This is a genomic window from Pseudomonas sp. SbOxS1 (assembly GCF_013416725.1).
Classification (GTDB): Bacteria; Pseudomonadota; Gammaproteobacteria; order Pseudomonadales; family Pseudomonadaceae; genus Aquipseudomonas.
Genome location: NZ_JAAVXC010000013.1, coordinates 1 through 49,025, shown reverse-complemented (window position 1 = coordinate 49,025; position 49,025 = coordinate 1). Strand labels below are relative to the sequence as shown.

Annotated in this window: 40 protein-coding genes, 4 tRNA genes, 3 pseudogenes and 1 riboswitch; of the genes and pseudogenes, 31 read left to right on the top strand and 16 right to left on the bottom strand. The window is 58.4% G+C overall.

From position 1 onward, the window contains the following. The 8 genes and pseudogenes from HFK74_RS15880 to arcD (HFK74_RS15845) form a co-directional block, all read right to left on the bottom strand. Nucleotides 1-575, bottom strand: a pseudogene (locus HFK74_RS15880) (glycine dehydrogenase (aminomethyl-transferring)); the annotation flags it as partial. Nucleotides 576-585: 10 nt separating this feature from the next. Continuing rightward, the gene (gene gcvH, locus HFK74_RS15875) at nt 586-969 is read right to left on the bottom strand and encodes a glycine cleavage system protein GcvH (RefSeq protein ID WP_180204325.1); all 384 of its coding nucleotides are present in this window, start codon (nt 967-969) and stop codon (nt 586-588) included. 456 nt (nt 970-1,425) lie between these two features. After that, the gene (locus HFK74_RS15870) at nt 1,426-2,934 is read right to left on the bottom strand and encodes a sigma-54-dependent transcriptional regulator (RefSeq protein WP_180204324.1); all 1,509 of its coding nucleotides are present in this window, start codon (nt 2,932-2,934) and stop codon (nt 1,426-1,428) included. 215 nt (nt 2,935-3,149) lie between these two features. Next, entirely contained in the window at nt 3,150-3,512 is a 363-nt protein-coding gene (locus HFK74_RS15865; protein WP_180204323.1) for a DUF5064 family protein, read from the bottom strand. A 12-nt stretch (nt 3,513-3,524) separates the two neighbouring features. After that, nucleotides 3,525-4,454 carry a carbamate kinase gene (arcC, locus tag HFK74_RS15860; protein WP_008057964.1) on the bottom strand — a complete coding sequence of 310 codons (930 nt, stop codon included), beginning with the start codon at nt 4,452-4,454 and terminating at the stop codon, nt 3,525-3,527. A gap of 185 nt (nt 4,455-4,639) precedes the next feature. Further along, the gene (locus tag HFK74_RS15855; RefSeq protein WP_008057963.1) at nt 4,640-5,650 is read right to left on the bottom strand and encodes an ornithine carbamoyltransferase; all 1,011 of its coding nucleotides are present in this window, start codon (nt 5,648-5,650) and stop codon (nt 4,640-4,642) included. A 69-nt stretch (nt 5,651-5,719) separates the two neighbouring features. Then, the gene (gene arcA / locus HFK74_RS15850) at nt 5,720-6,976 is read right to left on the bottom strand and encodes an arginine deiminase (RefSeq protein ID WP_008057962.1); all 1,257 of its coding nucleotides are present in this window, start codon (nt 6,974-6,976) and stop codon (nt 5,720-5,722) included. A 33-nt stretch (nt 6,977-7,009) separates the two neighbouring features. Then, nucleotides 7,010-8,437: an arginine-ornithine antiporter gene (gene arcD, locus HFK74_RS15845; RefSeq protein ID WP_180204322.1), complete on the bottom strand. Its 1,428-nt coding sequence runs from the start codon at nt 8,435-8,437 to the stop codon at nt 7,010-7,012. A gap of 441 nt (nt 8,438-8,878) precedes the next feature. On the opposite strand from arcD (HFK74_RS15845), the gene arcD (HFK74_RS15840) reads away from it, so the two are divergent. Together arcD (HFK74_RS15840) and HFK74_RS15835 are read left to right on the top strand one after the other, a co-directional pair. Further along, a complete protein-coding gene (arcD, locus tag HFK74_RS15840; RefSeq protein ID WP_008057960.1) occupies nt 8,879-10,306 on the top strand; it encodes an arginine-ornithine antiporter in 1,428 nt (475 codons plus the stop codon). Further along, entirely contained in the window at nt 10,303-11,166 is an 864-nt protein-coding gene (locus HFK74_RS15835; RefSeq protein ID WP_180204321.1) for a DNA-3-methyladenine glycosylase, read from the top strand. Before arcD (HFK74_RS15840) ends, HFK74_RS15835 begins: the two co-directional genes overlap by 4 nt. Before the next feature lie 275 nt (nt 11,167-11,441). Here the strand turns inward: HFK74_RS15835 and HFK74_RS15830 are convergent, their stop codons facing one another. Continuing rightward, nucleotides 11,442-11,612: a hypothetical protein gene (locus tag HFK74_RS15830; protein WP_180204320.1), complete on the bottom strand. Its 171-nt coding sequence runs from the start codon at nt 11,610-11,612 to the stop codon at nt 11,442-11,444. A gap of 120 nt (nt 11,613-11,732) precedes the next feature. On the opposite strand from HFK74_RS15830, the gene HFK74_RS15825 reads away from it, so the two are divergent. From HFK74_RS15825 to HFK74_RS15815, 3 genes are all read left to right on the top strand, one after another. Next, nucleotides 11,733-13,145, top strand: coding sequence for a PAAR domain-containing protein (locus tag HFK74_RS15825; protein WP_180204319.1), 1,413 nt, complete (start codon nt 11,733-11,735; stop codon nt 13,143-13,145). Nucleotides 13,146-14,026: 881 nt separating this feature from the next. Continuing rightward, nucleotides 14,027-14,389 (top strand): hypothetical protein, encoded by a 363-nt coding sequence (locus HFK74_RS15820; protein ID WP_180204318.1) that lies wholly within the window; start codon nt 14,027-14,029, stop codon nt 14,387-14,389. Nucleotides 14,390-14,425: 36 nt separating this feature from the next. Next, a complete protein-coding gene (locus HFK74_RS15815) occupies nt 14,426-15,130 on the top strand; it encodes a hypothetical protein (protein WP_180204317.1) in 705 nt (234 codons plus the stop codon). Nucleotides 15,131-15,230: 100 nt separating this feature from the next. On the opposite strand, the pseudogene HFK74_RS15810 reads toward HFK74_RS15815, so the two are convergent. Beyond that, a pseudogene (locus HFK74_RS15810) lies at nt 15,231-15,410 on the bottom strand (hypothetical protein); the annotation flags it as partial. Nucleotides 15,411-15,860: 450 nt separating this feature from the next. Between HFK74_RS15810 and HFK74_RS15805 the strand changes: the two are divergent. Both HFK74_RS15805 and HFK74_RS15800 read left to right on the top strand, forming a co-directional pair. Next, nucleotides 15,861-17,438 (top strand): McrB family protein, encoded by a 1,578-nt coding sequence (locus HFK74_RS15805; RefSeq protein ID WP_180204316.1) that lies wholly within the window; start codon nt 15,861-15,863, stop codon nt 17,436-17,438. Beyond that, nucleotides 17,435-18,730, top strand: a complete 1,296-nt coding sequence (locus HFK74_RS15800) for an McrC family protein (protein ID WP_180204315.1) — start codon at nt 17,435-17,437, stop codon at nt 18,728-18,730. The genes HFK74_RS15805 and HFK74_RS15800 overlap by 4 nt, the downstream gene beginning before the upstream one ends. Before the next feature lie 69 nt (nt 18,731-18,799). Here the strand turns inward: HFK74_RS15800 and HFK74_RS15795 are convergent, their stop codons facing one another. The 3 genes from HFK74_RS15795 to HFK74_RS15785 all read right to left on the bottom strand — a co-directional run bounded on the left by HFK74_RS15795 (nt 18,800) and on the right by HFK74_RS15785 (nt 21,757). Then, a complete protein-coding gene (locus HFK74_RS15795) occupies nt 18,800-19,297 on the bottom strand; it encodes a Bro-N domain-containing protein (protein ID WP_180204314.1) in 498 nt (165 codons plus the stop codon). Nucleotides 19,298-19,704: 407 nt separating this feature from the next. After that, nucleotides 19,705-20,952 (bottom strand): ribonucleotide-diphosphate reductase subunit beta, encoded by a 1,248-nt coding sequence (locus HFK74_RS15790; protein WP_180204313.1) that lies wholly within the window; start codon nt 20,950-20,952, stop codon nt 19,705-19,707. 541 nt (nt 20,953-21,493) lie between these two features. After that, nucleotides 21,494-21,757: a DUF2790 domain-containing protein gene (locus tag HFK74_RS15785; RefSeq protein ID WP_008058016.1), complete on the bottom strand. Its 264-nt coding sequence runs from the start codon at nt 21,755-21,757 to the stop codon at nt 21,494-21,496. Between the two features lie 499 nt (nt 21,758-22,256). Between HFK74_RS15785 and acs the strand changes: the two genes are divergently transcribed. The 14 genes from acs (at nt 22,257) to astE (ending at nt 38,591) form a co-directional block, all read left to right on the top strand. After that, a complete protein-coding gene (acs, locus tag HFK74_RS15780; protein ID WP_180204312.1) occupies nt 22,257-24,212 on the top strand; it encodes an acetate--CoA ligase in 1,956 nt (651 codons plus the stop codon). Nucleotides 24,213-24,893: 681 nt separating this feature from the next. Continuing rightward, complete coding sequence (locus HFK74_RS15775; RefSeq protein WP_180204311.1) at nt 24,894-25,670, top strand: ABC transporter substrate-binding protein; 777 nt, start codon at nt 24,894-24,896, stop codon at nt 25,668-25,670. 92 nt (nt 25,671-25,762) lie between these two features. Then, nucleotides 25,763-26,452 (top strand): ABC transporter permease, encoded by a 690-nt coding sequence (locus HFK74_RS15770; RefSeq protein ID WP_008058010.1) that lies wholly within the window; start codon nt 25,763-25,765, stop codon nt 26,450-26,452. Next, a complete protein-coding gene (locus tag HFK74_RS15765; protein WP_008058008.1) occupies nt 26,449-27,147 on the top strand; it encodes an ABC transporter permease in 699 nt (232 codons plus the stop codon). Before HFK74_RS15770 ends, HFK74_RS15765 begins: the two co-directional genes overlap by 4 nt. Nucleotide 27,148: 1 nt before the next feature. Next, nucleotides 27,149-28,261 (top strand): M14 family metallopeptidase, encoded by a 1,113-nt coding sequence (locus tag HFK74_RS15760; protein WP_180204310.1) that lies wholly within the window; start codon nt 27,149-27,151, stop codon nt 28,259-28,261. A 27-nt stretch (nt 28,262-28,288) separates the two neighbouring features. After that, nucleotides 28,289-29,053: an ABC transporter ATP-binding protein gene (locus HFK74_RS15755; RefSeq protein ID WP_007971015.1), complete on the top strand. Its 765-nt coding sequence runs from the start codon at nt 28,289-28,291 to the stop codon at nt 29,051-29,053. 246 nt (nt 29,054-29,299) lie between these two features. Then, nucleotides 29,300-30,280, top strand: a complete 981-nt coding sequence (gene argR, locus HFK74_RS15750; protein ID WP_180204309.1) for a transcriptional regulator ArgR — start codon at nt 29,300-29,302, stop codon at nt 30,278-30,280. A gap of 377 nt (nt 30,281-30,657) precedes the next feature. After that, a complete protein-coding gene (locus HFK74_RS15745; RefSeq protein ID WP_180204308.1) occupies nt 30,658-31,878 on the top strand; it encodes an aspartate aminotransferase family protein in 1,221 nt (406 codons plus the stop codon). Between the two features lie 243 nt (nt 31,879-32,121). Then, nucleotides 32,122-33,141, top strand: coding sequence for an arginine/ornithine succinyltransferase subunit alpha (gene aruF, locus HFK74_RS15740; RefSeq protein WP_008058001.1), 1,020 nt, complete (start codon nt 32,122-32,124; stop codon nt 33,139-33,141). Nucleotides 33,142-33,214: 73 nt separating this feature from the next. After that, entirely contained in the window at nt 33,215-34,240 is a 1,026-nt protein-coding gene (astA, locus tag HFK74_RS15735) for an arginine N-succinyltransferase (RefSeq protein WP_180204307.1), read from the top strand. Next, entirely contained in the window at nt 34,237-35,706 is a 1,470-nt protein-coding gene (gene astD, locus HFK74_RS15730) for a succinylglutamate-semialdehyde dehydrogenase (RefSeq protein ID WP_180204326.1), read from the top strand. The genes astA and astD overlap by 4 nt, the downstream gene beginning before the upstream one ends. 163 nt (nt 35,707-35,869) lie before the next feature. Further along, entirely contained in the window at nt 35,870-37,216 is a 1,347-nt protein-coding gene (astB, locus tag HFK74_RS15725) for an N-succinylarginine dihydrolase (protein WP_008057985.1), read from the top strand. Nucleotides 37,217-37,277: 61 nt separating this feature from the next. Next, a complete protein-coding gene (locus tag HFK74_RS15720; RefSeq protein WP_008057983.1) occupies nt 37,278-37,568 on the top strand; it encodes a hypothetical protein in 291 nt (96 codons plus the stop codon). A gap of 12 nt (nt 37,569-37,580) precedes the next feature. Beyond that, on the top strand, nt 37,581-38,591 hold the full coding sequence (gene astE / locus HFK74_RS15715) for a succinylglutamate desuccinylase (RefSeq protein WP_008057982.1): 1,011 nt from the start codon (nt 37,581-37,583) through the stop codon (nt 38,589-38,591). A gap of 117 nt (nt 38,592-38,708) precedes the next feature. Here astE and HFK74_RS15710 read toward each other — a convergent pair whose 3' ends face one another. Further along, nucleotides 38,709-39,221, bottom strand: a complete 513-nt coding sequence (locus HFK74_RS15710) for a 6,7-dimethyl-8-ribityllumazine synthase (RefSeq protein ID WP_008057981.1) — start codon at nt 39,219-39,221, stop codon at nt 38,709-38,711. A gap of 102 nt (nt 39,222-39,323) precedes the next feature. After that, nucleotides 39,324-39,495: riboswitch (FMN riboswitch) on the bottom strand. A gap of 196 nt (nt 39,496-39,691) precedes the next feature. Between HFK74_RS15710 and ltaE the strand changes: the two genes are divergently transcribed. The 7 genes from ltaE (at nt 39,692) to HFK74_RS15675 (ending at nt 45,659) form a co-directional block, all read left to right on the top strand. Further along, nucleotides 39,692-40,696, top strand: coding sequence for a low-specificity L-threonine aldolase (gene ltaE / locus HFK74_RS15705; RefSeq protein WP_180204306.1), 1,005 nt, complete (start codon nt 39,692-39,694; stop codon nt 40,694-40,696). A gap of 146 nt (nt 40,697-40,842) precedes the next feature. Next, nucleotides 40,843-43,464 carry an alanine--tRNA ligase gene (gene alaS, locus HFK74_RS15700; protein ID WP_180204305.1) on the top strand — a complete coding sequence of 874 codons (2,622 nt, stop codon included), beginning with the start codon at nt 40,843-40,845 and terminating at the stop codon, nt 43,462-43,464. 91 nt (nt 43,465-43,555) lie between these two features. Further along, the gene (locus tag HFK74_RS15695) at nt 43,556-44,797 is read left to right on the top strand and encodes an aspartate kinase (RefSeq protein ID WP_008057978.1); all 1,242 of its coding nucleotides are present in this window, start codon (nt 43,556-43,558) and stop codon (nt 44,795-44,797) included. Between the two features lie 188 nt (nt 44,798-44,985). Continuing rightward, nucleotides 44,986-45,174 (top strand): carbon storage regulator CsrA, encoded by a 189-nt coding sequence (gene csrA / locus HFK74_RS15690; protein ID WP_002554426.1) that lies wholly within the window; start codon nt 44,986-44,988, stop codon nt 45,172-45,174. Between the two features lie 62 nt (nt 45,175-45,236). Beyond that, nucleotides 45,237-45,327: transfer RNA gene (locus HFK74_RS15685), tRNA-Ser, on the top strand. 107 nt (nt 45,328-45,434) lie between these two features. Continuing rightward, nucleotides 45,435-45,511, top strand: a tRNA-Arg gene (locus HFK74_RS15680). Between the two features lie 71 nt (nt 45,512-45,582). After that, nucleotides 45,583-45,659 (top strand) — tRNA-Arg (locus HFK74_RS15675). A gap of 20 nt (nt 45,660-45,679) precedes the next feature. Here the strand turns inward: HFK74_RS15675 and HFK74_RS33185 are convergent. After that, nucleotides 45,680-45,898 (bottom strand): annotated as a pseudogene (locus HFK74_RS33185) (cell envelope protein SmpA); the annotation flags it as partial. Between HFK74_RS33185 and HFK74_RS15670 the strand changes: the two are divergent. Continuing rightward, on the top strand, nt 45,800-46,168 hold the full coding sequence (locus HFK74_RS15670; RefSeq protein ID WP_180204304.1) for a hypothetical protein: 369 nt from the start codon (nt 45,800-45,802) through the stop codon (nt 46,166-46,168). The pseudogene HFK74_RS33185 and the gene HFK74_RS15670 sit on opposite strands and share 99 nt — an antisense overlap. A gap of 40 nt (nt 46,169-46,208) precedes the next feature. Next, nucleotides 46,209-47,651, top strand: a complete 1,443-nt coding sequence (gene mgtE / locus HFK74_RS15665) for a magnesium transporter (protein WP_008066576.1) — start codon at nt 46,209-46,211, stop codon at nt 47,649-47,651. 101 nt (nt 47,652-47,752) lie between these two features. Here mgtE and HFK74_RS15660 read toward each other — a convergent pair whose 3' ends face one another. Continuing rightward, on the bottom strand, nt 47,753-48,079 hold the full coding sequence (locus tag HFK74_RS15660) for an Arc family DNA-binding protein (protein WP_008066583.1): 327 nt from the start codon (nt 48,077-48,079) through the stop codon (nt 47,753-47,755). A gap of 580 nt (nt 48,080-48,659) precedes the next feature. Between HFK74_RS15660 and HFK74_RS15655 the strand changes: the two genes are divergently transcribed. Continuing rightward, nucleotides 48,660-48,736 (top strand) — tRNA-Arg (locus tag HFK74_RS15655). Nucleotides 48,737-49,025 lie beyond the last annotated feature (289 nt).

The following is a 49,025-nucleotide window of genomic DNA, read 5'->3' as shown; positions in this document are numbered from 1 at the left end:
CCCAATGGCTCGGCACGGGTGCGCAGCACGTCGAGGGTCTGCGGGTGGCAATGCACGGAAGCGAAGAACTGGTGGCTGCCCTTGTTCTTGCTCAGGCGCTTGCAGAAGGTCATGGCTTCGGCGGCGGCGGTGGCTTCGTCGAGCAGCGAGGCGTTGGCGATCGGCAGACCGGTGAGGTCGCTGATCAGGGTCTGGAAGTTCAGCAGGGCTTCGAGGCGGCCCTGGGAAATTTCCGGCTGGTACGGGGTGTAGGCGGTGTACCAGGCCGGGTTTTCCAGGAGGTTGCGCAGGATCGGCGACGGCGTGTGGGTGCCGTAGTAGCCCTGGCCGATGAAGGTCTTGAACAGCTGGTTGCGGCCGGCGATGCCTTTGATCATCGCCAGGGCGTCCGCTTCGCTCAGGCCGTCTTCGAGGCCGAGCACGCTGGTGCCCTTGATGCTGTCGGGAATGACGCTGGCGCCCAGGGCTTCGAGGGAGTCGAAACCGAGGGTGTTGAGCATGGCCTGCTCGTCACCGGCGCGGGGGCCGATGTGGCGGGCGATGAATTCGTTGGCGGTGCTGAGATTGATAGTCATGGCGGGTTCCTCAGGCTTCGGCTTGGGCTTTGATCAGGCGGTCGTAAGCGTCCTGATCCAGCAGTTGGCCGACAGCGGCAGCGTCAGCAGGCTGGAAACGGAAGAACCAGCCTTCGCCCAGCGGGTCTTCGTTGACCAGTTCAGGGCTGGCGTCCAGTGCCGGGTTCACTTCCAGTACTTCTCCGTCCAGCGGCATGTACACACCGCTGGCGGCTTTTACCGATTCCACGGTGGCTGCTTCAGCGCCTTTGTCGTAGGACTGCAGCTCTGGCAGTTGTACGAAAACCACGTCGCCCAGTGCGTTCTGCGCGAAAGCGGTGATGCCGACTGTGACGCTGCCGTCAGCTTCGGTGCGCAGCCATTCGTGATCTTCAGTAAAACGCAACTCGCTCATGGAAACTCCTAAGGGGGCCAGACTCGTCTGGTGGACGCGATTGAATGCTTGGGCAATGCCCTGGTTTATGAGGGGTTACTAAGCAAAAAGGCGGCCAATGTTTAATTATTGTTATAAATCAATGAGTTAAGTTGTTTTTAGACAAGACTGTTTATGCAGGCTGTAGCGAAATCGCTACAGCCGCAGCAGGAGAAAAAAGCTGAAGTGGATCAAAGCCTTGCGCAGGGCTGGTTGGAGAGGGGTGTAGCGATATCGTTCCGCTGTAGCGCTTTCAGTACAGGTAGAGGTCGTTTTTGGAGTGATATTTCCGGGTCGAACTCAAAACCTGTGGGAGCCAGCCTGCTGGCGATAGGGGCATCACATTCACATCGTTGCTGTCTGTGAGACCGCTATCGCCAGCAGGCTGGCTCCCACAGGAGATTTTGCTGGCAGGGAGAGGTGTTTGAGCTGCGAGGCTTACGGCTTGTTGGGGATGCCGTACTTGCGCAACCGATGGGCGATGGCGGTGTGGGAGGTTTGCAGGCGGCTGGCCAGTTGGCGGGTCGAGGGGTAGCTGACGTAGAGCTTTTCCAGCAGGGTTTTCTCGTATTCATCCATGGCCTGCTCCAGGCTGTCGATATCCTGATCGCTCTGGCGCGCCACCGAGGTGCCGGCGATGTCGAGGTCGCCAATGTCCACCAGGCTGCTTTCGCAAATGGCCGCGGCACGGAAGATCACGTTTTGCAGCTGCCGCACGTTGCCCGGCCAGCGGTTGCCGAGCAGGGCCGGGTAAGTGCCCGGCGCCAGGCGACAGACCGGGCGCTGGATCTGTGCGCAGGCCTGCTGCATGAAGTAGCGGGCCAGGAGCAGGATGTCCTGGCCGCGTTCGCGCAAGGGCGGGACTTCGACATTGAGGACGTTGAGGCGGTAGAACAGGTCTTCGCGGAACAGACCTTCGCTGACCATTTTTTCCAGGTCGCGGTGGGTTGCGCTGAGTATCCGCACATTGACCTTGACCTCACGATCGCCACCGACCCGACGGAAGCTGCCATCGTTGAGGAAGCGCAGCAACTTGGCTTGCAGGTACGGTGACATCTCGCCGATTTCGTCGAGAAACACCGTGCCCTGGTTGGCCAGTTCCATTAGCCCCGGCTTGCCGCCCCGTTGCGCGCCGGTGAAGGCGCCGGGGGCGTAGCCGAACAGTTCGCTTTCGGCGAGGTTCTCCGGCAATGCCGCGCAATTCAGTGCCAGGAACGGTGAGTTGTGGCGGGCACTGATGGCGTGGCAAGCCCGCGCCACCAGTTCCTTGCCGGTGCCGGTTTCGCCCTGGATCAACAGCGGTGCATCGAGGGCCGCCACCCGTTGAGCGCGAACCTTGAGCGTGCGAATGACCGGCGATTCGCCCAGCAACGCATCGAAGCCTTCGGCGTGATCATGGTGCAGTGCCGACAGGCGCTCGCCGATGCGATTGGGTTGATACAGGGTCAGCAGGGCGCCAGCGTCGGTGATGGGGGTGGCGTCCAGCAGCAGCGTCTGGCCGTTGACGGTGATTTCCCGCAGCGGCAGGCGAAAACCGTGTTCGAGCAACGCATCGAGCAGCGCCGGGTCGGCAAACAGGTCAGCGACACTTTCGCCGGCCGGCTCGCGACCGTACAAGGCAATCAATGCCGGGTTGGCCAGCAACACCTTGCCGGCGCTGTCCAGCGCCAGCACCGGGTCGGTCATCGCCGCGAGCAGCGCATCGAGCTGCAAGTGTCGACGCTGGCCGGGAAGGATGTCGACCACGGTCATCGCTTGCACGCCACGCACGCTCAACAACGCATCGCGCAACTCTTCGAGCACTTGCGGGCTCAGGGTCGGCGCGTCGATGTAGACGTTGGGCGGGACCATTTCCACCGCATCCAGGTTGAGGTTACGTCCACCGAGCAAGGCCAGGACTTCCTGGGTGATGCCGACGCGATCGATGAAGCTGACGTGGATACGCATGGTGCGATTTAGGGTTCTGACGTGCGGAGGGTGGCAAGTATGCCTTGGGGCGGGCTAATGGTGAAATCCTGCGCGGTCTTCAATGCAGGGGAAGACCCTTGTGGGAGCGAGCCTGCTCGCGATGAGGGCCTGTCAGCCGACATCACTGTTGAAGGTTACACCGCCATCGCGAGCAGGCTCGCTCCCACAGTTACAGCGTCCATTTGCTGAGGAGGTTATTCGAAGTGTTCAGGGTTCACCGGGTCGCCGGATTTCATATTCAACTGCTGCCGGATGTCTTCAAACATCAAATCGTAATGCTTGTGGATTGAGCCGATCTGGCTGTGTGTTTTCGGAATCCCGTACTTCTCGGCAATTCTCGTCACATCCCTGGCGAAGTTGTAGGCCTCCTCCTTGGGCAGGAAGAAGGTCTCTGACATGTCCTTGCCCTGAATGCTGCCATGCATGGTGAACTGGATGCCTTTTTCACCTTTGTCATTCTTGCTGACTTCATAGTCGAGCTTCACGTTGTAGCTGACATCGTCCGGTGTCAGCGCATGACGCTCAATGTGCAAGTGTCCTGGCTCAAACTGTGCCATCGACTTCTCTCCTTACAAGTAAGTAATGCCAGGTGTCGCCGTGCTGATGCGTGTGCCAGCCTTGCCCTGGACGATCGCCTCGATGTCTGCCAGAGAGCCGATCACCGCGACCTTTCCAGTATGGCGCGCGAATTCGCAGGCTGCCTGCACCTTCGGTCCCATGGAGCCGGCAGCGAAGCCGAGTTTTTCCATTTCATCGGGGTGCGCCTGGGCAATGCTTTTCTGGGTGGGTTTGCCGAAGTCGATAAAGGCGGCGTTGACGTCGGTGGCGATCACCAGCAGGTCCGCTTCCAGCTGTTCGGCCAGCAGCGCCGAGCACAGATCTTTGTCGATGACCGCTTCGACGCCTTCCAGTTTACCGGGCGAGGTGTACATGGTCGGGATGCCGCCACCACCGGCACAGATCACGATGCTGCTTTTTTCCAGCAGCCATTTGATCGGGCGGATTTCGAAGATGCGCTTGGGTTTGGGACTGGCGACCACGCGGCGGTATTTGTCGCCATCGGGGGCAATGGCCCAGCCTTTTTCGGCCGCGAGTTTTTCTGCTTCGGCCTTGGTGTACACCGGGCCGATGGGTTTGGTGGGGTTCTTGAAGGCCGGGTCGTTGGCATCGACTTCGACCTGGGTCAGCAAGGTGGCGAAAGGCACCTCGAAGTCCAGCAGGTTGCCCAGTTCCTGTTCGATGATGTAGCCGATCATGCCTTCGGTTTCGGCGCCGAGTACGTCCAGCGGGTACGGCGACACCGAGGTGTAGGCCGCCGCTTGCAGCGAAAGCAGGCCGACTTGCGGGCCATTGCCGTGGGCGATGACCAGTTGGTTGCCGGGATGGATCTTGGCGATCTGCTCGGTGGCGATCCGGATATTGGCGCGCTGGTTGTCCGCGGTCATGGGTTCACCCCGGCGGAGCAGGGCGTTACCGCCCAGAGCAACGACGATACGCATGGTGCATGTCCTTCTAAATGAGAAGTAAGCGGTGACTCGGTCTATCGATGGAACCCTGACCCTGTGGGAGCGAGCCTGCTCGCGATGGGATCGCCGCGGTCTGTCAGCTGCACCGCGGCGCTACCATCGCTGGCAGGCCAGCTCCCACATTGGCCATGTTCCGTCAGTGGGAGCCGGGTCGGCCGTTAAAGGTCAGCCAGCGTCGACACCAGAATCGCCTTGATCGTGTGCATGCGATTTTCCGCTTGCTCGAAGGCGATGCAGGCCGGCGACTCGAACACGTCATCGGTCACTTCGATGCCGTTCTTCAGGTGCGGGTACTGCTCGGCAATCTGCTTGCCGACCTTGGTGTCGCTGTTGTGGAAGGCCGGCAGGCAGTGCATGAACTTGGTGCGTGGGTTGCCGCTGGCTTTCATCAGTTCGGCATTCACCTGGTACGGCAGCAGTTGCTGGATACGTTCGGCCCAGGCCTCGACCGGTTCGCCCATGGAAACCCAGACGTCGGTGTGGATGAAGTCCACGCCCTTGACCGCGGCTTTCGGGTCTTCGGTGAGGGTGATGCGTGCACCGCTTTCTTCACCGTATTTCTTGCAGCGGGCCACCAGGTCGTCCGCCGGCCACAGGGCTTTCGGCGCGCAGATGCGCACGTCCATGCCCAGCTTGGCGCCGATCAGCAGCAAGGAGTTGCCCATGTTGTTACGCGCATCCCCAAGGTAGGCGTAGCTGATCTCGTGGATCGGTTTGTCGGCGTGTTCACGCATGGTCAGCACGTCGGCGATCATTTGCGTCGGGTGATATTCATCGGTCAGGCCGTTGAACACCGGCACGCCGGCAAACTTGGCCAGCTCCTCGACGATTTCCTGTTTGAAGCCACGGTACTCGATGGCGTCGTACATGCGCCCGAGCACGCGGGCGGTGTCCTTCATGCTTTCCTTGTGGCCGATCTGCGAGGAGTTCGGGTCGATGTAAGTGACGTTGGCACCCTGGTCATAGGCGGCGACTTCGAACGCACAGCGGGTGCGGGTCGAGGTTTTTTCGAAGATCAGCGCGATGTTGTTGCCCTTGAGGTGTTGCTGTTCGGTGCCGGTATATTTGGCCCGTTTCAGGTCGCGGGACAGGTCGAGCAGGTAGCGCAATTCGCGAGGGGTGTGGTGTTCCAGGCTCAGCAGATTGCGGTTATGGATATTGAACGCCATTTTGGATCTCCTAAGGTGTCGGTTATCCCGTTGGCCCGCGCTCGGTCAGCGCGGGCCAAGGCTGATAGGTTAGTAGTCGATCGGGTCGCGGATGATCGGGCAGGTCATGCAGTGGCCGCCGCCGCGACCGCGTCCGAGTTCGCCGGCGCTAATGGTGATGACTTCTACACCGGCCTTGCGCAGCAGGGTGTTGGTGTAGGTGTTGCGGTCGTAGCCGATGACCACGCCGGGCTCCACGGCGACCACGTTGTTGCCGTCATCCCATTGCTCGCGTTCGGCGGCGAAGCTGTTGCCGCCGGTCTGCACTACGCGCAGGGCCTTGAGGTTCAAGGCGGCGGCCACGGTATCGAGGAAGTTGGTTTTCTCCCGACGGATGTCAATGCCGCCCGGTTTACTTTCGTCCGGGGTCAGGGTGAAGGCGACGATCTGGTTCACCACTTCCGGGAATATCGTCACCAGGTCGCGGTCGCAGAAACTGAATACGGTGTCCAGGTGCATCGCCGCTCGGGACTTGGGCAGGCCGGCAACGACCACTTTCTCAACGGCCTTGTTCTTGAACAGGTTGATCGCAAGTTGGCCAATGGCCTGGCGTGACGAGCGTTCGCCCATGCCGATCAGGACCACGCCGTTGCCAATCGGCATCACGTCGCCACCTTCGAGGGTAGACGCGCCGTGATCCTTGTCCGGGTCGCCGTACCAGATCTGGAAGTCGGCGCCGGTGAATTGCGGGTGGAATTTATAGATGGCAGTGGTCAGCAGGGTTTCCTGACGGCGTGCCGGCCAGTACATGGGGTTGAGGGTCACACCGCCGTAGATCCAGCAGGTGGTATCGCGGGTGAACTGAGTGTTGGGCAGGGGCGGCAACAGGAAACTGGAGCTGCCGAGGAAGTCGCGGAACATCTGGATGGCCTTGCCGCCGAACGCGTCCGGCAGGTCATCACCCGAGACGCCGCCAATCAGGAACTCGGCGATCTGGCGAGGTTCCAGGCTGCGCAGCCAGGAGTCCACTTCCTTGATCAGGCCTACCCCGACGGTATCGGGAGTGATCTTGCGCGTAAGAATCCAGTCGAGTGCTTCGGGGATGGCGACGATGTCGGTCAGCAGGTTATGCATCTCCAGCACGTCGATCCCGCGTTCGCGCATCTTGGTGACGAAATCGAAATGGTCGCGCTTGGCCTGGGCCACCCACAGCACATCATCGAACAGCAGTTCGTCGCAGTTGTTCGGGGTCAGCCGCTGATGGGCAAGTCCTGGGGAGCAAACCATCACCTTGCGCAGTTTGCCGGCTTCGGAATGGACGCCGTACTTAACTTTTTCCGTGGTCATTTCAGTGAACCTCCAGATGGCAAAACAGTCGTGTTACAGGGTCAGGAAGCCGTCGTAGAGACCGTAGGCCGCCACCAGGGCGCCGACGACCACCAGGGCGAAAATCAGCTTCTCGACGTTGGTGAAAACCGGTTTCTTGAGTTCCAGCTTGGCCTTGGCGAACAGGATCGCGCCGGGGGCATAGAGCAGGGCCGAGAGCAGCAGGTATTTGATGCCGCCGGCGTACAGCAGCCAGACCGCGTAGATCAGGGCCACGGCGCCGATGAGCAGATCCTTCTGGCGTTCGCCCGCCGCGCCTTCGTAGGTTTCGCCGCGCACGGCGAGCAGCAGGGCGTACGCCGCCGACCACAGGTACGGCACCAGGATCATCGAGGTGGCGAGGTAGATCAGCGACAGGTAGGTACTGGCCGAAAACAGCGTGATGATCAGGAATATCTGCACCATGGCATTGGTTAGCCATAGCGCGTTGACCGGTACCTGGTTGGCGTTTTCCTTGCGCAGGAACGCCGGCATGGTGTGGTCCTTGGCGGCGGCGAACATGATCTCCGCGCACAGCAGCACCCAGGACAACAGCGCTCCGAGCAACGAAATGATCAGGCCGACGCTGATCAGCACCGCCCCCCACTGGCCCACCACGTGTTCGAGCACGGCGGCCATCGACGGGTTCTGCAACTTGGCCAGTTCCGGTTGGGTCAGGATGCCCAGCGACAGCACGTTCACCAGCACCAGGATCAGCAGCACGGTGATGAAACCGATCACCGTGGCTTTACCCACGTCACTGCGTTTTTCTGCGCGGGCCGAGAAAATGCTCGCGCCTTCGATGCCGATGAACACCCACACGGTGACCAGCATCATGTTGCGCACCTGGTTCATCACGCTGCCCAGGTCCGGATTCTTCATGCCCCAGATGTCGGCGGTGAAGATCTCCAGCTTGAAGGCGAAAATCGCGATCAGCACAAACAGTATCAGCGGTACGATCTTGGCGACCGTGGTCACCAGGTTGATGAACGCCGCTTCCTTGATCCCGCGCAACACCAGCAAGTGCACGGCCCACAGCAACACGGACGCGCCGATCACGGCGGCCACGGTATTGCCCTCGCCGAACACCGGGAAGAAGTAGCCCAGGGTGCTGAACAGCAGCACGAAGTAACCGACGTTGCCCAGCCAGGCACTGATCCAGTAGCCCCAGGCCGACGAGAAACCCATGTAGTCGCCGAACCCGGCCTTGGCGTAGGCGTAGACCCCGCCGTCCAGGTCAGGTTTGCGGTTGGCCAGCGTCTGGAACACAAAGGCCAGGGTGAGCATGCCGACAGCGGTGATCGCCCAACCAATCAGAATGGCGCCGACGTCCGCACTGGCCGCCATGTTCTGCGGCAGGGAAAAGATGCCGCCACCAATCATCGAACCGACGACCAGGGCAACCAGCGCGCCGAGTTTCAGTTTTCCGGGAGCTTCAGACATTGCATGACTCCGTTGCAGGAGAGGGGAGAGCAGACTAAGTCCGTCAACCATCCAGTCGACTGACTTGGATCAACACAGTTCTACATTCCGTTGTTAATAACTGAAAGAATTGCTCATACAAAGCTAATGCCTGTAATGCTTGTCCCAGAGGCTTCGTTGAATTTTTGTTGAAACTTTTTCGCCTTCCTTGCGATGTATCAAACTAGTCCGTTTTTGCCATTCCGCAAATTTTAGTGAGGGATTCTAAGAACAGAATTTGCTTATTGAAAACATGTATAAAGCGAAACAATATATCGACGCCTATTCGGTCACATTTCACAGTTAAAAGGACGTTTGTTGGCGTTATCCAATAAACGTCATTACGCTTTATCCGTTTGGTTACCACAGATTTAGTGACGTTCTCGTGGCGACTGCCGCCCCTTGGAAACTGGAGACGCCGCCATGTCGCAATCGACGCAGAAGCTTCGCCTGAGCGCACTGATCGCCCTGGTGGTGGGGTCGATGATTGGCGGCGGGATCTTTTCCTTGCCGCAGAACATGGCGGCCAAGGCCGATGCAGGGGCGATCCTGATTGGCTGGTCCATCACCGCCGTCGGCATGCTGACCTTGGCCTTCGTGTTCCAGACCCTGGCCAATCGCAAGCCGGAACTGGACTCGGGGGTGTACGCATACGCCAAGGCCGGTTTCGGCGACTACATGGGATTTTCGTCGGCCTGGGGCTACTGGATCAGCGCCTGGCTGGGCAACGTCGGCTACTTCGTGCTGCTGTTCAGCACCCTGGGTTTTTTCTTTCCGGTATTCGGCGAAGGCAACACCCCGATCGCCATCGCCTGTGCGTCGGTGCTGCTGTGGACCGTGCATTTCGTGGTGATGCGCGGGATTAAGGAAGCCGCCTTCATCAACCTGCTGACGACCGTGGCCAAGATCGTGCCGCTGATCATGTTCATCGTGATCGCCGCCGTGGCGTTTAAAGCGGACATCTTCACCCGCGACATCTGGGGGCGCAGCAACCCGAGTTTCGGCAGCGTGATGGACCAGGTGCGCAACATGATGCTGGTCACCGTTTTCGTGTTCATCGGCATCGAGGGCGCCAGTGTCTACTCCGCGCGGGCAGAGAAACGGTCGGATGTGGGCCGGGCCACGGTCATCGGTTTTCTCGGGGTGCTGGCGCTGCTGGTGATGGTCAACGTGCTGTCTTTGGGGATCCTGAGCCAACCGGAACTGGCCACCTTGCAGAACCCGTCGTTGGCATCGGTGCTGGAGCATATCGTCGGCCCGTGGGGCGCGTTGCTGATCAGCATCGGCCTGGGGATTTCACTGTTGGGTGCCTTGCTGTCCTGGGCGCTGCTGTGCGCCGAAATCCTGTTCGCCACGGCCAGGGACAAGACCATGCCGGCGTTCCTGACCAAGGAAAACGCCAACCATGTGCCGGTCAATGCGCTGTGGATGACCAACGTGATGATTCAGCTGTTCTTGCTGATCACGCTGTTTTCCGCCGGCACCTACACCAGCCTGATCTACCTCGCGTCATCGATGATCCTGGTGCCTTACCTGTGGTCGGCGGCTTATGCGGTGTTGTTGAGCGGGCGCGGCGAAACCTATGAGCACGCCTCCGCCGAACGCACCAAGGACCTGCTGATCGGCGGCATCGCCCTGAGCTATGCGGTGTGGCTGCTGTATGCTGGTGGCGTGAAGTACCTGCTGCTCTCGGCGCTGCTTTATGCGCCGGGCGTGATCCTGTTCGCCAAGGCCAGGCATGAACAGGGCAAGCCGGTGTTCACGACCATCGAGAAGGGCATATTCACCTGTGTCATCAGCGCTGCCGGGTTAGCGGCGTATGCCCTGTACAGCGGATTGCTCAGCCTGTGAGGTTGCTGCTCGCGTTCCAGCCGCCCTACGACTGGCCCGCCATGGTGGGGTTCCTGTCGGCGCGGGCGATCGCCGGAATCGAAGAAGTGGCCGATGACGTTTACTCGCGCAGCATCGGCTTGAATGGGGTACACGGCACGCTGTCGATCAAGCCGGCGACGGCGGACTCACTGGAGCTGACCCTGGACTTTCCCGATACCAACGCAGTGCCAGAGATCGTCGCCAGGTTGCGGCGGATGTTTGATCTGGATGCTGACCTGACCACCATCCATCAGCACCTGTCTGTTGATCCTCTGCTGGCACCGCTGATCGCAGAGCGCCCTGGGCTGCGCGTGCCGGGGACGTGGGACGGTTTGGAACTGGCGATCCGCGCGGTACTGGGGCAGCAGATTACCGTGGGCGCGGCTATCAAACTGGCCGGAAAACTGGTGGCGCAATATGGCGTGCCCTTGACCTCGGCGCGTGGTGGCTTGACCCATGTGTTCCCCGAGGCGGCGGTGTTGGCGGCAGCGGACCTTGCGACATTGGGGATGCCGAAAAGCCGCGGCCGTACGCTGTCGGGCGTGGCCCAGGCGGTGCTCGATGATCCCTTGTTGTTTGAGCCCGGTCGGCAGGGTGGTGTGAAGCGGTTACTGGCGTTGTATGGCATTGGCGACTGGACGGCGCAATACATAGCCCTGCGGCAGTTGCGGGAAATGGATGGGTTGCCGAATGGGGATGTGGGGCTGATCAATGCGTTGGCGGCATTGGAGGGTGGACCGGTGACGGCTCGGCAGTTGTTGGAGAGGGCTGAGGGGTGGCGGCCGTATCGGGGGTATGCGGCGCAGTTGTTGTGGACCTCACTGAGTCGTGCGGATTGAGCAAGCAGTCCATTTCGCTCTAAACCGAAAGCCATTCCCCGGCCCAAATACCAAATAGTCTCAAAACTCAAGGCCAGTCCCAAATCCCAGCCACCCCACAAAACCCCTGTGGGAGCCAGCCTGCTGGCGATAGCGCCAGCCCAACCACCACCAATACTTGAGTTGCACCCCCAATCCTACTCACCGGGTCCAAACAATGCCCGACAGCCCACCGCAACCCCTGTAGGAGCGGGCTTGCCCGCGAAAGCGCCAGCCCATCCAACACACATGCTGAATCAGCCACCATGACCTGCCGCCGAACAGATGAAGAGGCGAAGGATGTTTCGTTCTAAATGTCCCTTTGTTGAATTTTTACAAACCAAGCACGAATGGATATTTTCACTATCCCCATTTTTGTCGCCTTTTTCTGCATAGCTTGTGGGACATTTCCTGATTTTCTCGGCCATCTTGAGTTTCCTCTCTGTCCACGTACTTTGCGTTAAGCCACTCATCCCGAGTCGGCTTATCGATCGTTAACTGTGGCGCGCTTTCCATGACTGGGGCGCCCTTCGAGAGGGAGATCAGCAATGGCACAAGGACATTTCATTCGCCTGGGTGACAAGACCACTTGCGGTGGCCAGGTTTTGGAGGCCGACACACGCGTCATGATGTTTGGCATCGCCCATGCCCGTGAAGGCGACCGCGTTTCCTGCGGAAAAAACGACGAAACCTACACCATCGTGGGAGGCGTCTCCTACATCAACAGTCATGGCAGGATCGTGGCGGGCTCGCTGGACAGCTACAGCACTTGCCCGTGCAGAGCCAGGTTGATCCCGTCGGTGTTTAACGCCACTTATGAATCGCGTAGCAGTGCTGCGCCCCAGACCACAAGGACCGCGCCTCAACCGACCACACCTCTCGCCGGCAATCCGGCAGCGCCACGGCCAGCCAGTTTCGCGTCGGCGTCGAACACTCCCAAGCCAGTGTCCTTAGGCAGTTCAGCAGCCCAGGAGCCGGGCTTCTACATCGTGCCCAAGAGCACCACCCGCGAACAGCTCGAAGCCTCCTTGTTTACCCTGCGTGATCCGGCGGTGATGGGCAAATTCAAACTGCTCAATCCCAACCTGCGCGACGTCAAAGCCGGTTCGATGATCGTGCTGAGCGACCCCAACAACTACCAGTGCACCCGTGAAGAAGCCCTGCTCATGGACGTGGCGGCCAGAACCAACCAGATCATTGAAACGCTTAGCCCTGAAGAAGCGGATTTCATGGTGCAACACCGTGATGTCATCCAGGCCTTCCTGACCTATGGCTCGAACGCTATTGGCGTTGGCGCGAGTATTTTCAAGAACAACCTGGATAACGTAGGCAATGCCTTGAGGGACATTGAAGCGTTGCAATGGGATACGCTTCAAAGAGATGGGCACCTGCGCTCGCCAACGTTCTTTGCAGAGCGCCAGCGTCTGCTCGCACAACTGAACAGCCATATGACGGCACTGACCCGCAAGGGCATTGGATTCCCTGACCATATCAACTTGAAAAAAATGCTGGGGATTTCCAGCCAAAGCCTGGTCCACCACTGGACCAATGCCAGTCCCGCGGGGCAAATACCGGGTCATGCCACCCATCTTGAAGGTGTGGCGAAGGCTTCTAAATACGTTCAATACGGCGGTTGGCTGGGTACTGCCGTTGGCGGAGGAGCATCTGCCATGAAGGTGCAGGATGTGTGTATGGCGGGAAATACCGAAGCGTGCGAGCGTGTTAGATTCACCGAGGCGGGCAGCTTCGCTGGCGGAATCATGGGAGGTGCCGCCGCAGGTGCAAGGTTGTCAGTTGAGACAACCGGCAGGCTCTGCATTGCACTCGGAACAACTAATGGTGGATTGGGGACCGGGATATGTACCGTAGTGGCGGTAGCAACAGGGGCCTTGGTGGGGGGAGCAGTAGGCAGTGGATTTGGCGAGTGGATTGGTGACCTTATCTATGAGGCCACGAGATGAGTAAAGCATCGATGATATTCGGTACTCTCGGTGGCGTAATTCTCCTACTGATTTTCGTCTGGCTCGTAGTAGCACTTCATATGGCTTACACCAAGATGGATGTACTCTTTCAGCACCTAAAAAACAGCCCGGCAATTACCGTTCTCGCCTTCTGGCGACACGCAGGGCCATCGGGGCGATTGAGGATGATCGGCAATATTGCCCATTACGTCTCGTCACCACGTAGAGGTATCGAAAATGGCAGTATCAGTGCTGAGGACATTGAGAACCTTCCAATGCCAATCAAGTGCAAGCTGGTTTTTTTGTGGCGGAGCCTAACATTACTTTCAGTGTCATTAGTCTTACTGTGGTGCGTTGCGAAAATTTTTGGCCTTAGGTAACAACGCCCAGAAAGCCTGGCTTCTCAAACCGAATCCTGTATCTCTGCACTGCAGTCTTCTAGTACTACTCGCTAGTAGGATAATACTTGGCTTGATTGGGATGTCAGCAGTTGTCAGAGACTGGTTCATCGCCGGACGTAAGCCGGACGTAGGGCAGATGCCGGGATATGCCACTCATCTGGATGGGCACCACGCTTGGTGAGATGGGTGGAGAATCGCTCGGGTCTAGGTGCAGTGTGCCGGGGTGGATTGGAAAAGGGCGATACGCTCCTGGGTAACTATCATCGCTTGAGAGGCAAGGGGGGACTCCGGGCTGGAGAGTGCTGATCAAAATGTACTGTGTTTCTTGCACAGTTTTTTTGAGCTTGGATCACATTGATTTTTTGATCTGTGTGACTTTGTCCCGTTCAGCCTGACGGTCGTTGATGACCTGAATGCGACAGGATTTTTCGACAAGAATGAGTTTTACTTCGTCAATGATCCTTCGCAGGGGTAATGCTCATGTCCATCATCGAAAGCGACTGGAAGAAGTTCAAGGAACTGCACAAGCTTGCGCTCGATCGTTTCTGCCAGGGTGTGTTGGCCGATGCGAAGACCATCACTGAGCATGGTGCGCTTTCGGCTCAAGCCAGGTATGGGATGCTTTATCGGCTGATGCGCGACCGGGATAAAGACATCGTCCGGACTTTCGATCCTTACAGTCGCTATAGCGCACTGATGGCTTTGAGAATGATGGTCAGGCACGACTTGCTGACCGATGCAGAGCTGTCGGTGCTCAGCGAAGCGGCGCGGGAAGAGATTGCTGACGTGGTTCGCCAGCCCTATGAGATTGAATGGGCTGATGAGATCGTGCGGCAAGACTGAAAACCGCTATCACCCGCCTTCTACCAGAGAACCAGGATGTTGATCTTCAATTGCACCGAAGCCGCGGGCAACTTTTTCAGTCGCGTCCACAAGGGCAAGAAAATCACCCCGGTTGAAAAACCGCAATCGCCCGTTATTGAAGACGATGTGCCTGATGAGTCAGCCGAACAATGGCTGGTCCACGCCATTACCGTTCAACGCAAGCACGTGTTGCTCGTCATCCATGTGCAAACCCGCTATTGCATGATTTTTGCGGAGGCGAAAAAAGCGGACATCGAAGGTTTTGTCGATCGTTTTGCCGAGCGTTGGATAAACGGCCTGATCCGCCATGCGGGCCACTACGACATCCTTCGCTGGGTCGATGACGAGCCGATGATGGAGCGTTTTCAGGAGAGCTGCCGTGAGCAGGTATTTTACAAACGCGGGCATCGCGGAGCGCAAAAACACCTCAATGAGATCTCCTGGGTATTCGAGGGTTGCGCCGCCGAATGGGGTACGTTGCCCCCGGATGAATTCACGGCTGGCCGCTTCGACAGTGAGATGAACGACACCCTGCGAGGGAGTAAAGGCCACAAGGACTATTACCACCCTGATGAGGAAATGATCGTTCATTGGTTACGTCGTTACGGTGGCCTTGACGAGTCTCGCATTCAAGCCGCCCGTGAGCGGCGCAAGGAAGTGAGGCGGGAGATATGGGCGCTGGAAAGGCAGCTTCGGCGAGCGCACGAACCAGGGCAATAACGCGGAAACAGATCACCTGCCATCCAACCCCGGCGGCGCCCGCATAATAAAGTGATCCATATTTTCACTGTCGGTACTGAACATCCGAAGGTCTGCTCAGGGCGTTGTCCGTGCCCAACTCATTCACTGCGTCGAACGTTAAGTGGCAGGCATCGTTGGGGCATTGGAAGTGCTCTTTCGCGGAATCGAACGCCATGGTCTCGTCGAAATTCAAATTGCGCACGTCATAGATCGACAGCTTGACGTCGAGACTGAGGCAGTGGGTAAGGTCGAATTTCATGGTGGGTTCCAGTTTCTTTAGGTGACCTGCTTCCAGTGATGGCGCACTCGATGCAATAGCTACAATGAGATCTCTTCGATATCGCCGTCGTGTCTATGTGGCGGGCTTGCGGTGTGTACCGTTAGCTTCCCGGTGAGCGAGCCTGCTCGCGATGTCATCGGCGAATAGGGAGCAAGAGCAAATCCGTCAACGGGATCTCCAGTAGAGCTCGCCCGTAGCACTTCTGCTTGATGAACGGTGGTCGACTGCTTCCAATCTCCGCAACAGATCCGCCTCTCTTTGCTGCTTTACCCGTGATGGCAATGTAGCTACCGTTGTAGGATAAATTTCCTGCGGCTGTAGTCTGTTTCCATCGTCGGGTTTTGGTTCCTATACCTCCTACCGACATTGATCGAGCCGCTATCACGCGATGCCCATTTTTTTGCTCATGTAGCCAAGGACAGCGACTCGATGACTTCGCCTGCACTCAATCAGATCCTGTTTGGCCCACCCGGTACAGGGAAGACTTTCGCCACTATCGAGGCGGCGTTAGAAATCCTTGCTCCTGAGTTTCTTCAGATCAACAAAGAAAATAGGGCCGCGCTGAAAAAACGCTTTGATGAGTTCGCTGCAGACGGGCATGTCGAGTTCGTCACGTTTCATCAAAGCTTCAGCTACGAAGACTTCGTCGAAGGTCTGCGCGCGGAAAGCGGAGACGATGGGCAATTGCGTTATGACGTTGTCGATGGTGTGTTCAAAAAATTATGTACCACTGCCAAATTGACCCAACAAACCACCGCAGCGGAGGTGAGTCGTGGTACTCCTTTTACTAAGGGCGAAACCTTTGGTTCTGGATATGTAGTTACAAGTTCATCCACAGAGTTGCTCAACTTGGCTAAGCCCAACGGTAAAGAGTTGCCTGTTGGCATGAACATGCTTAGCACGCTTGCTGAGTATGTGCGCACAGGACGTTTAACTGTCGCAGATATTCGCAATAAGCAGGTTTTTGACAAAGTTCCAGAGACTATGCTGGAGCCGTATATCATCAATGGCTACAACAATATTTTGCCACATTTGGTGGCGCGCATATTGGATGTGCGATCCAAGGACGCCGAGGTTGAGCCGAAAACTCAGCCTTCCAATACCCGTGTACTCATCATTGACGAAATAAACCGTGGCAATATTTCTCGAATCTTCGGTGAACTGATCACTCTAATCGAACCGTCCAAGCGTGCCGGGGCTGACGAGGCTTTGAAAGTAACGCTGCCGTATTCGAAGAAGCATTTCAGTGTACCGAGCAATGTCTATCTTATTGGCACGATGAACACTGCTGACCGTTCATTGTCCGGGCTAGATATCGCGTTGCGTCGCCGTTTCACTTTCCGCGAAATGCCGCCTAGGCCGGAGTTGCTGAAAGATATTACCGTGGACGAGCTCAACATTGCCCAGCTCCTGATAGTGATGAATCAGCGAATCGAGATGCTGCTTGATCGAGACCATTGCTTAGGGCACGCGTATTTCATGCCGCTAATGAGTGATCGAACGCTGGAACGGTTGGAGAAAATCTTTCGCGAGCAAGTGCTTCCGTTACTGCAAGAGTACTTTTTCGAAGATTGGCAGCGGATTCAGTGGGTGCTCAATGATCATCGCAAACCCCCTGAAAATTGCTTTATCGAACAGCCACCATCCAACCCCGATTCATTGTTTGGTGATCAAGTTGTGCTTAACAACAAAAATAACCGATGGCTTATCAATGAAGAGGCTTTTGCCCGGATCGAGTCTTATTGGGGGGTCATCGATCACCAAGCAGCACCTCCAAAGCTGCGAGACGCTATCGAAGCTGAAAAAGGCGATATCCAGGTTCGTCAGCTCGAAAGCGGTTCCATCGAAGTGTTACAGGCAGGGAAGATTGTCCGCCCCTCTAACTCTATATTGCGAGATCTTGCGGCAGAGCATGGCCTGATAACACACGATTTAAGTGGTCGTGAGTTTAATACTCGTCAACTCGGTGAGGCGGTTATCAGTGCATTGAAAGGAGTGACGGCGTGAAAGCCGTCATCACGGTCCGTGAATACGCAAGGCTGACGACAGATAGCATCACTGCGCCGACGCTGGATATCGCTCAAGTATCAGTTTCCGCCTTCGATTGGTTGTGTAAATTAAATGCTTCTTTCAGCAGCGCTGGGGCGGCGTTGGTTCAGCTTGAGAATCGTTGTTTACTCAAGCTCGATAACTACGTCGGTGTGTTGGAAACTCCCTGTGGCACTTGCCTTGAAATTCTTCCCAAACATTTCGAGCGTGAAGACTGCATTAAGCAGAGCAGAGCGTTACTGAGGCGCATGATCCAAGCATCTCTAGATTTGCCTACCCGTGAAGTCGGTGCGGCGGATCTTCAGAGTTTCGATGCGCCGTTGAGCGAATGGGTCTTGGGCCGGTTCTTACTGGCACTGGATCACTTGATCAACCGAGGTCTACGTTTTGACTACCAGCGAGTGGAAGAGGAGCAGCGATTTCTTCGTGGTCAGTTAGATGTGGTCAAGCAAATGCGCCAACCCCATGGTCGCCAACACCATTTCCAGATACGGCATGATATCTATTTGCCTGATCGACCAGAGAATCGCTTAATCAAACTCGCGTTAGATAAGGTCTGCAAAACAACAAAAGATGCTAGTAACTGGCGACTGGCTCATGAGTTAAGAAGCGTGCTGTTAGAGGTGTCTACAAGCCGCGACGTGCATCAGGATTTCAAACTGTGGAGTAACGAGCGACTGATGGCGCACTACGTACCGGTAAAACCATGGTGCGAGCTAATCATCAAACAACAGATGCCTTTAGCTGTCGCTGGGGATTGGCACGGGATGAGTTTGTTATTCCCTATGGAAAAGCTATTTGAGCGTTATGTAGCTGCGAGCCTAAATAGGGATCTGCTGCATGATGCGCGACTGCTGACCCAAACCCGCAGCGAACACCTGTGTAAACATAGGAATGAGAACTTTTTTCAGCTACGGCCGGACCTCATGATCCAATATCAGCAGAAAAGTTGGGTGCTCGATACAAAATGGAAGCGGCTGAACTCCTCGGGCGAGAATAAAAACTACGGATTGAAGCAATCGGATTTTTATCAGTTATTCGCCTATGGTCATAAATATTTATCGGGTGATGGGGAATTGGTGCTGATCTACCCAAGACAAGCTGCGTTTGATGCCCCATTGCAGGTGTTCGAGTTCGCACCACAGCTTAAACTCTGGGTGCTGCCATTTGATTTGGAGCAGGGCATCTTGATGGGTGGGCCTGAGGGATTGCCGCTGCAATCTCAGTGGTTACAGACGGTCAGTGATTAGTCGACTGGACGTTCGGCGGGAAAAATCAATATAGGGAGCAGAGGGTTGCACCCTTTTTGCGACAGCCTGTTAAAACGGAAAAAACTGCGAAATCTTCCGCCACCAAGACGTTCGCTGCTGGCCCAGAAGTAAACAAGGCATATCCCGTAACCGAATCCACGGTTCATCCTGCCAGTGCAGTAGGCTCAGCGACATTTCCGGCCAATCCAACAGACTCAGCATCGGTCGATCCGAATGATTCGAGTGCTTCGCATCACGTAAGGCCGGAACCACTAAATGAGTTATCCACTCACGCAGCAACCGATTTCCAGGCGCGTAGTGATAGACCAGCAGCGCATAGACACCGGACTCGCTGAGCATCAACTGCTTTTCCGGTTGCCGGTAATACTCAATCCACAACGTGTGGTGTTGGTCTTTATCCAGTTTGTTGACCATGCGCTCACTTAGATGGAAACCCATCAAGCGTCCGATATCACGGGCGCAAAACCATGGCTGGTTTTCTAGGAGGAGGGCGTGGAGAGGGAGGCTGTGGCGGGTGAAGACTGTTACAGAAAAGAGATCAGGCATGACTGATCTCCATGGTTTGGAGAGTGACGAGAAGGTTGTGTTCAGGCATATCCATTACCTCTACGTTTGGACTTTGGCGGGCCTGACCCCAACATAGAGTGGACAATAAGAAGCTCCAACGAGCAAAAGCCTCACACAGCCGTACGATAAATCACCAAGGGTGACTGCTCGTCTGTGCAATTGGCTAGCTTTCTACGTTGGGCGTTTCTTAGGCACCTGCAGTAGAGCTTAAGGCCGCTTGGAATGGCCTTCAATACAGAAGGTGCTGGAATACATGTAGGAGATTTAGCTGCTCCTGAGATTGCGAGTAAGAGTTTTCCTACCCCACAAAAAAGCCCCGATCAGATCGGGGCTTTCAGATGTTCGATTTGCCGATTCAAGTCGTCAAATCGTAGCTAACTCTGGAATCAATCCCAGCTAAGCGCACCACCGGTTTGGTACTCGATTACGCGAGTCTCAAAGAAGTTCTTCTCCTTCTTCAAGTCCATGATCTCGCTCATCCAAGGGAACGGGTTAGTCGTCCCTGGATATTCTTCCTTCAACCCGATCTGCGACAGGCGACGGTTAGCGATGAACTTCAGATAGTCCTCCATCATCGCCGCGTTCATGCCCAGTACGCCGCGAGGCATGGTGTCGCGGGCGTATTCGATTTCCAGTTGGGTGCCTTGCAGGATCATCTGCGAAGCTTCTTCCTTCATTTCGGCGTCCCACAGGTGTGGGTTTTCGATTTTGATCTGGTTGATCACGTCGATACCGAAGTTCAGGTGCATGGATTCGTCGCGCAGGATGTACTGGAACTGCTCGGCAACGCCGGTCATTTTGTTGCGGCGGCCCATGGAGAGGATCTGGGTGAAGCCGCAGTAGAAGAAGATGCCTTCCAGGACGCAGTAGTAGGCGATCAGGTTGCGCAGCAGCTCTTTGTCGGTTTCGACGGTGCCGGTTTCGAACTTCGGATCGGAGATCGAGCGGGTGTATTTCAGGCCCCAGGTAGCTTTTTTCGCGACCGATGGGATCTCGTGGTACATGTTGAAGATTTCGCCTTCATCCATGGCCAGCGATTCGATGCAGTACTGGTAAGCGTGGGTGTGGATCGCCTCTTCGAACGCCTGGCGCAGGATGTACTGGCGGCATTCCGGGTTGGTGATCAGGCGGTACACGGCCAGGACCAGGTTGTTGGCAACCAGGGAGTCGGCGGTGGAGAAGAAGCCGAGGTTGCGCATCACGATGCGGCGCTCGTCGTCGGTCAGGCCTTCCGGGTTTTTCCAGAGGGCGATGTCGGCGGTCATGTTGACTTCTTGCGGCATCCAGTGGTTTGCGCAGCCGTCCAGGTACTTCTGCCAGGCCCAGTCGTACTTGAAGGGTACGAGCTGGTTGAGGTCGGCGCGGCAGTTGATCATGCGCTTTTCATCGACAGCGACACGGGCGGAGGCGCCTTCGAGTTCGGCGAGGCCTTCGGCGACGTCGAGGGAATCCAGGGCAGCCTTGGCGCGGGCAACGGCGGCGGAGTCAGCGGCGGTCACGGCGCGGGCTTCCAGGGCGGCGGCACCGCCGGCGCTGTCGAGACGGTCCATGTTGGCTTCGGTGGCGTGGCCGGCGTTGGCGCTCTTGACTACTACTTCCGTGTCTTCTTTGTCGAATTCGTCCCAGCTCAGCATGACGTGTCGTCTCCTGCGTGAGGGCCAGCGTGCCCGTGTGAAAATGGATGGGTTGGTTTTTCACACGGCGGTGCTGGCCGCGTTGGATATCGTTTTTTTGCGGTGCTACGCAGGCAAATAAACATAATTTTGTACGGGGGGTCCGAGAGCCACTGATGGGCGCAATCAGCATCGAATGCTGTTGCGGGGCTTCACACTGGCTTTTCATCCCTGTAAGGGGATATTGCAGGCCCGTTTAAGGCCGCATTATAGGGAAATTTTCAGGGTCGTGGTGGGGCGAATCCGCGCATGGAGCGGTCGAGAGGGCGGGTTTTTCGGTCGGAGCGAGGGTTTACAGGGCTTTGGCGGGTGAAGATTTTTTTTCGTAAAAATGGCGGGGTAGCGGTTTTGTTCAAAAAGTAGGCAGAAAATGGCTTTTTTCACTACATCTTGTGTTTCTGGGCGTTTTTTGACCAGTCCAGACACAACTTAGCCCGGCGTGAGCCGGGCTGGAATCGACCTTCAGCAAGCTGCTGAGCAGGCCGGATTCGGCGCAGTCAGATCAGCCGCTGGAGCAGCCGTTACCCATGACGCTGTAACGCAGGATATGGCGCTGGCCCTTGGAGTCGTCATATTCCATTTTCATCGGGACAACTTCACACACATTGGGGACTTCGCTCATTGAAATAACTTTGGCGATGTCCAGGTGCATCGAGTAAGTGTAATCCTCGATGGCCGGTTGTTGCTGCGCGACATCAGTCTGGGCCTCGTCTGCCATGGCGGTTGCGCACAGGCTGCTGAGGGCCAGAACCAATAAAGCTTTCATCTAGTGTTTACCTTTTTGAAGTCGAGTGGGGTCACGCAACCTTTTTGGGGTTGCGTGTGTATCTGACTACTTGGGTTTGGGTTAACTGCCTTCGTGGGGGCTGTAACTTGGTTAACTCAGTTTGCCGGGTTGGCGGAGCGAATTTTAGGCGTGGGGGTGGGATTCATATAGGCGTGGTTTTGATAAACACCTTTGACGGATTTTGTAACAATCCCGGAATTACCTTTGATATTGATCGTTCCCATGCGCCGCAAAGGAATGCCTCAAGGGACGCTCTGCGTCCAGTGACGCGGAGCGTCACGGGCTGCATTCCCACGCAGACCGTGGGAACGATCAGTAACAGGGGGAGGATGATAGTTGGGACATTTGTTCCAGACGTGGTTGTGGTTATCAGGACGTTTTGTATGGGCTTGTTACTACCATCGTCGAATGGTTCTATAGACCCCGCCCGGCTAAAACAGGGTCATACAAAAACAACTATTCCACCGAGGTAAGAAAGATGAGTGCGGCTTCCCTGTATCCCGTTCGTCCCGAGGTTCTGGCCAACACCCTGACCGACGAGGCGACCTACAAGGCCATGTACCAGCAGTCAGTCGTCAACCCGGACGGCTTCTGGCGCGAGCAAGCCAAGCGCCTCGACTGGATCAAGCCTTTCACCACGGTGAAGCAGACCTCCTTCGACGATCACCATGTCGACATCAAGTGGTTCGCCGACGGCACCCTGAACGTTTCCTACAACTGCCTGGACCGGCATCTGGCTGAGCGCGGCGATCAAACCGCGATCATCTGGGAAGGTGACGACCCGAGCGAAAGCCGCCACATCACCTACCGCGAACTGCACGAGCAAGTCTGCAAGTTCGCCAACGCCCTGCGTGGCCAGGACGTGCACCGCGGCGACGTGGTGACCATCTACATGCCGATGATCCCCGAAGCCGTGGTCGCCATGCTGGCCTGTACCCGCATCGGCGCGATTCACTCGGTGGTGTTCGGCGGTTTCTCGCCGGAAGCCCTGGCCGGTCGCATCATCGACTGCAAGTCCAAGGTGGTGATCACCGCCGACGAAGGCATCCGTGCCGGCAAGAAGATTCCGCTCAAGGCCAACGTCGATGACGCCCTGACCAACCCGGAAACCAGCAGCATCCAGAAAGTCATCGTCTGCCAGCGCACCGGTGGCGACATCAAGTGGAACCAGCACCGCGACATCTGGTACGAAGACCTGATGAAAGTGGCGGGCACCGTGTGCGCGCCGAAAGAGATGGGCGCCGAGGAAGCGTTGTTCATCCTCTACACCTCCGGCTCCACCGGCAAGCCCAAGGGCGTGCAGCACACCACCGGCGGCTATCTGTTGTACGCGGCCATGACCCACGAGCGCGTGTTCGACTACCGTCCGGGTGAAATCTACTGGTGCACCGCCGACGTCGGCTGGGTCACCGGCCACAGTTACATCGTCTACGGCCCGCTGGCCAACGGCGCAACCACGCTGCTGTTCGAAGGCGTGCCGAACTATCCGGACATTACCCGGGTGGCGAAGATCGTCGACAAGCACAAGGTCAACATCCTCTACACCGCGCCGACCGCGATCCGCGCCATGATGGCGGCGGGTACGGCTGCCGTCGAAGGCGCCGATGGCAGCAGCCTGCGCCTGCTGGGTTCGGTGGGTGAGCCGATCAACCCGGAAGCCTGGGACTGGTACTACAAGAACGTCGGTCAATCCCGTTGCCCGATCGTCGACACCTGGTGGCAGACCGAAACCGGCGCGACCCTGATGAGCCCGTTGCCGGGTGCGCACGGCCTCAAGCCGGGTTCGGCGGCACGTCCGTTCTTCGGCGTGGTGCCGGCGCTGGTGGACAACCTGGGCAACATCATCGAAGGCGAGGCCGAGGGCAACCTGGTGATTCTCGATTCGTGGCCGGGCCAGGCGCGCACGCTGTATGGCGACCATGACCGCTTCGTCGACACCTACTTCAAGACCTTCCGCGGCATGTATTTCACCGGTGACGGCGCCCGCCGCGATGCCGATGGTTACTACTGGATCACCGGGCGAGTGGATGACGTGCTCAACGTCTCCGGGCACCGCATGGGCACTGCTGAGATCGAAAGCGCGATGGTTGCGCACCCGAAAGTCGCCGAAGCGGCGGTGGTCGGAGTGCCGCACGACATCAAGGGCCAGGGCATCTATGTCTACGTCACCCTGAACGCCGGCGAAGAGACCAGCGAGCAATTGCGCCTGGAGCTGAAGAACTGGGTGCGTAAAGAGATCGGCCCGATTGCTTCGCCGGATGTGATCCAGTGGGCGCCGGGGCTGCCGAAAACGCGCTCGGGCAAGATCATGCGGCGGATTCTGCGCAAGATCGCCACGGCGGAATACGATGGGTTGGGGGATATTTCGACCCTGGCGGATCCGGGTGTGGTGCAGCATTTGATTGATACGCACAAGACGATGAATGTGGCGTAAGTCGCGTTCCTGAGTCGCCGAAGCCCTGCCGGGTGTGAGCCTGGTGGGGCTTTTTGTTGTCTGGGGTTTTTGTGTTGGCTGTATTGGCCTCATCGCGAGCAGGCTCACTCCCACAGGGTTTTGTGTCCACCAAAGATCCCTGTAGGAGTGAGCCTGCTCGCGATGGCGATCTATCAGGCGCCACATAAACAACAACCAATAATTATCGGCTTCCCGTGTAGGGCCTTTCCCACTGTTACCTGTCACTTTTCAAGTAACTAAATGTGTAACCGCTCGGCGCGGATACGGGGCATTGGGAAACGCTAAATGCCGGCAATGGTGCATTTGTGGTGCTCAAAAAAATAACAGTCCACGCCAAGCTTGCCGGATTAGAAGGGTTTGCCAATAATAGGCCCGCAACTTGCAATATTGATCGGTTCACTGTCTTTTGCTCTTGCATGATTTTGCAAGGCTGTCAACGTGCCCGGGCGGCTTTCTCGGTGCTTCTGTAATTAGTTGTCGCATTGAAGAAATATCGGCTTCGGGCCTGTCGTTAGAATGCCGATCACTCGCTCGTCGTTGCCTGTGTTGAATTTCAACACCCGCATCCCCGGACGCAGCAACGCTTTCCGGTTCCACTCATTCGCATATTGGGCTGTCGCTCACTCTGCCGTTTTAGCCCTTTACCGATGGAGTCCCAAGATGAAGAAACTCGTGCTGCTTGGCGCCCTGGCAATGTCCGCCGTGCTGTCCCTGCCATCCTTCGCCGATGAAAAACCTCTGAAGATCGGTATCGAAGCGGCTTACCCTCCGTTCGCTTCCAAAGCGCCGGACGGCAGCATCGTTGGTTTCGACTACGACATCGGTAACGCCCTGTGCGAAGAGATGAAGGTCAAGTGCGTGTGGGTCGAGCAAGAGTTCGACGGCCTGATCCCGGCACTGAAAGTGCGCAAGATCGACGCGATCCTGTCGTCCATGTCGATCACTGAAGATCGCAAGAAGTCCGTGGACTTCACCAACAAGTACTACAACACCCCGGCTCGCCTGGTGATGAAGCAAGGCACTCAGGTCAGCGAAGGCCTGACCGAGCTCAAGGGCAAGAACATCGGCGTGCAACGTGGTTCGATCCACGAACGTTTCGCCCGTGAAGTGCTGGCCCCGCTGGGTGCCGAAATCAAGCCTTACGGTTCGCAGAACGAAATTTATCTCGACGTGGCCGCCGGCCGCCTCGACGGCACCGTGGCAGACGCTACCCTGTTGAATGACGGCTTCCTGAAAACCGACGCCGGTAAAGGTTTCGCCTTTGTGGGACCTGCCTTCACCGACGTCAAATACTTCGGCGACGGCGTGGGTATCGCGGTTCGCAAGGGCGACGCGCTCAAAGACAAGATCAACACCGCGATCGCTGCCATTCGCGAGAACGGCAAGTACAAGCAAATCCAGGACAAGTACTTCGATTTCGACATTTACGGCAAGTAAGTACGTCGCAACGACCAGTCCGAAATGGCGCAAGCAACAGGATCTCTGAGGTTTGCGCCATTTTTTCATCCCAACTTTCGAGGACCTGAATCATGTTGAAAGGCTACGGGGCTGTCATCCTCGATGGCGTTTGGCTGACGCTTCAGCTCGCCTTGTCGTCCATGGCCCTGGCCATTGTCCTGGGCCTGATTGGCGTGGCACTGCGTCTGTCGCCGGTGCGCTGGCTGGCCTGGCTGGGCGACCTGTATTCCACGGTGATCCGCGGCATTCCCGACCTGGTGCTGATCCTGCTGATTTTCTACGGCGGCCAGGATCTGCTCAACCGCGTCGCGCCGATGCTGGGCTATGACGAATACATCGACCTGAACCCGTTGGCCGCCGGTATCGGCACCCTGGGCTTCATCTTCGGTGCGTACCTGTCGGAAACCTTCCGTGGCGCGTTCATGGCGATCCCCAAGGGGCAGGCTGAAGCGGGCATGGCCTACGGCATGAGCAGTTTCCAGGTGTTCTTCCGGGTGCTGGTACCGCAGATGATTCGCCTGGCGATTCCGGGTTTCACCAACAACTGGCTGGTGCTGACCAAGGCTACCGCGCTGATTTCGGTGGTGGGTTTGCAAGACATGATGTTCAAGGCCAAGCAGGCGGCAGACGCTACCCGCGAGCCTTTCACCTTCTTCCTCGCAGTGGCGGCGATGTACCTGGTGATCACCAGTGTCTCGTTGCTGGCATTGCGTCACCTCGAGAAGCGCTACTCGGTAGGCGTAAGGGCGGCTGAGCTATGATCTTCGACTACAACGTCATTTGGGAGGCCTTGCCGCTGTACCTCGGCGGCCTGGTGACCACCCTCAAGTTGCTCGCGCTGTCGCTGTTCTTCGGCCTGCTCTGTGCGTTGCCGCTGGGCTTGATGCGCGTCTCGAAAAACGCCGTGGTCAACATGTCGGCGTGGCTCTACACCTACGTGATCCGCGGCACGCCGATGCTGGTGCAGCTGTTCTTGATCTACTACGGTCTGGCGCAGTTCGAAGCCGTACGGGAAAGCTTCCTGTGGCCATGGCTGTCCAGCGCCACGTTCTGTGCCTGCCTGGCGTTCGCCATCAACACCAGCGCCTACACCGCGGAAATCATCGCCGGCAGCCTGCGGGCCACGCCGAACGGTGAGATCGAGGCGGCCAAGGCCATGGGCATGTCGCGGGTCAAGATGTACAAGCGCATCCTGTTGCCGTCGGCCCTGCGCCGGGCGTTGCCGCAGTACAGCAACGAAGTGATCATGATGCTGCAGACCACCAGCCTTGCATCCATCGTGACCCTGATCGACATCACCGGTGCCGCGCGCACGGTCAACGCCCAGTTCTACCTGCCGTTCGAGGCGTACATCACCGCCGGCGTGTTCTACCTGTGCCTGACCTTCATCCTGGTGAAGCTGTTCAAGATGGCCGAGCGCCGCTGGCTGGGCTACCTGGCCCCGCGGAAGCACTGATATGGAACGCATCGATCATGCATTGCCGTGGAGCCACCTGGGCAGCGAACGCCGGATTTCGGTGTTTCGCTTCGGCAATGGCGAGCGCAAGGCCTACATCCAGGCCAGCCTGCACGCCGACGAGTTGCCGGGCATGCGCACGGCTTGGGCGCTGAAAAAACGCCTGGCCGAACTTGAAGCCCAAGGTCTGTTGAACGGTGTGATCGAGCTGGTGCCGGTGGCCAATCCACTGGGCCTCGGTCAGTTGCTGCAGGGCAATCATCAAGGGCGTTTCGAGGCCGGTAGTGGCAAGAATTTCAACCGCGATTTCGTTGAGTTGAGCGCGCCAGTGGCTGCGCAACTTGATGGGCACCTGGGTGATGATCCGCACGCCAATATTCGTTTGATTCGCCAGGCCATGAGTGATCACCTGGCGGCATTGCCGGAGGCGAGCAGCCAGTTGCAAGGCATGCAACGTGTGCTGCTCAGCCACGCCTGCACCGCCGATGTGGTGCTGGACCTGCATTGCGATGCCGAAGCGGCGTTGCACATGTACGCCTTGCCACAGCACTGGCCGCAGTGGCGTTCTCTCGCCGCGCACCTGGATGTGAAGGTTGGCCTGCTGGCGGAAGATTCCGGCGGCAGCTCTTTCGATGAAGCCTGTTCGCTGCCGTGGTTGCGTCTGGCGCGTCTGTTCCCGGACGCGCTGATTCCGCTGGCGTGCCTGGCGACTACCATTGAACTGGGTGGCCAAGCCGACACCGGTCGCGCGGAATCCGAGGCTCACGCCGAAGGCATCCTGGCGTTCCTCGCCGAGCAGGGTCTGATCAGCGGTGAGTGGCCGAACGCGGCGCACGAACCTTGCGAAGGCCTGCCGTTCGAAGGCACCGAACTGCTGTTCGCGCCGCATCCCGGTGTGGTGAGTTTCCTGCGCAAGCCCGGTGAATGGGTTGAGGCGGGCGATGAGATTTTCGAAGTGATCGATCCGCTGGCGGATCGGGTCAGCACGGTGTGTGCTGGTACGTCCGGGGTGCTGTTTGCCATTGAACGGCTGCGTTACGCCCAACCCGGTTTCTGGCTGGCCAAGGTGGCGGGGCGCGAAGCGCTGCGTCACGGGCGCTTGCTCAACGACTGACTGACTGTTTTTGTGAGAACCGACCGCATGTACAAGCTTGAAGTCCAAGACCTGCATAAACGCTATGGCAGTCACGAAGTGCTCAAGGGCGTGTCCCTGAAAGCGGCGGCTGGCGATGTGATCAGCATCATCGGCTCCAGTGGCTCCGGCAAAAGTACCTTCCTGCGCTGCATCAACCTGCTGGAGCAGCCGCACGCGGGCAAGATCCTGCTCAACAACGAAGAGTTGAAGCTGGTGGCGAACAAGGACGGCGCGCTGAAGGCCGCCGACCCGAAACAGCTGCAACGCATGCGTTCGCGCCTGTCGATGGTGTTCCAGCACTTCAACCTGTGGTCGCACATGACCGCGCTGGAAAACATCATGGAAGCGCCGGTGCACGTACTCGGTGTGTCCAAGGCCGAAGCTCGCGAAAAGGCCGAGCACTACCTGAACAAAGTGGGCGTCGCTCATCGTAAAGATGCCTACCCGGGCCACATGTCCGGCGGCGAACAGCAGCGCGTGGCGATTGCCCGTGCGCTGGCGATGGAGCCTGAGGTGATGCTGTTCGACGAACCGACCTCGGCCCTCGACCCGGAACTGGTCGGCGACGTGCTGAAGGTCATGCAGGCCCTGGCCCAGGAAGGCCGGACCATGGTCGTGGTGACGCACGAAATGGGCTTCGCCCGTGAAGTGTCGAACCAGTTGGTGTTCCTGCACAAAGGTGTCGTTGAAGAAAGTGGCAACCCGCGTGAGGTGCTGGTCAATCCACAGTCCGAACGTCTGCAGCAATTCCTTTCGGGTAGCCTCAAGTAATCAGAGCTGCCGTTGTGCACCGCGATAGTGCATGCTTCGCAGTCTAAAGGCTGGCCCCGATCCTCTGTAGGAGCTGGCTTGCCAGCGAAAGCGGTGTGTCAGATACGATCTCTGCCTCTGACACACCGCTTTCGCCGGCAAGCCGGCTCCTACAGTGATCTGTGTTGGTTTTGCGATTTGTGTTCATTTACGGGCTAGCATTGGCCCATGCCTTCATCACTGTTCTTTGCTTCGGATCGCTCGCCCATGACTGCCCATCGAATAGGTTTCCTGATTTGGCCCAGCACAAAAGCACTGACGCTTGCGCTGGCTGAGGAGGCCTTGCGGGTTGCCCAGCGTGTGCATCCGGACGTGGTCTACGAACTGTCGTTCCTGCAGGCCGAACCGCAGGGCGAAGGCCAGTGGCAATTGCCCGGTGAACCCTGGACCGGCAAGCTGGAAAACTTCCAGAAACTGTTCCTGCTCGCCGACGAGCCACCGACCAGTCTCGCCCCGGCGCTGAGCAGTGCGCTCAAGCAGTTGGTGCGTGCCGGTTGCGTGATCGGCGGCCTGTCGGCCGGTGTTTATCCATTGGCGCAACTGGGTTTGCTCGACGGTTACCGCGCCGCGGTGCACTGGCGCTGGCAGGATGATTTCGCCGAACGCTTCCCGAAAGTCATCGCCACCAGTCATCTGTTCGATTGGGATCGCGATCGCCTGACTGCGTGTGGTGGCATGTCGGTACTCGACTTGCTGTTGGCGGTACTGGCTCGCGATCATGGCGCGGAACTGGCCGGTGCGGTGTCCGAAGAACTGGTGGTCGAGCGGATTCGTGAGGGCGGTGAGCGCCAACGCATTCCGCTGCAGAACCGCCTGGGTTCCAGCCATCCAAAGCTCACCCAGGCGGTGTTGCTGATGGAAGCCAATATCGAGGAGCCGCTGACCACCGACGAAATCGCCCAGCACGTGTGCGTGTCCCGTCGGCAACTGGAGCGGATCTTCAAGCAATACCTCAACCGCGTGCCGAGCCAGTACTATCTGGAACTGCGCCTGAACAAGGCCCGTCAGATGCTGATGCAAACCAGCAAGTCGATCATCCAGATCGGCCTGTCCTGTGGCTTCTCCTCGGGGCCGCATTTCTCCAGTGCCTATCGCAACTTCTTCGGCGCCACGCCGCGCGAAGATCGCAACCAGCGGCGCAGCAGCAGCCCGTTCGAATTGTCTTCGGTGCCGTCCGAACGCGGCTAACCGTCCCTCCCTGTAGGAGCTGCTGAAGGCTGCGATCTTTTGACTTTGTTTTTAACAGTCAAAAGATCGCAGCCTCGTTTCACTCGACAGCTCCTACACAGCTCCTGCAGGGGCAATTAGTTATCCCTGTCTACAACCTTCGGCTGGGGCATCGGGGTCGGCCAATCAAAACCCGCAGTCGCTCTGCCGTTAACTGCTTCGTACAGTTAAACTGCGCCTTTGCGACCCTATTTGTCGCATTGCCATAAACCCGGGAATAACCGGGTTTGGCGCTATAAGAAGTTGTCGCTTGGCGGCAAGGCCGGGCTGAAAACTGTCCTTACAATCCCCCCATCGCTCGCCAGTTTCAGGCGGGTGTTCCTCTTCAGGAGACTCCGATGTCCGTTGAGCACGCTGCGGTAGAACGCGCCGATTTCGACCAGGTAATGGTTCCCAACTATGCACCAGCCGCCTTCATTCCCGTGCGTGGCGCCGGTTCCCGCGTTTGGGACCAGTCCGGTCGCGAGCTGATCGACTTCGCCGGCGGGATCGCCGTCAACGTATTGGGCCACGCGCATCCGGCGCTGGTCGGTGCCTTGACCGAGCAGGCCAACAAGCTGTGGCACGTGTCCAACGTGTTCACCAATGAGCCGGCCCTGCGCCTGGCCCATAAGCTGGTCGATGCCACCTTTGCCGAGCGTGCCTTCTTCTGTAACTCCGGCGCCGAAGCCAACGAAGCGGCCTTCAAGCTGGCCCGTCGTGTCGGTTTCGACCGCTTCGGCAGCGAGAAGTACGAAATCATCGCCGCGCTCAACAGCTTCCACGGCCGTACCCTGTTCACCGTCAACGTCGGTGGCCAGTCGAAGTACTCCGATGGCTTCGGTCCGAAAATCACCGGTATCACCCATGTGCCGTACAACGACCTGGCCGCGCTCAAAGCCGCCATTTCCGACAAGACCTGCGCCGTGGTACTGGAGCCGATCCAGGGCGAGAGCGGCGTGATCCCGGCCGAACTCGAATACCTGCAAGGCGCCCGCGAGCTCTGCACCGCGCACAACGCGCTGCTGATCTTCGACGAAGTGCAAACCGGCATGGGCCGTACCGGCCATCTGTTCGCCTACCAGCATTACGGCGTAATTCCGGACATCCTGACCAGCGCCAAGAGCCTGGGCGGCGGTTTCCCGATCGCGGCAATGCTGACCACCGAAGACCTGGCCAAGCACCTGGTCGTCGGCACCCACGGCACCACCTACGGCGGCAACCCGTTGGCGTGTGCTGTCGCCGAAGCCGTGATCGATGTGATCAACACCCCGCAAGTGCTGGCTGGCGTCAACGCCAAGCACGACAAGTTCAAGGCGCGCCTGGAGCAGATCGGCGAGAAGTACGGCCTGTTCACCCAGGTCCGTGGCATGGGCCTGTTGATCGGTTGCGTGCTGAGCGATGCCTGGAAAGGCAAGGCCAAGGACATCTTCAACGCCGCTGAAAAAGAAGGCCTGATGGTGCTGCAAGCCGGCCCGGACGTGGTGCGTTTCGCGCCAAGCCTGGTGGTCGAAGACGCGGACATCGACGAAGGCCTGGACCGCTTCGAACGTGCCGCGGCAAAACTGACGCAAGCCTGATAGGCCCTTCGGCGCCTGATCGTTCAGGCGTCGAACCCAATTTTTATGCCGGGCCAGCCTTGACGCATCACCCCTGTGTAGGAGCTGGCTTGCCAGCGAAGGCGGCCGATTAATCGCCGCGAGGCTTTCGACCGTCTTCGCTGGCAAGCCAGCTCCTACAAAGGGGCGTTTCAGGGCAACCCCGGTATTTTTTCCTCCGTCGACCAATCGGGTCGACCTGTTTCTTGATTAAGGAGTGACACCATGCTGGTGATGCGCCCCGCGCAAATGGCTGATCTGGGCGAGGTACAGCGTCTGGCTGCGGACAGCCCGATTGGTGTCACTTCCTTGCCGGATGACGTTGAACGACTGAGCGACAAGATCGCCGCGAGCGAAGCCTCGTTCGCCGCCGAAGTCAGCTTCAACGGTGAAGAGAGCTATTTCTTCGTGCTCGAAGACACGGCCACCGGCAAGTTGGTGGGCTGTTCGGCGATCGTCGCCTCGGCGGGGTATTCCGAGCCGTTCTACAGTTTCCGAAATGAAACCTTCGTGCATGCCTCCCGCGAGCTGAAGATCCATAACAAGATCCACGTGCTCTCGCAGTGCCACGACTTGACGGGCAACAGCCTGCTCACCAGTTTCTACGTGCAGCGCGAGCTGGTGGGTTCGCCTTGGGCCGAGCTCAATTCCCGTGGCCGCCTGCTGTTCGTCGCCAGCCACCCGGAGCGTTTCGCCGATTCGGTAGTGACCGAGATCGTCGGCTACAGCGATGAAAATGGCGACTCGCCGTTCTGGGATGCCATCGGTCGCAACTTCTTCGACCTCAACTACGCCGAAGCCGAGCGTCTGTGTGGCCTGAAAAGCCGGACCTTCCTCGCCGAACTGATGCCGCATTACCCGATCTATGTGCCGTTGCTGCCGGACTCCGCGCAAGAAGCGATGGGCCAGGTGCATCCGCGGGCGCAGATCACCTTCGACATCCTGATGCGCGAAGGCTTCGAAACTGATCACTACATCGACATCTTCGACGGCGGCCCGACCCTGCATGCCCGTGTCTCGGGGATCCGTTCGATCGCCCAGAGCCGCGTGGTGCCGGTGAAGATCGGTGAGCCGGTCAAGGGTGCCGGTCGCCAGTACCTGGTGGCCAATGCCCAGTTGCAGGATTACCGCGCAATCATGCTCGAGCTCGATTACGCGCCGGGCAAACCCGTGACCCTGGATCTGGAAGCGGCCGAAGCCCTGGGCGTCGGTGAAGGTGCCAGCGTGCGCCTGGTGGCGGTTTAACGCCTGCTTCAAAAAATGCCTGAAAAGCGGCGAGTTTCACGGGTGGCGCAAGCGGCCCGTTTGAGGAGATAGCATGATCGTTCGTCCCGTACGCAGCAGCGATTTACCCGCTCTGATCGACCTGGCCCGCAGCACCGGCACCGGCCTGACCACCTTGCCGGCCAACGAAGAGCGTCTGGCCCACCGGGTTGGCTGGGCCGAGAAGACCTTCCGCGGCGAAGCCGGGCGGGGCGATGCGGACTACCTGTTCGTGCTCGAGGACGACAACGGCCGCGTGGTGGGCATTTCCGCCATCGCCGGCGCCGTGGGCCTGCGTGAGCCCTGGTACAACTTCCGGGTCGGCCTGACGGTCAGCGCTTCGCAAGAGCTGAACATCTACCGCGAGATCCCGACGCTGTTCCTGGCCAACGACCTGACCGGCAATTCCGAGCTGTGCTCGTTGTTCCTGCATGCCGATTACCGCAGTGGCCTCAACGGTCGCATGCTGTCCAAGGCGCGGATGCTGTTCATCGCCGAGTTCCCGCAACTGTTCGGCAACAAGATCATTGCCGAGATGCGCGGGGTTTCCGACGCAGCCGGGCGTTCACCGTTCTGGGAGAGCCTGGGCCGGCATTTCTTCAAGATGGAATTCAGCCAGGCGGACTACCTGACCGGCGTGGGCAACAAAGCCTTCATTGCCGAGCTGATGCCGAAGTTTCCGCTGTACACCTGCTTCCTGTCGCCTGATGCGCGCAACGTGATTGGCCAGGTGCACCCGGACACCGAGCCTGCCTTGTCGATGCTCAAGAGCGAAGGCTTCAGCTATCAGGGCTACGTCGACATCTTCGACGCAGGCCCGGCCATCGAGTGCGAAACCGGCAAGATCCGCGCAGTGCGCGACAGCCAGGCGCTGGTACTGGCCATCGGCACGCCGGGCGACGACGCCACGCCGTTCATCATTCACAACCGCAAGCGCGAAGACTGCCGCATCACTGCCGCTCCGGCACGTCTGGCCGCCGGCACCCTGGTGGTCGACCCGCTGACCGCCAAACGTCTTCAACTCAACGCTGGCGACCAAGTGCGCGCCGTGGCGTTGTCCGCTGCTCGGGAGTCGAAATAATGAAGTCGCTATACATTGCAGGTGAATGGCTGGCAGGTGGGGGCGAAGCCTTCGAGTCGCTGAACCCGGTGACCCAGCAGGTGCTGTGGTCCGGCACCGGTGCCACCGCTGATCAGGTCGAGTCGGCCGTGCAGGCTGCGCGCCAGGCGTTCCCGGGCTGGGCCCGTCGGACCCTGGAAGAACGCATTGCGGTGCTCGAAGCTTTCGCCGCGGCATTAAAGAGCAACGCTGACGAACTGGCTCGCACGATCGGTGAGGAAACCGGCAAGCCCCTGTGGGAATCGGCCACCGAAGTCACCAGCATGGTCAACAAGATTGCGATCTCGGTGCAGAGCTACCGTGAGCGCACCGGCGAGAAGAGCGGCCCGCTGGGCGACGCCACCGCGGTGCTGCGTCACAAACCGCACGGCGTGGTGGCAGTGTTCGGCCCTTACAACTTCCCGGGCCACTTGCCCAACGGGCATATCGTGCCGGCGCTGCTGGCCGGTAACACCGTGCTGTTCAAGCCGAGTGAGCTGACGCCGAAAGTCGCCGAGCTGACGGTCAAGTGCTGGATCGAGGCCGGTTTGCCGGCGGGCGTGCTGAACTTGCTGCAGGGCGCTCGCGAAACCGGTATCGCCCTGGCGGCGAACCCGGGCATCGACGGCCTGTTCTTCACCGGTTCGAGCCGCACTGGCAATCACCTGCACAATCAATTCGCCGGTCGTCCGGACAAGATCCTGGCGCTGGAGATGGGGGGCAACAACCCGCTGGTGGTGGATCAGGTCGCCGACCTCGATGCCGCGGTCTACACCATCATCCAGTCGGCATTCATCTCTGCCGGCCAGCGCTGCACCTGTGCCCGCCGCTTGCTGGTGCCGCAAGGCGCCTGGGGCGATACATTGCTGGCGCGTCTGGTGGCGGTGAGCTCGTCGATTGAAGTCGGCGCGTTCGATCAGCAACCAGCACCCTTCATGGGCTCGGTGATTTCCCTCGGCGCGGCAAAAGCGTTGATGGATGCCCAGGAACATTTACTGGCCAACGGCGCCGTGGCGCTGCTGGAAATGACCCAGCCTCAAGCCCGCGCCGCCTTGTTGACCCCTGGGATTCTGGACGTCACGGCAGTAGCCGATCGCCCGGACGAAGAGCTGTTCGGTCCGTTGTTGCAGGTGATCCGCTACGCTGATTTTGAAGCGGCGATCGCTGAAGCCAACGACACCGAGTATGGCCTGGCGGCCGGCCTGCTGTCGGATTCCGAAGCGCGCTACCAGCAGTTCTGGCTGGAAAGCCGTGCCGGTATCGTCAACTGGAACAAGCAATTGACCGGTGCCGCCAGCAGCGCGCCATTCGGTGGCGTCGGCGCCTCGGGCAACCACCGCGCCAGCGCCTATTACGCCGCGGATTACTGCGCGTACCCGGTGGCCTCGCTGGAAACTCCGAGCCTGGTGTTGCCCGCAGCGCTTACGCCTGGCGTGAAGATGGCGTGATGCCAATCGCGGGCAAGCCCGCTCCCACAAGGTCCGAGTCGAACACAAAATGTGTGAACGCTGCTGAACCTGTAGGAGCGAGGCTTGCCCGCGAAGGCCGCGACGCGGTCTTGCTGAATTGTTACCTGAAGCCATAACAACAGATTCTCGTGGAGCCTCGCTGATGAAATCCTATGAAGTCAATTTTGACGGTCTAGTGGGGCCGACCCATAACTACGGCGGCCTGTCCTACGGTAACGTCGCGTCCCAGAGCAACAGCCAGCAGTCTTCCAATCCCAAGGAAGCGGCGCTTCAAGGCCTGGCGAAAATGAAAGCGCTGATGGACATGGGCTTTCAACAAGGCGTGCTGGCGCCACAAGAGCGCCCGGACGTGGCGGCACTGCGTCGCCTGGGTTTCAGTGGCACCGACGCTCAAGTCATCGAGCGCGCCGCCAAGGAAGCCATGCCATTGCTGGTCGCCAGTTGCTCGGCATCGAGCATGTGGGTGGCCAACGCCGCCACCGTCAGCCCGAGCGCCGATACCGCGGATGGCCGCGTGCATTTCACCGCCGCCAACCTCAACTGCAAATACCACCGCAGCATCGAACATCCGACCACCAGCCGCGTGCTGGGCGCCATGTTCGCCGACCAGAAGCACTTCGCCCACCACGCCGCCTTGCCGGCCGTGGCGCAGTTCGGTGACGAAGGCGCGGCCAACCACACGCGTTTCTGCCGCGAATACGGCAAGGCCGGTGTCGAATTCTTCGTGTTCGGTCGTAGTGCCTTCGACACTCGCTACCCGGCACCGCAGAAATACCCGGCGCGCCAGACCCTCGAAGCGTCCCAGGCGGTCGCGCGCCTGCACGGCCTGAGTGATGACGGCGTGGTCTACGCCCAGCAGAATCCGTCGGTGATCGACCAGGGCGTGTTCCACAATGACGTGATTGCCGTGGGCAATGGCGAAGTGTTGTTCTATCACGAGGACGCGTTCCTCGAGACCGACAAGATGCTCGCCGAATTGCAGGGCAAACTCGCCAAGGTCGGTGGGAAATTTCAATCGGTGTGCGTACCGCGTTCGGCGGTCAGCGTCGAAGACGCGGTTCGCTCCTACCTGTTCAATAGCCAGCTGCTGACGCGTCCTGACGGCTCCATGCTGTTGATCGTGCCGGAAGAGTGCCATGGCAACGAGCGCGTATGGCAATACCTGCAGGGCTTGACCAGCTCCGGCGGCCTGATCCGCGAAGTGAAAGTCTTCGATCTCAAGCAGAGCATGCAGAACGGCGGTGGCCCTGCTTGCCTGAGGTTGCGTGTCGCGCTCAACGAAACCGAGCTGGCGGCCGTCAACCCAGGGGTTATCATGACGGCACCGTTGTACGGCACTCTGACCGAATGGGTCGAGAAGCACTACCGCGACCGCATGACCGAAAACGATCTGGCGGACCCGCAATTGCTGCTTGAGTGCCGGACGGCACTGGATGAACTGACACAAATCCTTAAACTGGGCGCGGTTTATCCATTCCAGATCAATTGATCGACGGCGCGCTTTCGGGCCCGACAGCGCGCCGCTTCATCTCAAACGAGAGCGTATTTACATGAGCGACAAACTGCAGCTGATCCTTGAAGACACCGACGGCACGCAACTGGAAACCTCCTGCACCCGCGTCGCGGTCATGTGGCAAGGCAAAGAGCTGTGGATCCAGCACGATGGCCGTGGCCAATTGCTGATCGGCGTGGACGTCGAAGAAGGCGACGCCGAATACGCCAACCTGCTGCTGCGCCCATTGGCGACTAATCTGGTAAGTCTGCAACTGGAGATGGAACCGGCTGACCTCGGCGACGACGAGGAACACGTCCACGGCCCGGATTGCAATCACGACCATTAAGGAAACCGCTCTATGCTCGCCCTCGGCAAACTGCTTGAACTGACCCTCGCCGGCCGCGAACCGGCGGAGAAGACTCAACTGACTGTCGAAGGCGTGCGCATGCGCTGGTTGAGCGAAGGTGCGCTGGAAGTGCGGCCACCGCTGGCTCGCGACAATGGCCTGGACCTGCTGTTATCGGCCGGTATCCATGGCAACGAAACAGCGCCGATCGAACTGCTCGATCGCCTGTTGCATGACATCGCCCGCGGCGACCTGAAGCCGCGTGCCCGTATTCTGTTCCTGTTCGGCAACCCTGAAGCCATTCGCAAGGGCGAGCGTTTCGTCGAGCAGGACGTCAATCGGTTGTTCAACGGCCGTCACGAACAAAGCAGCGGCTCCGAAGCGCTGCGCGCCTGTGAACTGGAGCGCCTGGCGGCCAGTTTCTTCAGCCTGCCGGATCGTCAGCGGCTGCACTACGATTTGCACACGGCGATTCGCGGCTCGAAAATCGAGCAGTTCGCCTTGTACCCCTGGAAGGAAGATCGCCAGCATTCGCGCCAGGAACTGGCCCGGCTGCGCGCCGCGGGCATGGAGGCGGTGCTGTTGCAGAACAAGCCGTCCATCGTCTTCAGTTCCTATACCTACGACAAGCTCGGTGCCGAGTCCTTCACCCTTGAATTGGGTAAGGCGCGGCCGTTCGGGCAGAACGACGGGGTGAATGTCTCCCTGCTGGAAAACCGTCTCAAGCAGATCATCGAAGGCACCGAGCCCGAATTGGCTGAAGAGGCGCTGGACGGTTTGCAGCTGTTCAGCGTGGCACGGGAAATCATCAAGCACAGCGACAGCTTCCGCCTGAACCTGCCAGTGGACATCGAGAATTTTTCGGAACTGGAAGTGGGTTACCTGCTGGCGGAAGACATCGCCAATACCCGCTGGATCATCGAGGAGGAGGGCGCCCGGATCATCTTCCCGAACCCCAAGGTGAAGAATGGCCTGCGTGCCGGCATCCTGATCGTGCCGACCACCGACGAAAACCTCGCCTGAAGTCCACGTAGGACCAATGTGGGAGTGAGCCTGCTCGCGATAGCGGAGTATCAGTCGCCATAAATTTCGACTGTCAGTCCGTCATCGCGAGCAGGCTCGCTCCCACAGGTTTTGTGTTTAGACGGCTACGGCACGCGGCTCGGTGCGACGCAGCGAGCGGATCTTCAGCAACGTATCCGCGCACGTCTTCGCTGCTTCCTGACCCTTATGCACGAAATGCTCGAAGAAGAACTTATGATGCAGTTCTTCACCCGCATGGAAGTGGTGCGGAGTCAGGGACACCGAGAACACTGGCACTTCGGTTTCCAGCTGCACCTGCATCAGGCCGCTGACTACCGACTGGGCGACGAATTCGTGGCGGTAGATCCCACCGTCTACTACCAGGGCGGCCGCGACGATACCGGCATAACGGCCGGTCTTGGCCAGCAACTTGGCGTGCAGGGGCATTTCAAAGGCGCCGCCGACTTCGAAGAAATCGATGTCTGATTCCTGATAACCCTGGGCAATCATTTCGGCGACGAAACCTTTACGGCTCTGGTCGACAATGTCTTTGTGCCAGCAGGCCTGGATGAACGCAACGCGTTCGCCGTGATGGTGTTTGCTTTTGCTGTCGATTGCGGTGGGTTGCATGTTCTGATTCCTGTTTGTGTGAAAAACAGGGCTTATGAATCGAATGGGATTTAAGGGTACGCACGCTCGCATGAGTGCCTGCGGACGGCCCTTTGGCGCCAATCCCGTTCTCTCTTCATCCGGACTATGACCGTCGGCCCCGGGATCACACCGGGTCTGCTGACCTTGTCGCCATGCACGGCAAAAACCGTGTCTGTCACCAAGCGCTCGCGGGCTATGCGTGTTGCACGCAATTACCGCCGGTGGGGAGTTGCACCCCGCCCTGAGAACGTTTTGCCGCCAGATAGTTAGGCGGCGAAGCTTTTTTATCACATATTTCTTTTCTGTGCATGGCTGCTATTTGATGATTGCTATCGAGTTTTTCGTCGAACCAGCAAGTCGTTTGCTTTCCAAGGGTTGAATATTGGTTGGCGTGGCCGCAGTACTTCCCGTCTGAAAGGGATTTTCCCCAGCTAACCGAGGCCAGATTCATGAGCGTTATCGATCTTCGCAGCGACACCGTCACCCAACCCACCCTTGGCATGCTCGACGCGATGGCCACCGCCGTCACCGGTGACGATGTATATGGCGAAGACCCGACGGTCAATCGACTGGAGGCTGAGCTGGCAAAACGCCTGGGTTTTGCCGCGGCACTGTTCGTCCCTACGGGCACCATGAGCAACCTGCTGGGCTTGATGGCCCATTGCGAGCGCGGTGACGAATACATCGTCGGCCAGCAGGCGCACACCTATAAGTACGAAGGCGGCGGGGCGGCGGTGCTCGGTTCGATCCAGCCACAGCCTCTAGAGGTACAGGCCGATGGCTCGCTGGACCTTTTGCAGGTGGCCGCGGCGATCAAGCCCGACGACTTCCACTTTGCCCGCACCCGCTTGCTGGCGCTGGAAAACACCATGCAGGGCAAAGTCCTGCCCTTTGAGTATCTGGCCCGGGCCCGCAGCTTCACCCGCGAACACGGCTTGCAACTGCATCTGGACGGTGCGCGCCTTTACAACGCGGCGGTCAAGCTGGGTGTCGATGCCCGGGAAATCACCCGGCATTTCGATTCCGTCTCGGTGTGCCTGTCCAAAGGCCTGGGCGCGCCGGTGGGTTCGGTGCTGTGCGGTTCGGTCGAGTTGATCGGCAAGGCACGGCGCCTGCGCAAGATGGTCGGCGGCGGCATGCGCCAGGCCGGGATCCTCGCAGCGGCGGGCCTGTACGCGCTGGACCATAACGTCCAACGCCTGGCCGACGACCACGCCAATGCCCAATTGCTGGCGCAAGGCCTGCGTGCAGCAGGTTTTGAGGTCGAGCCGGTGCAGACAAACATGGTTTACGTCGCTATGGGTGACAAGGCCGAAGCGCTCAAGTCATTTGCCGCCGAGCGCGGGATCAAGCTCAGTGCTGCCGCTCGTCTGCGCATGGTCACGCACATGGACGTCAGCGCTGCGCAAATCGAGCAGGTCGTCGCGACATTCGTCGACTTTTCCAGTAAGTGATAGCGTTAGCGCTCCAATTGACCGTTTCTATCGTATAAACACGCTGTACCCCGCGCGCAGGGCCGATATAATGCGGCCCTTTGCCGTCGTTTCGTCTGTTGACGTTTCGAACAGGCCTTTGGCCGCAGCCTCCGTGGAAGAACCTAATGAAAAGCGCAGAAATCCGTGAAGCCTTCCTTCGCTTCTTCGAAGAGCAAGGCCACACCCGTGTAGCCTCCAGCTCTTTGATTCCGGGCAACGACCCAACCCTGCTGTTCACCAACGCGGGGATGAACCAGTTCAAGGACTGCTTCCTGGGCCAGGAAAAGCGCGCGTACACCCGCGCCGTCAGCAGCCAGAAATGCGTGCGCGCCGGCGGCAAGCACAACGACCTGGAAAACGTCGGTTATACCGCTCGTCACCACACCTTCTTCGAAATGCTGGGTAACTTCAGCTTCGGTGACTACTTCAAGCGTGACGCCATCACCTACGCCTGGAACTTCCTGACTTCCGACAAGTGGCTGAACCTGCCGAAGGAAAAGCTCTGGGTCACCGTCTACGCCAGCGATGACGAGGCGTACGACATCTGGACCAAGGAAATCGGGGTTCCGGCCGAGCGCATGGTTCGCATCGGCGACAACAAGGGCGCGCCGTACGCCTCCGACAACTTCTGGACCATGGGCGATACCGGCCCGTGCGGTCCTTGCACCGAGATTTTCTACGATCACGGCGCCGACATCTGGGGCGGCCCACCGGGCTCGCCGGAAGAAGACGGCGACCGCTACATCGAAATCTGGAACAACGTGTTCATGCAGTTCAACCGCACCGCCGACGGCGTGTTGCACCCGCTGCCAGCACCGTCGGTGGACACCGGCATGGGCCTGGAGCGGATCAGTGCCGTGCTGCAGCACGTTCACTCGAACTATGAAATCGACCTGTTCCAGAGCCTGCTGAGCGCATCGGCCAAGGCCATCGGTTGCACCAACGACGCCCAGGCTTCCCTGAAAGTCGTGGCTGACCACATTCGTTCCTGCGGTTTCCTGATCGCCGACGGCGTGCTGCCGTCCAACGAAGGTCGCGGGTATGTGCTGCGCCGGATCATTCGTCGCGCTTGCCGTCATGGCAACAAACTGGGTGCCAAGGGCAGCTTCTTCTACCAGATCGTCGCGGCCCTGGTCGCCGAGATGGGCGAAGCCTTCCCGGAACTGAAGTCCCAGCAGTCGCACATCGAGCGCGTGCTGAAAGCCGAAGAAGAGCAATTCGCCAAGACCCTGGAGCAGGGCCTGAAAATCCTCGAGCAGGATCTGGCCGAACTGAAAGGCGACGTGGTACCGGGCGACGTGGTGTTCAAACTCTACGACACCTACGGTTTCCCGATGGACCTGACCGGCGACATCGCTCGCGAGCGCAGCCTGACCATCGACGAAGCAGGTTTCGAGCGCGAAATGGAAGCCCAGCGCGTCCGTGCCCGTTCGGCCAGCTCCTTCGGCATGGACTACAACAGCCTGGTCAAGGTTGATGTGGACACCGAGTTCACCGGCTACACCGCTCACAGCGGTTCGGCAAAAATCGTTGCTCTCTATAAAGACGGGCAATCGGTCGACGTCCTGAATGAAGGCGACGAGGGTGTGGTCATCCTGAACCAGACGCCGTTCTACGCCGAATCCGGTGGTCAGATCGGTGATTGCGGCTTCCTCCAGGCTGGCGCTGCGCGTTTCGACGTGCGCGACACCACCAAGACCGGCGGCGCGTTCCTGCACCACGGTATTCTGGATTCAGGCAGCCTGATCGTCGGTGCTCCGGTCGAGACTCACGTCGATGCCGAAGTGCGTCATGCGACGTCGTTGAACCACTCGGCGACTCACTTGTTGCACGCTGCATTGCGTCAGGTGCTGGGCGATCACGTCCAGCAGAAAGGCTCGTTGGTCGACAGTCAGCGCCTGCGCTTCGACTTCAGCCACTTCGAAGCCATCAAGCCTGAACAGCTGAAAGCGCTGGAAGACATCGTCAACGCCGAGATTCGCAAGAACTCCGAAGTTGAAACCGAAGAAACCGATATCGAAACCGCCAAGCAGAAAGGCGCCATGGCGCTGTTCGGCGAGAAATACGGCGACAACGTGCGCGTGCTGAGCATGGGCGATTTCTCCGTCGAGCTGTGCGGTGGTATCCACGCCAACCGTACCGGCGACATCGGCCTGCTGAAAATCATCAGCGAAGGCGGTGTGGCTTCTGGCGTGCGTCGTATCGAAGCGGTGACAGGCGCTGCGGCACTGGCTTACCTGAATGCTGCGGAAGAGCAACTCAAGGAAGCGGCCAGCCTGGTCAAGGGCAGCCGCGACAACCTGATCGACAAGCTGTCGGCTGTGCTGGAGCGCAACCGTCTGCTGGAGAAGCAACTCGAGCAGTTGCAAGCCAAGGCCGCCAGTGCGGCGGGTGACGACCTGTCGGCGCAAGCCCTGGACGTCAAGGGCGTGAAAGTGCTGGCCGTGCGTCTGGACGGGCAGGATGGCAAGGCGCTGTTGGCGCTGGTCGATCAACTGAAAAACAAACTCGGCCGCGCAGTGATCCTGCTCGGCAGTGTCCATGAGGAAAAGGTCGTTCTGGTTGCAGGCGTAACCAAAGACCTGACTGGCCAACTCAAAGCCGGTGATTTGATGAAACAGGCCGCTGCGGCAGTGGGCGGGAAGGGCGGTGGTCGTCCAGACATGGCGCAAGGCGGCGGTACCGACGCTGGCGCCCTGGATGCGGCACTGGCGCTGACCGTTCCGTTTGTAGAGCAGGGTTTATAAGGCAGTGCCTGCGGCCCGCAGTCTAGTGGCGGGCCGCAACGCTGTTTGAGTGATTATTTGGGCGCCCTTCATGGGCAGAGGCGGCTTTGAAATGGCTTTGATCGTACAGAAATTTGGAGGCACCTCGGTCGGCACCGTCGAGAGAATCGAGCAGGTTGCCGACAAGGTTAAGAAATTCCGCGATGCCGGCGATGACCTGGTGGTTGTGCTGTCTGCAATGAGCGGCGAAACCAACCGTCTGATCGATCTGGCCAAGCAAATCAGTGGCGGCGATCAACCGGTTCCTCGCGAGCTGGACGTGATCGTCTCCACCGGTGAGCAGGTGACGATTGCCCTGTTGGCCATGGCGTTGATGAAGCGCGGTGTACCAGCGGTGTCCTACACCGGCAACCAGGTACGGATCCTGACGGATAGCGCACACAACAAAGCGCGTATCCTGCAGATTGACGACCAGAAGATTCGCGGTGACCTGAAGGCCGGTCGTGTGGTGGTTGTCGCCGGTTTCCAGGGCGTCGACGAGCACGGCAACATCACCACCCTTGGTCGTGGCGGTTCCGACACCACCGGTGTGGCCCTGGCAGCGGCCCTGAAGGCTGACGAATGCCAGATCTACACTGACGTCGATGGCGTCTACACCACCGACCCGCGTGTCGTGTCCGTGGCCCAGCGCCTGGACAAGATCACCTTCGAAGAGATGCTGGAAATGGCCAGCCTCGGTTCCAAGGTGCTGCAGATCCGTGCGGTGGAGTTCGCCGGCAAGTACAACGTCCCGCTGCGCGTATTGCACAGCTTCAAGGAGGGTCCGGGCACCCTCATTACTATTGATGAAGAGGAAACCATGGAACAGCCGATCATTTCCGGTATCGCTTTCAACCGCGATGAAGCCAAGCTGACCATCCGTGGCGTGCCAGACATCCCGGGCGTTGCCTTCAAGATTCTCGGCCCGATCAGCGCCGCGAACATCGAAGTCGACATGATCGTGCAGAACGTCGCGCACGATAACACCACCGACTTCACCTTCACCGTGCACCGCAACGACTACCAGGCGGCGCAAACCGTGCTGGAGAAAACCGCTGGCGAGCTGGGTGCCCGTGAGGTCATCGGCGACACCAAGATCGCCAAGGTGTCGATCGTCGGCGTTGGCATGCGTTCCCACGCAGGCGTCGCCAGCCGCATGTTCGAAGCGCTGGCCAAGGAAACAATCAACATCCAGATGATCTCGACCTCGGAAATCAAAGTCTCCGTGGTGATCGAAGAGAAGTACCTGGAACTGGCTGTGCGCGCCTTGCACACGGCTTTCGAACTGGACGCACCGGTCCGCCAGGGCGAGTGATGCGTTTGCCAAAGGGCGCGGTCTGACCGCGCCCTTTGTTTTTTTGCACGGCGCGACCCCAAGGCTGTTCTTTTGCTCGCGCTGGTCAATACTCAGGCATGTAGGCCTTCGACCACTTTGGTTGTAGGTCGAGTGCCTTTTTTTTGCAGACTGTTGTCCCTGAAAATGTAATGCGTGAGGAGAAAGGTATGCTGATTCTGACTCGTCGGTGCGCAGAAAGCCTGATTATTGGTGATGGCGAAATCACCGTGACCGTGCTCGGCGTCAAAGGAAATCAAGTGCGCATCGGTGTCAACGCCCCGAAAGAGGTTGCGGTCCACCGTGAGGAAATCTACCTGCGGATAAAGAAAGAGAAGGACGAAGAACCAAGCCATTAATTTTTATCGTTTTTTATGTTTGCAAACGGGGAAAAGGTTGGTTAAGATACGCCCCGTGTTGCGGAGAGCTGGCCGAGTGGCCGAAGGCGCTCCCCTGCTAAGGGAGTACACCTCAAAAGGGTGTCGGGGGTTCGAATCCCCCGTTCTCCGCCATTATTTGCGTAGTACGTCGTAATCTGGCTTTTTCGGTAAGTTGTTGAAATTACTAGAAAAAGTGTTTGACATAGAGATTAGACGGCCTATAGTGCGCGGCAACAAATGCACTCGTAGCTCAGCTGGATAGAGTACTCGGCTACGAACCGAGCGGTCACAGGTTCGAATCCTGTCGAGTGCACCATTTAAGAGTTGTTTACAGCAATGTGAATGACTTGGCTTCAACCAGTTGTGGTCTGGTATGAAAACACAAATGCACTCGTAGCTCAGCTGGATAGAGTACTCGGCTACGAACCGAGCGGTCACAGGTTCGAATCCTGTCGAGTGCACCATACAAACAAAAAGCCCGCCTTTAAAGCGGGCTTTTTGCTGTCTGGGATTTGGCTTTTCCTTTCGTGCATCCTCTCTCGTCAGACTCGATGCTGGCGCTGCGACCTCGCCTGGTCTGATAGTGGTAGCGCGTGCTTGAGTTGTGAATGCTGAACTTGTCTGGCTTGCCCAGAGCGCTCTCGACGTCCTGTTGGCTCATGCCGACGATCACGTGCTGATTGATGAGCGCTGCCCGGTGCTGATCGGGGTTCCACATGCAGGGCTGGTACCTGCATTTTCCATCGCCAGTGTGTTTTCTTTTCGAGATGAGTCGTCGCACTTTCATGTGTCAGGCGCGCGCTCAAGATTGTTTCGCAAGCGCTTGTTTCAGCCGCGATTTTTTAACGTTTTCAGCCGCCAGTCGGTGTATGATTGCGCCCGTCAGCCCCGCCGGGGCTTTTGGATTACCTCCATGGACTTACCCAGTAGTTACTCAATACCCCGATTTTCCAATCATGAATTGACTGATTGATCCTTCCGGCGCACCCCGCTGCTGGGAGTGGAGTTCGCCTATGTCTGAAGTAGAAGTAAAGAAAACGCAAGAAAGCTTGCAGGACCGCCTGGCTCAAGTTGTTGAGCTGTTGCAGCGTCAGCGAGTGGTTGAAGACCTGACTCATCGCCAGGAAGGTCCACATCAGGATCGAGTCGAAAACCTGGTTCACCGGCAAAATCTCGTTGAGCTGCAACGCAAGCTCGATGACCTGCACTCCGCCGACGTCGCCTATATTCTTGAAGCCCTGCCGCTGGATGACCGCCTGACGCTCTGGCAGTTGGTCAAGGCTGATCGCGACGGCGACATCCTGCTCGAAGTATCCGATTCTGTTCGTGAAACCCTGATCGCCGACATGGACGATCACGAGCTCCTGGCGGCGGCCAAGGACATGGATGCCGACGAACTGGCCGACCTGGCTTCCGAGCTGCCACGGGATGTCGTCCATGAGCTGATGGAGACCCTTGACGCTCAGCAGCGCGAGCGTGTTCGCTCGGCATTGTCCTATGACGAAGACCAGGTCGGCGCGCTGATGGACTTCGAAATGGTCACCATCCGCGAGGATGTCAGTCTCGAAGTGGTTTTGCGCTACCTGCGACGCCTCAAGGAGCTGCCAGGCCATACCGACAAATTGTTCGTGGTTGACTACGACGGCGTACTCAAGGGGGTGCTGCCGATCAAGCGCTTGCTGGTCAACGATCCGGATAAGCAGGTTTCCGAGGTCATGGCCAGCGATCCGGTGAGTTTCCATCCGGATGAAGAGGCCTATGATGCTGCCCAGGCGTTTGAGCGTTACGACTTGATCTCGGCACCCGTCGTCGACAAGAACGGCAAGCTGATCGGCCGTCTGACCATCGATGAAATGGTCGACCTGATTCGTGAAGAGAGCGAAAACGAAGTTCTCAACATGGCGGGTCTGCGTGAAGAAGAGGATATTTTCGCGTCGGTCTGGAAGTCCCTGCGTAACCGCTGGGCCTGGCTGGCAGTGAATCTGATCACCGCATTTGTGGCGTCCCGGGTGATCGGTCTGTTCGAAGGCTCCATTGAGAAGCTGGTGGCGCTGGCTGCATTGATGCCGATCGTTGCGGGTATCGGAGGTAACTCCGGTAACCAGACCATCACCATGATCGTTCGGGCTATGGCGCTGGACCAGGTGAGTACGGGTAACACTTCGCGGCTGATGCGCAAGGAGCTGGCGGTTGCCTTGATCAACGGCGTGATCTGGGGTGGTGTGATCGGTGCGGTTGCCTACCTGTTGTATGGCAGTTGGTCGCTCGGTGTGGTGATGACCGCTGCCATGACCCTCAACCTGTTACTTGCGGCATTGATGGGGGTCTTGATTCCGATGACGCTGGCGCGACTCGGGCGAGATCCTGCCATGGGGGCCAGTGTGATGATTACCGCCATGACCGACAGTGGTGGCTTCTTTATCTTCCTTGGGTTGGCGACGATTTTCCTGCTCTGAGGCACTTGTTTTGCAGCCCGCCCTACGGCGGGCTTTTTTATGGCTGAATTTCGGACAAAAAAAAGCCAGCGATCAGGCTGGCTTGAGCTTGCGGGGACGAATCAGGAAGCGTCTGCGGTCATTTCGGCGTCATGGGCGATCAGTGAAACAAGCGCATTTTGCTGACGATGAGACAGTTGGCGGAAACGCTGGAGCAGTTCACGCTCGTGCAATGACAGCTCCGGGCTGTCCAGGCGCATGCTTAGCTCTTCGCCCAGTGCGCCTTCCTGAATGAGACTCTGCTCCAGGCGCGCAATGATTTCGGAGTTCATGCTGCGGTGATGATTGCGAGCCACCTCGGCAATGCGTTCACGCATTCCGTCTGGCAGACGTACGACGAACTTGTCAGCCGTACGGCTGGAATAAATTGCCTGTTTCAATGGGCGCATATATTTAACCGGTTAGTTCAGGGGAGCGGTTCTCGGGATTGGCCGCAGGATGTCTGATAGGACAAGCGCTCTGGCCAAATGTTCAACCTGAATTGATAGAGGCTCGTATCATGCCTCAAGTTCGCCAGTTCATTGGCGTCAATTCTGTGACAAATATTGAGCTGGATAAAGGCGTTCTGCCAGCACCAATTGTCAGAAATGCGGACTGGTCTTGAAAATTTACCGATCCGTGTCTCTGGTCGCGTCCTTTGCCCCCGCAGGACTTCTGAAAAAACCGAGGGGCATCCCATGCGAATTCGATCACTCTTCCTTATCTGTACAGGATAGTGGCAAATGGCCGATTTACTAGTGGCATGCGTGTAACGAGAGTCATTTAGGATGGGTGGCAGGCTGATTTTCAAGAGGCTGTCTTCCTTGGCGGGGAAGGCGCTGGTTCTCTTCTGGCTTGGGCATGAAAACTTCAAGCTCTCGCGTGACATCTGCCTACACTTAAAAAGCCCACGGATGACATGACAAAGGCAGGCTCGCCCGTTAACATGCACGCCGTCTATCGCTACGCGTATCTTCGCGGGCATCTTGTGTCTCAGTAGCTCAATTGGATAGAGCATCCCCCTCCTAAGGGGAAGGTTGGCAGTTCGAACCTGCCCTGGGACACCATTCAAATCCAGCCTCCAGCAGTTCATGATTCGCTCGCCAGACTTTATGGGGTCAGGGTGCAGGGCAAATGGATTGCTTCGGGCGAAAATCATCAATGCCGTCTCTGTCGCGCCGTAGCTCGAGCTGTCGGGCAGGCTTGCCTATTCTGCTTTCGGTTTGGTCTCTTCTATATAGAGGGGAGGGCGGCTTTTCCTGTCTCCAGTAACTTCTCGATAGAAAAGCCAAATCAATGCTTGACGGCAGATTCTGGAGGCCTATAATTCGCCCCACTTCCGGCGCAGTCGAAACG

Bases quoted from the DNA above. Each gene is read 5' to 3' on its own strand.
- HFK74_RS15775 (WP_180204311.1), top strand. From the start codon at position 24,894: ATGAAGAAACTCGTGCTGCTTGGCGCCCTGGCAATGTCCGCCGTGCTG.
- mgtE (WP_008066576.1), top strand. From the start codon at position 46,209: ATGTCTGAAGTAGAAGTAAAGAAAACGCAAGAAAGCTTGCAGGACCGC.
- HFK74_RS15695 (WP_008057978.1), top strand. From the start codon at position 43,556: ATGGCTTTGATCGTACAGAAATTTGGAGGCACCTCGGTCGGCACCGTC.
- HFK74_RS15815 (WP_180204317.1), top strand. From the start codon at position 14,426: ATGTTGATCTTCAATTGCACCGAAGCCGCGGGCAACTTTTTCAGTCGC.
- csrA (WP_002554426.1), top strand. From the start codon at position 44,986: ATGCTGATTCTGACTCGTCGGTGCGCAGAAAGCCTGATTATTGGTGAT.
- HFK74_RS15820 (WP_180204318.1), top strand. From the start codon at position 14,027: ATGTCCATCATCGAAAGCGACTGGAAGAAGTTCAAGGAACTGCACAAG.
- ltaE (WP_180204306.1), top strand. From the start codon at position 39,692: ATGAGCGTTATCGATCTTCGCAGCGACACCGTCACCCAACCCACCCTT.
- HFK74_RS15865 (WP_180204323.1), bottom strand. From the start codon at position 3,512: ATGGCACAGTTTGAGCCAGGACACTTGCACATTGAGCGTCATGCGCTG.
- HFK74_RS15710 (WP_008057981.1), bottom strand. From the start codon at position 39,221: ATGCAACCCACCGCAATCGACAGCAAAAGCAAACACCATCACGGCGAA.
- HFK74_RS15790 (WP_180204313.1), bottom strand. From the start codon at position 20,952: ATGCTGAGCTGGGACGAATTCGACAAAGAAGACACGGAAGTAGTAGTC.
- HFK74_RS15760 (WP_180204310.1), top strand. From the start codon at position 27,149: ATGGAACGCATCGATCATGCATTGCCGTGGAGCCACCTGGGCAGCGAA.
- aruF (WP_008058001.1), top strand. From the start codon at position 32,122: ATGCTGGTGATGCGCCCCGCGCAAATGGCTGATCTGGGCGAGGTACAG.
- arcC (WP_008057964.1), bottom strand. From the start codon at position 4,454: ATGCGTATCGTCGTTGCTCTGGGCGGTAACGCCCTGCTCCGCCGGGGT.
- gcvH (WP_180204325.1), bottom strand. From the start codon at position 969: ATGAGCGAGTTGCGTTTTACTGAAGATCACGAATGGCTGCGCACCGAA.
- HFK74_RS15825 (WP_180204319.1), top strand. From the start codon at position 11,733: ATGGCACAAGGACATTTCATTCGCCTGGGTGACAAGACCACTTGCGGT.
- HFK74_RS15870 (WP_180204324.1), bottom strand. From the start codon at position 2,934: ATGCGTATCCACGTCAGCTTCATCGATCGCGTCGGCATCACCCAGGAA.
- HFK74_RS15660 (WP_008066583.1), bottom strand. From the start codon at position 48,079: ATGCGCCCATTGAAACAGGCAATTTATTCCAGCCGTACGGCTGACAAG.
- astE (WP_008057982.1), top strand. From the start codon at position 37,581: ATGCTCGCCCTCGGCAAACTGCTTGAACTGACCCTCGCCGGCCGCGAA.
- HFK74_RS15855 (WP_008057963.1), bottom strand. From the start codon at position 5,650: ATGGCGTTCAATATCCATAACCGCAATCTGCTGAGCCTGGAACACCAC.
- HFK74_RS15720 (WP_008057983.1), top strand. From the start codon at position 37,278: ATGAGCGACAAACTGCAGCTGATCCTTGAAGACACCGACGGCACGCAA.
- alaS (WP_180204305.1), top strand. From the start codon at position 40,843: ATGAAAAGCGCAGAAATCCGTGAAGCCTTCCTTCGCTTCTTCGAAGAG.
- HFK74_RS15755 (WP_007971015.1), top strand. From the start codon at position 28,289: ATGTACAAGCTTGAAGTCCAAGACCTGCATAAACGCTATGGCAGTCAC.
- HFK74_RS15785 (WP_008058016.1), bottom strand. From the start codon at position 21,757: ATGAAAGCTTTATTGGTTCTGGCCCTCAGCAGCCTGTGCGCAACCGCC.
- HFK74_RS15830 (WP_180204320.1), bottom strand. From the start codon at position 11,612: ATGGCCGAGAAAATCAGGAAATGTCCCACAAGCTATGCAGAAAAAGGC.
- HFK74_RS15765 (WP_008058008.1), top strand. From the start codon at position 26,449: ATGATCTTCGACTACAACGTCATTTGGGAGGCCTTGCCGCTGTACCTC.
- argR (WP_180204309.1), top strand. From the start codon at position 29,300: ATGACTGCCCATCGAATAGGTTTCCTGATTTGGCCCAGCACAAAAGCA.
- HFK74_RS15795 (WP_180204314.1), bottom strand. From the start codon at position 19,297: ATGCCTGATCTCTTTTCTGTAACAGTCTTCACCCGCCACAGCCTCCCT.
- astB (WP_008057985.1), top strand. From the start codon at position 35,870: ATGAAATCCTATGAAGTCAATTTTGACGGTCTAGTGGGGCCGACCCAT.
- HFK74_RS15805 (WP_180204316.1), top strand. From the start codon at position 15,861: ATGACTTCGCCTGCACTCAATCAGATCCTGTTTGGCCCACCCGGTACA.
- arcD (WP_008057960.1), top strand. From the start codon at position 8,879: ATGTCGCAATCGACGCAGAAGCTTCGCCTGAGCGCACTGATCGCCCTG.
- arcA (WP_008057962.1), bottom strand. From the start codon at position 6,976: ATGACCACGGAAAAAGTTAAGTACGGCGTCCATTCCGAAGCCGGCAAA.
- acs (WP_180204312.1), top strand. From the start codon at position 22,257: ATGAGTGCGGCTTCCCTGTATCCCGTTCGTCCCGAGGTTCTGGCCAAC.
- arcD (WP_180204322.1), bottom strand. From the start codon at position 8,437: ATGTCTGAAGCTCCCGGAAAACTGAAACTCGGCGCGCTGGTTGCCCTG.
- astA (WP_180204307.1), top strand. From the start codon at position 33,215: ATGATCGTTCGTCCCGTACGCAGCAGCGATTTACCCGCTCTGATCGAC.
- HFK74_RS15745 (WP_180204308.1), top strand. From the start codon at position 30,658: ATGTCCGTTGAGCACGCTGCGGTAGAACGCGCCGATTTCGACCAGGTA.
- HFK74_RS15770 (WP_008058010.1), top strand. From the start codon at position 25,763: ATGTTGAAAGGCTACGGGGCTGTCATCCTCGATGGCGTTTGGCTGACG.